The sequence below is a fragment of the Flavobacterium notoginsengisoli genome (assembly GCF_042686225.1).
In the GTDB taxonomy this organism is placed as follows: Bacteria; Bacteroidota; Bacteroidia; order Flavobacteriales; family Flavobacteriaceae; genus Flavobacterium; species Flavobacterium notoginsengisoli.
On record NZ_JBHUOT010000009.1, the window covers coordinates 1 to 57,671 of the forward strand.

At 33.2% G+C, this 57,671-nt stretch carries 57 protein-coding genes and 1 pseudogene (1 of these 58 running past the window's edge); 49 read left to right on the top strand and 9 right to left on the bottom strand.

Going from position 1 to position 57,671, the window contains the following annotated elements:
• The first annotated feature begins 294 nt into the window (after nucleotides 1-294).
• The 15 genes from metG to ACFS3A_RS18915 all read left to right on the top strand — a co-directional run bounded on the left by metG (nucleotide 295) and on the right by ACFS3A_RS18915 (nucleotide 17,847).
• Nucleotides 295-2,430: a methionine--tRNA ligase gene (gene metG, locus ACFS3A_RS18845; protein ID WP_379827114.1), complete on the top strand. Its 2,136-nt coding sequence runs from the start codon at nucleotides 295-297 to the stop codon at nucleotides 2,428-2,430.
• A 128-nt stretch (nucleotides 2,431-2,558) separates the two neighbouring features.
• Nucleotides 2,559-3,947: a hypothetical protein gene (locus ACFS3A_RS18850; protein WP_379827115.1), complete on the top strand. Its 1,389-nt coding sequence runs from the start codon at nucleotides 2,559-2,561 to the stop codon at nucleotides 3,945-3,947.
• A 48-nt stretch (nucleotides 3,948-3,995) separates the two neighbouring features.
• Nucleotides 3,996-5,432, top strand: coding sequence for a hypothetical protein (locus ACFS3A_RS18855; protein WP_379827116.1), 1,437 nt, complete (start codon nucleotides 3,996-3,998; stop codon nucleotides 5,430-5,432).
• A 165-nt stretch (nucleotides 5,433-5,597) separates the two neighbouring features.
• Nucleotides 5,598-6,164 carry an NfeD family protein gene (locus ACFS3A_RS18860; protein ID WP_289663764.1) on the top strand — a complete coding sequence of 189 codons (567 nt, stop codon included), beginning with the start codon at nucleotides 5,598-5,600 and terminating at the stop codon, nucleotides 6,162-6,164.
• A gap of 11 nt (nucleotides 6,165-6,175) precedes the next feature.
• Nucleotides 6,176-7,696, top strand: a complete 1,521-nt coding sequence (locus ACFS3A_RS18865; protein WP_379827117.1) for a flotillin family protein — start codon at nucleotides 6,176-6,178, stop codon at nucleotides 7,694-7,696.
• Nucleotides 7,697-7,839: 143 nt separating this feature from the next.
• Entirely contained in the window at nucleotides 7,840-9,318 is a 1,479-nt protein-coding gene (locus ACFS3A_RS18870; protein ID WP_379827118.1) for a hypothetical protein, read from the top strand.
• Nucleotides 9,319-9,400: 82 nt separating this feature from the next.
• Complete coding sequence (locus ACFS3A_RS18875) at nucleotides 9,401-10,288, top strand: DMT family transporter (RefSeq protein WP_379827119.1); 888 nt, start codon at nucleotides 9,401-9,403, stop codon at nucleotides 10,286-10,288.
• Nucleotides 10,289-10,537: 249 nt separating this feature from the next.
• On the top strand, nucleotides 10,538-11,245 hold the full coding sequence (locus ACFS3A_RS18880; RefSeq protein ID WP_109191051.1) for an HAD family hydrolase: 708 nt from the start codon (nucleotides 10,538-10,540) through the stop codon (nucleotides 11,243-11,245).
• The gene (locus tag ACFS3A_RS18885; RefSeq protein ID WP_379827120.1) at nucleotides 11,245-11,874 is read left to right on the top strand and encodes a CatA-like O-acetyltransferase; all 630 of its coding nucleotides are present in this window, start codon (nucleotides 11,245-11,247) and stop codon (nucleotides 11,872-11,874) included. The genes ACFS3A_RS18880 and ACFS3A_RS18885 overlap by 1 nt, the downstream gene beginning before the upstream one ends.
• A gap of 33 nt (nucleotides 11,875-11,907) precedes the next feature.
• Nucleotides 11,908-13,305, top strand: a complete 1,398-nt coding sequence (locus tag ACFS3A_RS18890) for a hypothetical protein (protein WP_379827121.1) — start codon at nucleotides 11,908-11,910, stop codon at nucleotides 13,303-13,305.
• 177 nt (nucleotides 13,306-13,482) lie between these two features.
• A complete protein-coding gene (locus ACFS3A_RS18895; protein WP_379827122.1) occupies nucleotides 13,483-14,613 on the top strand; it encodes an OmpA family protein in 1,131 nt (376 codons plus the stop codon).
• 214 nt (nucleotides 14,614-14,827) lie between these two features.
• Entirely contained in the window at nucleotides 14,828-16,186 is a 1,359-nt protein-coding gene (locus tag ACFS3A_RS18900) for a hypothetical protein (protein WP_379827123.1), read from the top strand.
• Nucleotides 16,187-16,281: 95 nt separating this feature from the next.
• Nucleotides 16,282-16,800, top strand: a complete 519-nt coding sequence (locus tag ACFS3A_RS18905; RefSeq protein ID WP_379827124.1) for a ferritin — start codon at nucleotides 16,282-16,284, stop codon at nucleotides 16,798-16,800.
• 82 nt (nucleotides 16,801-16,882) lie between these two features.
• Nucleotides 16,883-17,068, top strand: a complete 186-nt coding sequence (locus ACFS3A_RS18910) for a hypothetical protein (RefSeq protein WP_091489749.1) — start codon at nucleotides 16,883-16,885, stop codon at nucleotides 17,066-17,068.
• An 86-nt stretch (nucleotides 17,069-17,154) separates the two neighbouring features.
• A complete protein-coding gene (locus tag ACFS3A_RS18915; RefSeq protein ID WP_379827125.1) occupies nucleotides 17,155-17,847 on the top strand; it encodes a DUF2461 domain-containing protein in 693 nt (230 codons plus the stop codon).
• A 78-nt stretch (nucleotides 17,848-17,925) separates the two neighbouring features.
• Here the strand turns inward: ACFS3A_RS18915 and ACFS3A_RS18920 are convergent, their stop codons facing one another.
• Nucleotides 17,926-18,252 carry a single-stranded DNA-binding protein gene (locus ACFS3A_RS18920; protein WP_091489754.1) on the bottom strand — a complete coding sequence of 109 codons (327 nt, stop codon included), beginning with the start codon at nucleotides 18,250-18,252 and terminating at the stop codon, nucleotides 17,926-17,928.
• Nucleotides 18,253-18,429: 177 nt separating this feature from the next.
• Between ACFS3A_RS18920 and ACFS3A_RS18925 the strand changes: the two genes are divergently transcribed.
• The 12 genes and pseudogenes from ACFS3A_RS18925 to ACFS3A_RS18975 all read left to right on the top strand — a co-directional run bounded on the left by ACFS3A_RS18925 (nucleotide 18,430) and on the right by ACFS3A_RS18975 (nucleotide 31,864).
• Nucleotides 18,430-19,959 carry a GNAT family N-acetyltransferase gene (locus ACFS3A_RS18925; protein ID WP_379827126.1) on the top strand — a complete coding sequence of 510 codons (1,530 nt, stop codon included), beginning with the start codon at nucleotides 18,430-18,432 and terminating at the stop codon, nucleotides 19,957-19,959.
• Between the two features lie 34 nt (nucleotides 19,960-19,993).
• Nucleotides 19,994-21,013, top strand: coding sequence for a hypothetical protein (locus tag ACFS3A_RS18930; protein ID WP_379827127.1), 1,020 nt, complete (start codon nucleotides 19,994-19,996; stop codon nucleotides 21,011-21,013).
• A gap of 67 nt (nucleotides 21,014-21,080) precedes the next feature.
• Complete coding sequence (locus tag ACFS3A_RS18935) at nucleotides 21,081-21,428, top strand: hypothetical protein (protein ID WP_379827128.1); 348 nt, start codon at nucleotides 21,081-21,083, stop codon at nucleotides 21,426-21,428.
• Nucleotides 21,429-21,444: 16 nt separating this feature from the next.
• Nucleotides 21,445-23,835 carry a M28 family peptidase gene (locus ACFS3A_RS18940; RefSeq protein ID WP_379827129.1) on the top strand — a complete coding sequence of 797 codons (2,391 nt, stop codon included), beginning with the start codon at nucleotides 21,445-21,447 and terminating at the stop codon, nucleotides 23,833-23,835.
• Between the two features lie 182 nt (nucleotides 23,836-24,017).
• Nucleotides 24,018-24,833, top strand: coding sequence for an SDR family NAD(P)-dependent oxidoreductase (locus ACFS3A_RS18945; RefSeq protein WP_379827131.1), 816 nt, complete (start codon nucleotides 24,018-24,020; stop codon nucleotides 24,831-24,833).
• A gap of 138 nt (nucleotides 24,834-24,971) precedes the next feature.
• Nucleotides 24,972-25,448 carry a methylated-DNA--[protein]-cysteine S-methyltransferase gene (locus tag ACFS3A_RS18950; protein ID WP_379827132.1) on the top strand — a complete coding sequence of 159 codons (477 nt, stop codon included), beginning with the start codon at nucleotides 24,972-24,974 and terminating at the stop codon, nucleotides 25,446-25,448.
• A gap of 194 nt (nucleotides 25,449-25,642) precedes the next feature.
• Complete coding sequence (locus ACFS3A_RS18955) at nucleotides 25,643-26,356, top strand: 3'-5' exonuclease (RefSeq protein WP_379827133.1); 714 nt, start codon at nucleotides 25,643-25,645, stop codon at nucleotides 26,354-26,356.
• 102 nt (nucleotides 26,357-26,458) lie between these two features.
• Nucleotides 26,459-27,529, top strand: a complete 1,071-nt coding sequence (locus tag ACFS3A_RS18960) for a winged helix DNA-binding domain-containing protein (RefSeq protein WP_379827134.1) — start codon at nucleotides 26,459-26,461, stop codon at nucleotides 27,527-27,529.
• A 336-nt stretch (nucleotides 27,530-27,865) separates the two neighbouring features.
• A complete protein-coding gene (locus ACFS3A_RS18965) occupies nucleotides 27,866-29,305 on the top strand; it encodes a nucleoside recognition domain-containing protein (protein WP_379827135.1) in 1,440 nt (479 codons plus the stop codon).
• Nucleotides 29,306-29,319: 14 nt separating this feature from the next.
• Nucleotides 29,320-29,436, top strand: a pseudogene (locus tag ACFS3A_RS26760) (IS200/IS605 family transposase); the annotation flags it as partial.
• A 4-nt stretch (nucleotides 29,437-29,440) separates the two neighbouring features.
• Nucleotides 29,441-30,187 (top strand): hypothetical protein, encoded by a 747-nt coding sequence (locus tag ACFS3A_RS18970; protein ID WP_379827136.1) that lies wholly within the window; start codon nucleotides 29,441-29,443, stop codon nucleotides 30,185-30,187.
• 72 nt (nucleotides 30,188-30,259) lie between these two features.
• Nucleotides 30,260-31,864: a fumarate hydratase gene (locus ACFS3A_RS18975; protein ID WP_379827137.1), complete on the top strand. Its 1,605-nt coding sequence runs from the start codon at nucleotides 30,260-30,262 to the stop codon at nucleotides 31,862-31,864.
• A gap of 109 nt (nucleotides 31,865-31,973) precedes the next feature.
• On the opposite strand, the gene ACFS3A_RS18980 is transcribed toward ACFS3A_RS18975, so the two are convergent.
• Together ACFS3A_RS18980 and dinB are read right to left on the bottom strand one after the other, a co-directional pair.
• The gene (locus ACFS3A_RS18980; protein WP_379827138.1) at nucleotides 31,974-32,474 is read right to left on the bottom strand and encodes a PAS domain-containing protein; all 501 of its coding nucleotides are present in this window, start codon (nucleotides 32,472-32,474) and stop codon (nucleotides 31,974-31,976) included.
• Nucleotides 32,475-32,574: 100 nt separating this feature from the next.
• The gene (gene dinB / locus ACFS3A_RS18985; protein WP_379827140.1) at nucleotides 32,575-33,657 is read right to left on the bottom strand and encodes a DNA polymerase IV; all 1,083 of its coding nucleotides are present in this window, start codon (nucleotides 33,655-33,657) and stop codon (nucleotides 32,575-32,577) included.
• 140 nt (nucleotides 33,658-33,797) lie between these two features.
• Here dinB and ACFS3A_RS18990 point away from each other — a divergent pair, with 140 nt between their 5' ends.
• Nucleotides 33,798-34,532 carry a metallophosphoesterase family protein gene (locus tag ACFS3A_RS18990; protein WP_379827141.1) on the top strand — a complete coding sequence of 245 codons (735 nt, stop codon included), beginning with the start codon at nucleotides 33,798-33,800 and terminating at the stop codon, nucleotides 34,530-34,532.
• 49 nt (nucleotides 34,533-34,581) lie between these two features.
• Nucleotides 34,582-35,109 carry a DUF6646 family protein gene (locus tag ACFS3A_RS18995; RefSeq protein WP_379827142.1) on the top strand — a complete coding sequence of 176 codons (528 nt, stop codon included), beginning with the start codon at nucleotides 34,582-34,584 and terminating at the stop codon, nucleotides 35,107-35,109.
• Between the two features lie 127 nt (nucleotides 35,110-35,236).
• On the opposite strand, the gene ACFS3A_RS19000 is transcribed toward ACFS3A_RS18995, so the two are convergent.
• The 5 genes from ACFS3A_RS19000 to ACFS3A_RS19020 all read right to left on the bottom strand — a co-directional run bounded on the left by ACFS3A_RS19000 (nucleotide 35,237) and on the right by ACFS3A_RS19020 (nucleotide 41,021).
• On the bottom strand, nucleotides 35,237-35,890 hold the full coding sequence (locus tag ACFS3A_RS19000; protein ID WP_179003022.1) for a CoA transferase subunit B: 654 nt from the start codon (nucleotides 35,888-35,890) through the stop codon (nucleotides 35,237-35,239).
• 91 nt (nucleotides 35,891-35,981) lie between these two features.
• Nucleotides 35,982-36,683 (bottom strand): CoA transferase subunit A, encoded by a 702-nt coding sequence (locus tag ACFS3A_RS19005; RefSeq protein ID WP_379827143.1) that lies wholly within the window; start codon nucleotides 36,681-36,683, stop codon nucleotides 35,982-35,984.
• A 166-nt stretch (nucleotides 36,684-36,849) separates the two neighbouring features.
• Nucleotides 36,850-39,156, bottom strand: a complete 2,307-nt coding sequence (locus tag ACFS3A_RS19010; protein WP_379827144.1) for a penicillin-binding protein 1A — start codon at nucleotides 39,154-39,156, stop codon at nucleotides 36,850-36,852.
• A 10-nt stretch (nucleotides 39,157-39,166) separates the two neighbouring features.
• On the bottom strand, nucleotides 39,167-39,646 hold the full coding sequence (locus ACFS3A_RS19015) for a gliding motility lipoprotein GldH (protein WP_379827145.1): 480 nt from the start codon (nucleotides 39,644-39,646) through the stop codon (nucleotides 39,167-39,169).
• Nucleotides 39,630-41,021, bottom strand: coding sequence for a PSP1 domain-containing protein (locus ACFS3A_RS19020; RefSeq protein WP_379827146.1), 1,392 nt, complete (start codon nucleotides 41,019-41,021; stop codon nucleotides 39,630-39,632). The genes ACFS3A_RS19015 and ACFS3A_RS19020 overlap by 17 nt, the downstream gene beginning before the upstream one ends.
• A gap of 297 nt (nucleotides 41,022-41,318) precedes the next feature.
• Here ACFS3A_RS19020 and ACFS3A_RS19025 point away from each other — a divergent pair, with 297 nt between their 5' ends.
• The 15 genes from ACFS3A_RS19025 (at nucleotide 41,319) to ACFS3A_RS19095 (ending at nucleotide 53,375) form a co-directional block, all read left to right on the top strand.
• Entirely contained in the window at nucleotides 41,319-41,630 is a 312-nt protein-coding gene (locus ACFS3A_RS19025) for a hypothetical protein (protein WP_379827147.1), read from the top strand.
• A gap of 54 nt (nucleotides 41,631-41,684) precedes the next feature.
• The gene (locus ACFS3A_RS19030) at nucleotides 41,685-42,239 is read left to right on the top strand and encodes an SUKH-4 family immunity protein (RefSeq protein ID WP_379827148.1); all 555 of its coding nucleotides are present in this window, start codon (nucleotides 41,685-41,687) and stop codon (nucleotides 42,237-42,239) included.
• Nucleotides 42,240-42,587: 348 nt separating this feature from the next.
• A complete protein-coding gene (locus ACFS3A_RS19035) occupies nucleotides 42,588-43,322 on the top strand; it encodes a WGR domain-containing protein (protein ID WP_379827149.1) in 735 nt (244 codons plus the stop codon).
• Between the two features lie 72 nt (nucleotides 43,323-43,394).
• A complete protein-coding gene (locus ACFS3A_RS19040; protein WP_379827150.1) occupies nucleotides 43,395-43,898 on the top strand; it encodes a DUF2004 domain-containing protein in 504 nt (167 codons plus the stop codon).
• Between the two features lie 154 nt (nucleotides 43,899-44,052).
• A complete protein-coding gene (locus tag ACFS3A_RS19045) occupies nucleotides 44,053-44,601 on the top strand; it encodes a YcxB family protein (protein WP_379827151.1) in 549 nt (182 codons plus the stop codon).
• Between the two features lie 212 nt (nucleotides 44,602-44,813).
• Nucleotides 44,814-45,992, top strand: coding sequence for an ankyrin repeat domain-containing protein (locus ACFS3A_RS19050; RefSeq protein WP_379827152.1), 1,179 nt, complete (start codon nucleotides 44,814-44,816; stop codon nucleotides 45,990-45,992).
• 201 nt (nucleotides 45,993-46,193) lie between these two features.
• Nucleotides 46,194-47,543, top strand: a complete 1,350-nt coding sequence (locus ACFS3A_RS19055) for an ankyrin repeat domain-containing protein (RefSeq protein WP_379827153.1) — start codon at nucleotides 46,194-46,196, stop codon at nucleotides 47,541-47,543.
• Nucleotides 47,544-47,596: 53 nt separating this feature from the next.
• Nucleotides 47,597-48,121: a hypothetical protein gene (locus ACFS3A_RS19060; RefSeq protein ID WP_379827154.1), complete on the top strand. Its 525-nt coding sequence runs from the start codon at nucleotides 47,597-47,599 to the stop codon at nucleotides 48,119-48,121.
• A 17-nt stretch (nucleotides 48,122-48,138) separates the two neighbouring features.
• Nucleotides 48,139-48,579 carry a hypothetical protein gene (locus ACFS3A_RS19065; RefSeq protein WP_179003031.1) on the top strand — a complete coding sequence of 147 codons (441 nt, stop codon included), beginning with the start codon at nucleotides 48,139-48,141 and terminating at the stop codon, nucleotides 48,577-48,579.
• A 111-nt stretch (nucleotides 48,580-48,690) separates the two neighbouring features.
• The gene (locus tag ACFS3A_RS19070) at nucleotides 48,691-49,233 is read left to right on the top strand and encodes a hypothetical protein (protein ID WP_379827155.1); all 543 of its coding nucleotides are present in this window, start codon (nucleotides 48,691-48,693) and stop codon (nucleotides 49,231-49,233) included.
• A 230-nt stretch (nucleotides 49,234-49,463) separates the two neighbouring features.
• On the top strand, nucleotides 49,464-49,808 hold the full coding sequence (locus tag ACFS3A_RS19075; protein ID WP_379827156.1) for a hypothetical protein: 345 nt from the start codon (nucleotides 49,464-49,466) through the stop codon (nucleotides 49,806-49,808).
• 545 nt (nucleotides 49,809-50,353) lie between these two features.
• Nucleotides 50,354-50,650 (top strand): immunity 17 family protein, encoded by a 297-nt coding sequence (locus ACFS3A_RS19080; protein ID WP_379827157.1) that lies wholly within the window; start codon nucleotides 50,354-50,356, stop codon nucleotides 50,648-50,650.
• 301 nt (nucleotides 50,651-50,951) lie between these two features.
• Nucleotides 50,952-51,851 (top strand): hypothetical protein, encoded by a 900-nt coding sequence (locus ACFS3A_RS19085; RefSeq protein ID WP_379827158.1) that lies wholly within the window; start codon nucleotides 50,952-50,954, stop codon nucleotides 51,849-51,851.
• A 6-nt stretch (nucleotides 51,852-51,857) separates the two neighbouring features.
• A complete protein-coding gene (locus ACFS3A_RS19090) occupies nucleotides 51,858-52,283 on the top strand; it encodes a hypothetical protein (protein ID WP_379827159.1) in 426 nt (141 codons plus the stop codon).
• A gap of 684 nt (nucleotides 52,284-52,967) precedes the next feature.
• Entirely contained in the window at nucleotides 52,968-53,375 is a 408-nt protein-coding gene (locus tag ACFS3A_RS19095; protein WP_379827160.1) for an SMI1/KNR4 family protein, read from the top strand.
• 126 nt (nucleotides 53,376-53,501) lie between these two features.
• Here the strand turns inward: ACFS3A_RS19095 and ACFS3A_RS19100 are convergent, their stop codons facing one another.
• Nucleotides 53,502-53,918, bottom strand: a complete 417-nt coding sequence (locus ACFS3A_RS19100) for an XRE family transcriptional regulator (protein ID WP_379827161.1) — start codon at nucleotides 53,916-53,918, stop codon at nucleotides 53,502-53,504.
• A gap of 383 nt (nucleotides 53,919-54,301) precedes the next feature.
• Between ACFS3A_RS19100 and ACFS3A_RS19105 the strand changes: the two genes are divergently transcribed.
• The 5 genes in view from ACFS3A_RS19105 to ACFS3A_RS19125 are tightly spaced (at most 40 nt apart) and all read left to right on the top strand, a layout consistent with a single transcriptional unit that may run on beyond the window.
• Nucleotides 54,302-54,583, top strand: a complete 282-nt coding sequence (locus ACFS3A_RS19105) for a hypothetical protein (protein WP_379827162.1) — start codon at nucleotides 54,302-54,304, stop codon at nucleotides 54,581-54,583.
• A gap of 18 nt (nucleotides 54,584-54,601) precedes the next feature.
• Nucleotides 54,602-55,153: a hypothetical protein gene (locus ACFS3A_RS19110; RefSeq protein WP_379827163.1), complete on the top strand. Its 552-nt coding sequence runs from the start codon at nucleotides 54,602-54,604 to the stop codon at nucleotides 55,151-55,153.
• Between the two features lie 8 nt (nucleotides 55,154-55,161).
• A complete protein-coding gene (locus tag ACFS3A_RS19115) occupies nucleotides 55,162-55,914 on the top strand; it encodes a hypothetical protein (RefSeq protein WP_379827164.1) in 753 nt (250 codons plus the stop codon).
• Between the two features lie 19 nt (nucleotides 55,915-55,933).
• Nucleotides 55,934-56,428 carry a hypothetical protein gene (locus ACFS3A_RS19120; RefSeq protein WP_379827165.1) on the top strand — a complete coding sequence of 165 codons (495 nt, stop codon included), beginning with the start codon at nucleotides 55,934-55,936 and terminating at the stop codon, nucleotides 56,426-56,428.
• 40 nt (nucleotides 56,429-56,468) lie between these two features.
• On the top strand, nucleotides 56,469-57,671 hold the 5' portion of the coding sequence (locus tag ACFS3A_RS19125; protein ID WP_379827166.1) for a hypothetical protein. The gene runs 18 nt beyond the window's last position; the window shows 1,203 of its 1,221 coding nt (coding positions 1-1,203); the start codon lies at nucleotides 56,469-56,471; its stop codon lies beyond the right edge, outside the window.

Here is a 57,671-nt window from a genome sequence, read left to right on the forward strand (position 1 = left end):
AAAAAACAAAATGAGCGTTTTAAATGCTGTGAGAAATAAAATAATCCATCGGGTTTTTGCGGTAATAAAAAAACAAACCTCTTATCAAAAAGATTTGGTTTTATCATAGAAATCGAAATGACAAACTGCATGGTTAATCTTTAACTTAAAAACAAAAACTTTGCGCCTCTGCGACTTTGCGAGAACCAAATTCAATAAAATCTTAGCGAATCTCTGCGAAATTCTTTGTGAATCTTCGTGTAATATTAAAATCTCAATTCTATTGCTTATTTTTGCACTCAATAAAATTGAATTATGATACAAGATCCAAAGAGATATACAATCACGGCGGCATTACCTTACACCAACGGGCCTATTCATATTGGGCATTTGGCTGGTGTTTACGTGCCTGCAGATATATATTCCAGATACTTAAGATTGCAGGGGAAAGATGTTGCATTTATTTGCGGAAGTGATGAACACGGCGTTGCAATTTCGATGAAAGCCAAAAAAGAAGGAATCACACCGCAGGAAGTTATTGACAAATATGATGGAATCATCCGTAAATCGTTTGCTGATTTCGGAATTTCATTTAACAATTACTCTAGAACTTCGGCGAAAATTCATCATGATACAGCATCTGAATTCTTTAGGACTTTGTATGATAAAGGTGATTTTATTGAAGAAGTTACCGAACAATTGTACGATGCAAAAGCCAATCAGTTTTTAGCAGACCGTTTTGTGGTTGGAACTTGCCCAAAATGTGGTAATGACGGCGCTTACGGTGATCAATGTGAAAACTGCGGCTCTACTTTGAACGCAACTGATTTGATCAACCCGAAATCAACAATTACTGGCGAAACTCCGGTTTTAAAATCAACGAAACACTGGTTTTTACCTTTGGATCGTTACGATGCTTTTTTGCGTGAATGGATTTTGGAAGGTCATAAAAACGATTGGAAAACGAACGTTTACGGACAAGTAAAATCGTGGATCGATGCAGGTTTAGAACCTCGTGCCGTAACGCGTGACCTAGACTGGGGAATTGATGTTCCTGTTGAAGGAGCTGAAGGCAAAAAACTATACGTTTGGTTTGATGCGCCAATTGGATATATTTCTTCTACTAAGGAATGGGCAGCACGCGAAGGAAAAGACTGGGAACCGTACTGGAAAGATCAGGATACGAAACTGGTTCACTTTATCGGAAAAGACAATATTGTTTTCCACTGTATTATTTTCCCGGCGATGCTAAAAGCCGAAGGAAGTTACATTTTACCAGATAACGTTCCGGCAAATGAGTTTTTGAATTTGGAAGGAAACAAACTTTCGACTTCTAAAAACTGGGCGGTTTGGTTACACGAATATTTAGAAGAGTTTCCAGATAAACAGGATGTTTTGCGTTATGCATTGACATCAAACGCTCCTGAAACAAAAGACAACGATTTTACGTGGAAAGATTTCCAAGCTAGAAACAACAACGAATTGGTTGCTGTTTTTGGAAACTTCATCAATCGTGTGGTGGTTTTAACCAACAAATATTACGATGGAGTTATTCCAGTGCCAAACGAATTTACAGAAGTTGACGAACAAACTTTAGCCGAATTAAAAGCCTATCCAGCTGTGATTTCAAGTTCTGTTGAGCGTTACAGATTCCGTGAAGCTTTGGGCGAATTAATGAATGTGGCTCGTTTAGGAAATAAATACCTGGCAGACGAAGAGCCTTGGAAAGTAATGAAAGACAATCCGGAGCGTGTAAAAACTCAAATGTATGTAGCGTTACAAATCGCTGCTGCGTTGAGCGTTTTGGCTGAGCCGTTTTTACCTTTCAATGCTGCGAAACTTTCTAAAATATTGAATTTAGGAGATCTTAAAGAACATTTTGCAGGTTTCAGCAAATTCCTGAAAGAGAAAAATCGTGATGCAAAAGACATTTTTCTTGATAAAACTTTAGGTTGGAATGATATTTCTGAAAACTCAGATTTACTTCCTGCTGGACATAAAATTGGTGAAGCAGAATTGCTATTCGCTAAAATTGAAGACGAAGAAATACAAAAACAAATAGATAAATTGGAAGCAACAAAAACAGCTAATCTTGCCGAAAACAAACAAGCAGAACCTCAGAAAGATTTAATTCAGTTTGAAGATTTTGCGAAAATGGATATTCGTATCGGAACTATTTTGGAAGCTGAAAAAATGCCAAAAGCAAACAAACTTTTAGTGCTTAAAGTAGATACCGGAATTGATGTTCGTACGATTGTTTCTGGGATTGCTGAAAGTTTTTCTCCGGAAGAAATCATTGGAAAACGCGTTTCTGTATTAGCAAATCTTGCTCCAAGAGCTTTACGTGGTGTCGAAAGTCAAGGAATGATTTTGATGACAACAAATGCAGAAGGGAAACTGGTTTTTGTAAATCCAGATGCTGATGCGCCAAATGGTGCTACGGTGAATTAAAAATGATTTAAAATATCCAAAATAAGATGCCTGAAATTATAAATTGATTTCAGGCATTTTTCTTTTAAAATAGCTAAAAGTGTTTAGTTTTGTAAAAGAAAAAACTTTCAAAAAAACGAATTCCCTTCATGTTTAAAAAATACATTTTTCTTAGCTTAATTTTTTGCGGTATAAATTCATTTTCACAGGAAATAGTCAATTCGATTCCTGTACAAACCCATCAGGATAGTCAATTTTATCAGGCTGTAAATGACTCTTCCAAACAAACAACTCTTTTTGTCGTTAATGAAAAAGAAAATCTGGCTAAAGCAATTCAATTGGATGAAAAAATGCAGGTTCTCAATTCAGTTTCCGGTGCAAAATCAGACAAAAGCTATTCGTCTGTAATTGGAAATATGGCTTCAGATAAAGCCGCTGCATTAGTTTGGTCTTCCAATAAAAAGAAAATACTAGTACAATCTTTTGATTTAAAAGACAATAAAACTAATGAGAAAACCTATAATCTTGAATTTAAAGAAGAGGTCTATCTTCAGGATTATTGCGTAGGAAATAAATTCATCATATTATCAATTGTCAAAAAAAGCAATCTTTTCAAATTATACGTTTTTGACGAACTTGGTAATTTAGAAATAAAAGATATTGATTTAAGTGGTGTAAAGTTCTACCACAGAACTAATTTGTACGATACATTTCTGGAAGATTTTGCTTCAGCTGAAAGAGGGCTTTCATTGGCTAAAATCACACCCGAAACTATCACTCCGCCATCTATTGCTTCTAGAAAAAGAAAAAGCTATGTAATAGATAATCAGATTGTCATTTCATTTGATTCTAATCAAAATTACACACAAGTCATTCAAATTGATTTGGAAACTTACAAAATGACTTCAAAAAACTTCTTACAACGACCTTTAAAAGACTTTGGGACAACGGATGTAAAATGTAATTCTTTTGTAATTAAAGATCAATTGTATCAGGTAAAAATGTCTTCTAAAAAAATGTATCTGACCATTAAAGATTTAAACAACAATCTGATTAAAGAGTATATACTGGAAAAAGACAGCCCTATTGATTTTATGAATTCTCCCAAAAACCGAACGGTAAACACATCAGCTAAAGATTTTTTTAGAAATTTCAATTTTGGAGACGAATCGCCAGTAGCCATTTCATGCTACGAAATAAATGAAAACAACTTAACAAGCATTAGTGCTCTTTCTGCAGGTCTTTCTACAGGTCAGGCTGTAATGATGAATTTTGGAGCGGTTGGAGGTTTAATTGGAGCATTGGCATTTAGTCCTTCAAATGATAAAACAGCTAATGCAATAAATAGTTTATTTGATCATCAGGGAAATCATATTGAAGGCGATTTAGAACGTATGGCTGTAGATAAAATCGAGATTTTTTTAACTGAAAATAAAAGCATTGATTCTAAACTTTTGTTTAAAAATGATGACGCTTTTTATCTCGGCTATTTTAATAGTGGTGCCAAAGAATTTGTTATCAGAAAATTTGTGAATTAATCGTTTTTCATTCTTTAAAATTATACACCCCAAAAACAATCTAACATTATGCACAAAAAAATATTTTGTACTTGTTTATTTCTAATCAGCCTTTGTTCTTTTTCACAGGAAATTGTAAGTTCTGTCTCATTAGAGTTAAAAAAGAATCATACCATTTTTCAAGTTGTAAATAACGAAAAGAAAGACGTTACGCTATTCGTAAATGACAAGATTGGAGTAAAAGCAATTCAACTTAATGAAACAATGAAAATTGTTGATAGTGTTTCTGCTGAAAGGCCAAATACTAAAATTTACGATATGATGATTGGCTATAATATCAGCAACAACAATACCCGTTTATTTTGGGCATCTAATGATTATCAGGAAATTTTTACCCAGTTATATGATATCTCCAATCATAAAATAGAAACTAAGCAATACAACTTGTCTTTAAAAGAAGAACAAGTTCTGGAAAAATTCAGCGGAAATGACAATTTTTACATTTTATCAGTTCTTAAAAAAGGAAACAAACTTAAACTGCATGTTTTTGATAAAGATGGAACTTATGCCGAAAAGATATTAGACCTCAATGGCTTTAACTTCTTAAAGTCAGATAATGTAAAATCAGATTTATATGGCATTTTAAAAGAAAGTTTGATGCCTCTGGAAAGTTCCTTTTCAATAAAGAGTATTGACACTAAAAATCCTGTCTCACTAGTTTATAGTGCCAAAAAGAAAAAATGCTATTTTAATGAAAAACAAATTGTAATAACACTTGACACAAATATAGATCACACACAAGTTTTTACAATTGATTTAGAAAAATTTAGTATCACAGAAAAAATCATAAAACAACATTTAATAACTGGTGAACGTTCTTATCAAAGTTCTAACTCTTTTTATTTCGAAAATAAACTCTATCAGTTAAGAACTTCAATGGATCAATTTTATTTTTCAATAAAAGATCTGAATGGCAAATTGTTAAAAGAATACGATGCAAACTCCCGTAAAGAGATTGATTTTAAAAACTCAAAAATGACTGTTCGTGGAAGTGATTTTGGTGGTAAAAGAACTTTAGAAACTACTTCACAGTTTATTTATAAAATAAATGATGCCTACTTAGGTATTTCTTGCTATAATCTTGGCCAAAACACTTTAATTACCTTTGGAGGAGTTTCTCCGGAACAGCAGTCTAGTGGCCAGTTTGTAATGAATCAGTTTGGATTTGTTGGAGCCCTAATTGGAGCTCTGGCATTTAGTCCTTCTATGAATAGCTTCAACACTTATCAAAATAGAAAATTGACTAAATTCGAAAGTTTATTTGACAACAATGGAAATCATATAGATGGCGAAATTCCATTGCTCGCATTTGATAAAATTGGTACTTTTTTTGAAGAAAATAAAAATGTTTCGGCACAAACATTATACAAAATAGACTCTGCTTATTATTTAGGCTATTACGACACTAAAGCCAAAGAATATACAATTAGAAAATTTGTTGATTAAATTTTAATTTCAGAAAAAATTTAGGCGCAAATCAATTAAAAAAATAATTGATTTGCGCTTTTTCTTTTCTACATATTATTAAATCATTGATTTTCCTTTAAAATTAGTTTTCTTACAAAAAAAATGAGATATTAGCGCCAAAAGTTATTCGAAAAACTGAAAATTATGGAGCTATTAGACAGTTTACCTACGTTGCTTAAATCTTTTTGGTACATCGCGATTCCAACAAGTTTAATTTTTCTTATTCAAACCGTTATTACCTTTTCGGGTCTTGATGTGGCAGACGGTTTCGATACCGATTTTGATGCTCACTTACATGATGGCGGCGATTTTCAGCTTTTTTCTTTAAGAAACTTAATCAACTTTTTGTTAGGTTTTAGCTGGACTGGGATTTCTTTTTATTCGACTCTTGGCGAAAAGCCGGTTTTTCTTATTGTTACTTCGTTTGTTGTTGGGGTTTTGTTTGTGCTTTTGTTTTTCTTCGTGATCAAACAAGTACAAAAACTAGCCGAAGACAATTCTTTTAAAATTACCAATACACTGAATAAAACTGCCGAAGTTTATCTGACTATTCCCGAAAAGAAAAGCGGAAAAGGCAAAATCATGATCAGTGTAAACGGTGCCTTTCATGAACTGGAAGCCATGACTGAAAATGACAGAATTCCGTCGGGAAGTTCCGTAAAAGTTGTTAAAATAGAAAACAACAACCTCTTAATCGTAGAAACCATATAACATAAATTATAATGATCAACCCAATTATTTTGATTGCAGTTGCGGCAATCGTTCTATTCGTAACCATTTCAGCATTAATCTCAAGGTACAAGCGCTGTCCTTCGGATAAAATTTTAGTAATCTACGGACGCACCGGCGGAACTTCAGCACGTTGTGTACACGGTGGAGGTGCTTTTATCTGGCCCGTAATTCAGGATTACTCTTTTCTGGATTTAAAACCGCTTTCTATCGAAGCCAATCTGACAAATGCATTAAGCCGTCAGAACATTAGAGTCGATGTTCCTTGTCGATTTACCATTGCCATTTCTACAGAATCTGATAGTATGAATACGGCTGCTGAAAGATTATTAGGTTTATCATCAGAACAAGTTCAAGAGCTTGCAAAAGATATTTTGTTTGGTCAATTGCGTTTGGTTATTGCAACTATGACTATTGAAGAAATCAACTCAGACCGTGATAAATTCCTGGACAACATTTCTAAAAACGTGGACAGCGAATTGAAGAAAATCGGTTTAAAATTAATCAACGTAAACGTTACGGATATTCGTGACGAATCTGGTTATATTGAAGCTTTAGGAAAAGAAGCTGCTGCAAAAGCGATTAACGAAGCTAAAATTAGTGTTGCTGAGCAGGAAAAAATTGGAGAAACCGGTAAAGCTCTTGCTGACAGAGAAAAAGACACTCAAATCGCAGAAACACACAGAGATCGTGACGTAAAAATTGCCATTACTCAAAAAGACCGTGAAATTAGTATTGCAACAGCCGCTAAAGACGAAACTATTGGTAAAGCTGAAGCTGAAAGAGATACAAGGGTAAAAACGTCTGAAGCAAACGCAATCGCGATTCAGGGAGAGAACGAAGCGAAAATTGCCATCGCTAATTCTGAAGCGATTCGTAGAGAAAAAGAAGCAGAATCGTTGCGTATCGCAATTGCCGCCGAAAAAGTACAACAGGCAAAAGCATTGGAAGAATCGTACCTTGCAGAGCAAAAAGCCGAGTTGGCTCGTTCTGAAAGAGAACGTTCTACTCAAATTGCAAACATTGTAGTTCCTGCAGAAATTGCTAAACAAAGAGCCATTATCGAAGCACAAGCTGCTGCAGAAACGATCAGAGAAAATGCAAAAGGAGAAGCTGATGCAATTTTCGCTAAAATGGAAGCAGAAGCAAAAGGTCTTTTTGAAATCTTAACCAAACAAGCAGAAGGTTACAAAGATGTTGTAGCCGCTGCAGGCGGAGATCCAAGTAAAGCATTCCAGCTTTTATTATTGGAGAAACTTCCTGAATTGGTTAAAACTCAGGTTGAAGCTGTTAAAAATATCAAGATTGACAAAATCACGGTTTGGGATTCTGGAAATGGTCAGGGCGAAAATGGTTCAACTGCCAATTTTGTTTCCGGAATGATGAAAACAGTGCCACCATTAAATGATTTATTCAATATGGCCGGATTAAATCTTCCAACTTATTTAAAAGGTGAAGATACACCGGCTCCAGAAGCTCCTCCGACTCTTGAAGTTGAAGAGACGAAAGAATAAAAATTCTTTTTTTTTAAAATAAAAAAGCGCGAACCGATTATAATTTTTAATTGATTCGCGCTTTTTGCTTCATCATACCAAAAAGGTATTTAGATTTGCATAAAGTTAAAATCTTTTTAAACCCTATAATTTAACCAAAACCGATGTTAAAGAAAGCATTATTTATCTGTTTCATTTTAAGTAGTTTTATATCCTCTTCGCAGGAAATTGTAAAAGAGTTTAACCTTAAACTGGCAAGAAAGAGAAACTTTTTTCAGGTTACAAATGAGAACAGCAAAGAAGTAATTCTGTTTTTGAATGATAAAGAAAAAGTATCTTCTATCCGATTTGATAATAAATTTGAAATCAAAGATTCGATTTCTACGCTGAGACCGGAAAAAAAATATACTGAGATTATCGGCTATAGTCAAAAAGATCAAAACTATTTTCTTTTTTGGGGATCAAAAGATCGAAATGATATAAATGTTCAGTCTTTCAATTTTTTAACCAAAGAAACACAAGCAAAACCAATTACCTTAGAATTAAAAAAAGAAAAGGTAATTAAAGAAATTACCATTAACAATACCTTTTATTTAATTTCAATTGTCAAAAACTCCAGTATTTTAAAGTTTTATACTTCGGATGAAAATGGCAATCTGAATGAAAAAATGGTTGACTTAACAAAGTTTCAATTCAGGAATAAAGACGGTCAGAATGTAAACCTGTACAATGTTTTGTTTGAAGTATTTGAAGAACATTTTATTCAGACGATTCATAATGATAGTCCTCCATCACTGTCATTTAGCTCAAAAAAGCTTAAAGCTTATGCCTATAAAAATGACGAGATTATTTTTACTTTTGATAATAATACAGATCAGACGACCATTTTAAAAATTAACCTAAATAATTTTACTCCTACTTTAAAATCGATTGACCAACCGAAAATAACTCAGAGCTCATCTGATTTTAGTATTCCTAAATCAAACTCTTTTTTAATTGATGATAAAATTCTTCAAATCAAAACAAATCCAAGTTTTCTGTTTTTAACCATAAGTGATCAAAACGGGAATAAAATCAATGAGTTCAAGACTTTGCGAGAGGAAGAAATAAGTTATAAGAACTCAGATGTTTTTCAGGAAGCGGGCAGCATAAGCAACAAAAAGGTCTTAGAAAAACCGAAACAGTTTATTAGAAAAATCAATAATTCTAATCCGGGAATTTCTTGTTATAATTTAAACGGTTTATATTATGTTGTTATAGGAAGTTCACAAGATATAGCTCGTGGCGGCGGAATGGCTATGGGACCAGGATTTGGTCCGGGCTTTAGTGGATCTCCTATATCATTTGGTTTTACTTCAACCTATACAATTGGTAATTTGATTTCTTATAAAGGCAAAAATGTGGTTTATACTAACTGTTTATTTGATTCTAGTTTTAATCATATAAATGCTGAGGTTAAAACATCTGCTTTTGAAAAAGCAAGATTATTTTTAGAAGAAAATGAAGAAATTAGCGAGAAGATATCTCTTATAGGAAAGGATATCTATGAAGATTTAATTGTTTTTAAATTCAATTCTTCTTTATACTTAGGAAATTATAATAACGACAATAAAAAATATCAGATTTTTAGTTTTAGCGAATAGCCAAAAAAATTTCTTTATACAATAAATATACTTTTAGTGAAGTATCTTTGAAGAAAAAATATCTAAGAATAAAATACATCTAATGAAACTCACTAAACCAAGATTAGCTTTAATCTGCGGTATCCTTTGCATTTCAATTTTTCCAATATTGGTCAAATTACGTTTAACACCAGGATTGATTTCGGCATTTTACCGAATGTTTTTTGCTGTTTTACTTTTATTGCCGTATGTCATTTTCAGCGGGAACTTTAAACTTCCGAGTTTAAAATTTACACTTTTAGCAGTACTTTGTGGGGTTTTATTTTCATCAGATGTTGCCGTTTGGAATATTGCCATTCAGGAATCGAGTGCGACTCAGGCTTCTTTGTTAACTAATTTATCTCCTGTTTGGGTTGGAGTTGGTTCTTTCCTTTTTCTGAAATCAAAACCTGCCACAAATTTCTGGATTGGCACTGTCGTTTCTCTTTTTGGAATGGTCGCTTTAGTTGGTTTTGAGTTTTTTATTGATTTGAATTTCGATCAGGCTTTTTTGTTTGCGGTTTTATCAGGAATTCTATATTCCATTTATCTTTTGGTCAGTAAAAATGTACTTTCAGAAGTTGACGTTCTTTCGTTTATGACCATTAGTTTAACTGCTTCCAGTATCTATTTGGGAATTTTATGTTATTCGCTGGACGAACCTTTTACTGGATTTTCAAATGCAGGCTGGTTTGTTTTGGTTTTACAAGCAGTAATATGTCAATTGTGCGCTTGGCTTTCGATTAGTTACGCAACGCAGCACATGCGTGCAACAAGAGTTTCATTGAGTTTATTGAGTCAGGCTGTAATTACTTCTATTTTAGCTTGGTTGTTTTTGGAAGAAAAAATAACTTTACAGATGGTTTTCGGCGGCATCGTTTTACTTTTCGGAATCCGAATTACTTTTTATGATAAAACGATTTCTTTAAAAAGGCTTTTTTCTAAAAATTAAGGAAAAGGTTTCACGCAGATTCAGCAGATTTGAGCAGATTGATTTTTGAAATTTTTTGTCATACAGATTTAAAAAAATCATTCTAATCTTAATAATCTGTGGCAAAAAAAATTTCACACAGATTAGGCAGATTTTAGCAGATAAAAATCTTTTTAAGCCTAAAATAATGTGTAGCAAAAAAATAAGTGCAATTCGTGGCGAAAAAAACTTGAAACCTGAAACAAAAAAAACACTTGAAACAAAAAACTTATGTTACATAAAACTAAAATACCAAACCTAAAAGTAATCGCATTTGATGCCGATGATACTTTATTTGTAAACGAACCTTATTTTCAGGAAACCGAACATAAATTTTGTGCTTTGATGGAAGATTATCTTTCGCATCAGGGCATTTCACAGGAATTATTTAAAATTGAAATAGCCAATCTGCCTTTGTACGGTTACGGAATCAAAGGATATATTCTTTCGATGATCGAAGCAGCAATGAATATTTCGAATAATACTATTCCTGTTGAAGTCATTGAAAAAATCATTCAATACGGAAAAGAATTGCTGGAAAAACCAATTGAACTTTTGGACGGAATTGAAGAAACATTACAAGCGCTTCATGGAAAATACAAATTGGTCGTAGCAACAAAAGGCGATTTAAAAGATCAGCACAGCAAATTGCATCGCTCTGGTTTGGGACATTATTTTCATCATATCGAAGTCATGTCTGACAAACAAGAAATCGATTATCAAAAACTATTAGGCCGTTTAGACATTCAGGCACATGAATTTTTGATGATTGGAAATTCATTAAAATCAGATGTATTGCCGGTTTTAGGAATTGGTGGCTATGCCGTTCATATTCCGTTTCATACGACCTGGGAGCACGAAAAAATTAATCATACTATAGAACACGAGCATTTTAGTTCATTTGAAACTATTGCAGAAGTGGTTCCGAATTTATTATAATGAAAACACTTTTAGACTTAGAAAACTGGAATAGAAAAGAGCATTTTGCTCATTTTAAACAAATGGAAGAGCCTTTCTTTGGTGCAACGGTAGAAATCGACTGCACCAAAGCGTATCAGACTGCCAAAAGTTTAAACGCTTCTTTTTTCATCTTCTACCTACATAAAACCTTAGTTGCCGTAAATACAATTGAGAATTTTAAATACCGAATTTCCGAAAACCAGATTTACATCAATGAGCGCATTGATGCTTCGGCAACAATTGGTCGTGAAGATGGTACTTTCGGGTTTTCTTTAATTGAATATAATCCAGATTTTGAAATCTTCAAACAAAATGCTTTACTAGAAATTGAACGTATTCAAAATACAACCGGGCTTTTTACAAGAGAATTTAATGATGATAATTTGATTCATTTTTCGGCAATTCCGTGGTTGAATTTTACATCGCTTACACATGCGAGAAGTTTTACTTATCCGGACAGCTGTCCTAAAGTTTCTTTTGGAAAAATGATGGTTTCAGAAACTGGAAAAAGAACGATTTCAATGGCGGTATATGTGCATCATGGTTTGATGGACGGAATGCATCTTGGACAATTTGTAGATCTTTTTCAAGACCTTATGAATCAATAAAGTAAATGGAATAATTTTTGTTCAAAGAAACTTATGAAACAAATCTTCCTCTTTCTAATTTTGATGTATAGTACTGTTTCGTTAAGTCAAACAGTATTAACTTCTTATCCCATAGATTTAAAAACACTGAAAGAGGATTGCCAGACTTTAAATGCCGAAAACGTTGTTACACATGATGTTTTTGCTTTTATTGCCTCTCGCGACAGTTTGACCATTCTCAAATACAATAGTGCTTTATTCCTAAACGATAAATTTACAACGACCAGACAATACACAGAAAACAGATCTTTGCTGGGCTGTAGTTTCAGCGAAGACGGTAATCCGACTTTGTATTGGTTTTCTCCACAGGAACAAAGCATTATCGTTATCAAGTATTACTTTGAAAATAAAACAACAAGAGCTTTAAAATTTTCTTTACCAGTTGAAGAACAATACATCATAACGCAATATCAAAAAGACAACAATTTTTATTTACTTATGAAATATAAAACAAAACAGGCTTTAACCGTTTATGTTTTTAAAAATGGAGTTGCCGACGAAAAGTTTTTGGACTTCTCCTCTTTCGCTTTTCGGGATCGAAAAACCCAACAGAAAACATTCAATCAAATTTTAAATGAAAATCCGATTGAAAAAATGGAGTCTGGAGATTATAATCCACTTTACAAAGCAACTTCAAAAAGCAAACTCTACATATTACCTAATCGTTTAATTCTGTCTCTAGACCAGGGTTTAAGAAAAACACAGCTTTTTGATATCAATCTGGAAAATTCAGAGATAAAAGAAAAAACCTTTTTACAGCCTTTAGGGCAGAAAAACGCTAAAACGTCCAACTCATTCTATCACGAAAATAAGCTTTATCAACTTAATGTAAATTCTAATGAGCTTTTATTTGACATCAAAGATTATAACTCTGGCGAATTGATAAAATCATTCACAGTTTTGAAGAAAGATACTATTCGTTTTAACAATTCTCCTCTTTTAATGCAGATTGAGGATCGCAAACCTAAGACCATAAAAAACACGAGTAATTTTATAAAAGAACTGGCTTCTACTAATGCTGGTCTTTCTGTCTTTAAAAATAAAAAGAACCTTTTTATCACACTGGGCGGTACCGGCAACAGCTCACGAACCGTGTCGATGAATGGTTTTAATATGTTTGATGATTTCTACGGAGATTTTCCTTCCAACAATTATTACAATATTGAGAGTAATTATTCTGTATTTTTTGAAAGTATCTGGACAAAGAAACTAGAACTGACAACTGAAACTCACGAACCGTTTGCTTCAGACAAGATTTTTTACTTTATAGATACTCATCCGGAAATCTTTATTCCAAACATTCTAAAGCTAAATAATTATTCGATTTTAGGGTATTACGATACAATTGCCAAAGAATATGTTTTACGCAAATTCACAGACGGTTTTAACTAAACACCTCATAACAAAATAGTTACAACTCTAAAGCGCTAAACACACGTTTTACAAGGGCTTTAAATCAAAATTAGCAACCCAATAAATTACCTTATTCTAACACCTTTCTGACTTATAGAAGAAGTTTTTACTTACATTTTATTGTTGTTTTGGCACAAATTTAAAACATCAATAATAATGAAAAAAGTTGTAATGACTTTCGCTTTTGCCCTTGCACTTACAGGAGCTCACGCACAAACAGAAAACAACAGCAGTTTTAATAAATGGTCTATAGAATTTGCTGGTGGATTAACTAAACCTCAACGACCATTATCTTCAGGTTATGCAACAGATACTCCAAGCCCTTGGGTTGGTGATTTTGGAGTTCGTTACATGCTTAACAATAAATTTGGTTTGAAGGCCGACTTTGGTTATAATAGTTTTATCAACAGAAAAAATTCTTTAGATTTTGATTCAAAATACTACAGAGTAGATTTGCAAGCTGTTGCCAACTTAGGGCGCATCATGAACTTTGAAACCTGGACTAATACTTTTGGTTTACTTGGACATGTTGGTGTTGGTTATGCTCAATTAAGAAGTGATAATTTTAAAGGAACAGATCAAATGGGTAATTTTATTGCTGGTGTAACTGGACAAATAAGATTATCAAACAGAGTAGCTTTAACTGGAGATTTCTCTACTATTTTAAACGCATCCCAAGATCATACCTTTGATGGAGCATCAGTTACAGGAAACAGAGGTTTTTCTGGAATTCTTTACAATGGTACTATCGGATTAAATGTTTATTTAGGTAAAAACATTAAACATGCAGACTGGATGGTAACATCTTCTGATAATGCAAACGTTAGTGCCCTAGAAAACAAAATTGCGGAACTTGAATCTCAAATCAAAAAAATCCCGGCAACAAAAGAAGTTGTTGTAGAAAAACAAGTTAGTACTCCACAGTTAAATGAAAATGATTTGATCAAAAAAATGATCAATGACAAATATTACAGCGTATATTTTGATTTTAATAAAACAACTCCAATCGAAAACTCAACTGCAGCAATTGATGTCGTTTTAACTTATTTAAGAAAAAACCCATCTGCATCACTTGATTTAATTGGATACGCTGATCAGGTTGGAAAAGCAGAATACAATGAAAAACTATCAAATACAAGAGCTAACAATGTGAAAACTATTTTTGAAAAAGCAGGAATTGCTTCGTCTCGTTTAAACGTTGTTGCTAATGGTGCAGATACGTCTATCCAAAAAGATTCTGATGAAGCCAGAAGATTAGCCAGAAGAGTTACTTTTATTGTGAAATAATTTCTTTTCAGATGTAACATTAAAGTCCTTAAGATCTTTTTCTTAAGGACTTTTTTATTACTAATTTTAAGGTAGTCTAATCTTGTAAAAATTTGGAATAAATTTTGATGAATTTTCCATTATGAAAAAACTGCTTCTACTCTTCGTTTTATTTTCTAAAACCGTGCTGTTTAGTCAAACAGTCTTAAATTCTTTGCCATTAAATCTCAACTTTATGGGGAAAACCCAGATTTTAAATGCTGAAGATGAAAAAACCAAGGATATTTATGTTTTTACCTGGGACAATAAAAACGTAAATATTTTAAAATACAATCCGTCTTTATTTCTTGCGAATCAATTTACAGATTCCATAAAACATGAAACAAGCAGGGATTTGATTGGTTACAGCATCAGTGACGATAAAAAGCCATCGTTATACTGGAGTTCCCGTGATTATAAGAACATTTTAATTACAACCTATAATCCGGATAACAAAACCTCAGAATCCTTAAAATTTGATTTTCCGAAAAACCACGATTATATTATAAACTGTTTCCAACAACTTAACAAGTTTTATATTCTGGCAAAAGAAAAAGACTTTGAACATCTGCTTCTTTATAAATTTGAAGATGGAAAATGCGAAATTAAAATGTTTGATTTTTCTTCATTTATTTTTAAGAATGAAAGGAATGTTCAAATCTCTTTCAACGCACTTATCAAATATTTCCCAATAAACAAAGTAGACCCAAATATTTATGCTCCAATTGAATTGGCGTCAAGTACCAGTAAAATGTATGTAGTTCCGGATCATATTATTTTAACATTTGATAATACTCTTACCAAAACACAAGCTTTTGATCTTACTATCAAAACCGGTGATATAAAAGAAAAAACTTTTGATTTCCCTGCTTCGGAAAATCCTTCCCGAACAACAAATTCATTTTATAGTGATAATAAACTATTCCAAATAAAGGCAAATAAAGAATTCCTTTTATTTGAAATCAAAGATTTTGAATCTGGAAAGGGTATTAAGAATTATTCATTTTCAAAAAATGATACGATTCCCTTTATGAACTCGCCTTTTGTTATGCAAATAGACAACAACACACCTCGTCAATTAAAAACCACCGAAAAATTCCTGAAAAACATCAACGGACTTCCTGCTGGTGTTTCTGTGTTCCGAAATAATAAAAACAGTTTTATTACTTTTAGTGGTTTTGGAGAATATTCAGACTTTTATTTTTCATTCAGTGCTGCGGATGATTTTGGAGAGCGTGTTCCTTATTCGTTAAGTAAAGCCGTTTATTTTGATGCTATGTTAAATGAAAACTTGAATTTTACAAGAGACTTCCAAACTAGACCTTTGGCTATTGACAATTTATTTTATTTTTTAAATAACAATAAAGACATAAGATTATACGATTCGCTGAGATTACAGAATTACTATGTTTTAAGTTACTACGACAGTACTTCCCAGCAATTTATCATGCGAAGATTTACCGATGGTCCTATGATGGAAGACAATGGAAACCCGATTATGAATAAATCTCAATTCTCGAAACCTTTCTCTTTTGGCAGTATAAAACCTAATTAAATTTATTGAAAGCTACTCCAAATGTGTAATGTTTTGACGGTTTTCAAAAAATGGTTTGGATTATTTTTTCTAATTTTACAAAAAAGACACATATTATGCTATCAAAAAATATTGAATCGGCTTTAAACAAGCAAATCCGCATAGAAGCAGAATCTTCACAAACGTATCTTTCTATGGCTTGTTGGGCAGAAGTACAAGGATTAGAGGGAATTGCTCAATTTATGTACACACAGTCAGATGAAGAGCGTGCTCACATGCTTAAATTGGTAAAGTATGTAAACGAGCGCGGAGGTCACGCTCAGGTAACAGATTTAAAAGCACCTAAAATAACGTATTCTACTTTTAAAGAAATGTTTGAAGAGCTTTACAATCATGAAATTTTTGTTTCGCAATCTATCAACGAATTAGTACACATCACTTTTGAAGAAAAAGATTATGCTACACATAATTTCTTACAATGGTATGTTTCTGAACAAATCGAAGAAGAAGCGACAGCTAAATCTATTTTGGATAAAATCAATTTAATTGGTGAAGACAAAGGCGGACTTTACTTGTTTGACCGTGATATTCAGCAATTAACAGTTACAAGTTCGATTGCTATCAATCCAAAATAAAAAAAGTTAAAGTTTATTTAGAATATTTAAAAATTACTTTTTTCGTTTATATTTGTCTATGTTTTTATAATACAGAGGAAAATTGGGCAAGAAAGAAAAAGACAAAGAGAAGAAAAAGGATAAAAAGAAAAAGAAAAATTCTGAGATCCTTGATAAAATTAAGAAGATTGAAAATTGCAAATCTTCTTGCTGTGAGAAATATAAAAAGAGCGAAAAGAAACGCTGTTCTCGCTGTCCTATGTTTGATTTATTCAAAAAAACGGCTTAACGATATATACAAAAACCCATTAGATTTCTCTAATGGGTTTTTTAGTTTTAAATTGCAGTCAATTTTTCTGATTTTTAAATTCACTTATGGAAAACCACGTTACTATACCAAAATCGAGTCTTGATTTTTTGGTTCAACTTAAAGAAAACAATAACAAACCCTGGTTTGACGATCATAAATCCGAATATTTAATCGAATTAGAACATATTCAAAATTTTGCTGATGCTTTATTAAAAGAACTTTCTAAAACCGATGTTTTGGAAAATGCTTCAGGCAAAAAAAGCGTTTACCGAATCTATCGCGATATTCGTTTCTCTAAAGACAAAACTCCTTTTAAACATTATTGGGGCGGAAGCTATACACGCGCAACGGCTGCGAGACGTGGCGGTTATTATTTTCATTTGGAAAAAGGAAACAGTTTTTTCGCCGGTGGCTTTTGGGGGCCAAATGCATCCGATTTAAAACGAATCAGAACTGAATTTGGATTTAATTCTGAAGCTTTCCGGGAAATCCTGAATTCTAAATCTTTTAAAGATACTTTTGGAACTTTGCAAGGCGAACAACTGAAAACAGCTCCAAAAGGTTTTGATGCAGATCATGAAGCTATCGATTTACTGCGTTACAAACAATTTTTAATCATCAAACGTTTTACGGATGATGAAGTATTGAGCCCAATATTTTTAGAACAGGCTTTGGACACTTTCAAAAAAATGAGACCTTTCTTTGATTATATGAGCGAAGTTCTGACAACAGATAGCAATGGAGCTTCGATTTTATAATCATGTTATAAAAGTTAAACCCGACAGGTTTTAAAAACCTGTCGGGTTTGCTTTTCGTGGCGTATAATCAAAAGTTATTTACAGCAATAAAATCTCGTTTACAACAACTTCAGTAATATATTTCTTCTCTCCGTTTTTGTCGTCGTAACTTCTGTGAGTTAGTTTACCTTCAATTGCGACTTCTTTTCCTTTTACGACAAACTTTTCGATAATTTCGGCTACTTTTCCCCAGGCAGTTACACGATGCCATTCGGTTTGTTCTACCTTATCTCCTTTTTCGTTTCTGTAAACATCGTTGGTTGCGATTGTTAAATGCGCTAGCTTTTTACCGCTTTCTAATGTTTTAACTTCTGGATCATTCCCTACATTCCCAATTAATTGTACTCTGTTTTTCATTGCATTCATGGCGTATATTATTTAAAGGTTATTATAACTTGAAATTGTTCGTCAACTTCAACGATGCAAAGATGACACAACCCAGCAACGACAGTCGGTTATTAACTATTTACTATCGACTGTAACTATTTGTAACCGTTTGTAATTGGAAATGATTTTTTGTATATTTGAGAGAAATCTTACTATATGCAGGCAAAAATCAAAAAAGTCGAGTTACGAAATTTAGAAATTGAAGACTATAAACAATTAAAAAAATCAATGATTGAATCGTATCCTGAAATGGCCGATTCGTATTGGGGATCTGAAGATATAGAAAGATTGCTTTCTATTTTTCCGGAAGGACAACTGGTAATTTTAGTTGATGGAAAGGTCGTTGGTTCTGCATTATCTCTAATTGTTGATGAGAAATTAGTAGAAAAAAGACATAATTACCAACAAATTAGTGGCGATTACAAATTCTCTACCCATAATCCAAATGCTGAAATTTTATACGGAATAGATGTTTTTATTCACCCAAATTATAGAGGTTTACGTTTAGGTCGTCGATTATACGATGCCAGAAAGGAGCTTTGCGAACAGCTGAACTTAAAAGCAATTGTTTTTGCAGGCAGAATTCCGAGTTACAGGGAACATGCCAAAAAGATGTCTCCAAAAACCTATATCGAAAAAGTACGAACCAAAGAGTTGTATGATCCTGTTCTTTCCTTTCAGTTAAGCAATGATTTTCATGTTTTGAGAGTCATCAAAAATTATTTGGAAGGCGATGAAGAATCGAAAGAGTTTGCGGTTTTACTGGAATGGAATAATATTTATTACGATGACAGCCCAAAACTAATTAATCTAAAGAAAAACATCATTCGTTTGGGATTAATTCAATGGCAGATGCGTCCGTTAAACAATGTTGAGGCATTATTTGAACAAGCCGAATTCTTTATCGATGCCGTTTCTGGATATGGCTCTGATTTTGCTCTTTTTCCCGAATTATTCATTGCGCCTTTAATGGCCGATTACAATCATTTATCTGAAGCAGAAGCAATTCGGGAATTGGCACGCCATTCTGACCCAATCAGAAAGCGATTTCAAGAATTTGCGATTTCATACAACATCAATATCATTACCGGAAGTATGCCTTACTTGGAAGGTGGAAATCTCTACAATGTCGGTTTCTTGTGCAAAAGAGATGGGACTTCAGAAATGTACACCAAAATTCATATTACGCCAAACGAAGTGATTCATTGGGGAATGAAAGGCGGATCTGAGTTTAAAACCTTTGATACCGATTGTGGGAAAATTGGAATTTTAATCTGCTACGATGTAGAATTCCCGGAACTTCCAAGACTTTTAGCAGATGAAGGAATGGATATTTTATTCGTGCCTTTTTTAACAGACACACAAAATGGATATACTCGTGTAAAACATTGCTCACAAGCACGTGCAATCGAAAATGAATGTTATGTAGCCATAGCAGGTTGCGTTGGAAATCTTCCGAAAGTGAACAATATGGACATTCAATATGCACAGTCTTCTGTATTTACACCTTCTGATTTTGCTTTTCCAAGCAACGGAATTAAAGCTGAAGCTACTCCAAACACCGAAATGACTTTAATTGTAGATGTTGATCTGAATTTATTAAAAGAACTTCATGAACATGGAAGTGTCAAAACATTAAAAGACAGAAGAAAAGATCTTTATGAACTTAAGAAATTGAATACCTGATAAAAATGTTTTACAAAGGCCAATAAAAGTGCTTATGAAAAAAATAATGTTTCTTTTTATAATCTCAATATTATACAGCTGTGGAAAAGATCCATATCCGAATGCTATTTCAGATTTCAGACCTGAATTACAAACTCATCTTAAAAAATTAGCATCGGAAAAAAAACTTCCATCAGGAGATACCATTGCAAGAAACTATATAACTAAAAATTGCACAAAAAATGAACTTTTAGAATTACTTAAATGCAATCAGCCAGTCTTAAGAGTGATTGCCTACAGAACTTTGGTAAATAAAAAGGACAAAGATTATTTTAAAATTCTTTTAGGCCATTTAAGCGACACGGCTAAAGTAACTTGGTGGTATTATGAAGATGCTGCTGATGATTTTACAGTCTCTGATTTATTAATTAGAAAGGCAGAAGATGGCAATATGCTAACTAAAGCCCAAAAAAGTATTTTAGTCGATAGTGTTTTATTAAAACACTCTTACTTAGATGTTGCCAATTGGATGATTTATGATGTTGAACCTAATGAAAAATATTATGCACTAATAAAACAAAAATCAAAATTGAAAACCAATAGATGTGGTGAACAGCTTGGTGCATGTTATGCTTTATCAAAATTTAAGAAAAAAGAAGATTTAGCCTATTTAAAGAGTGTTTTTAATAAGTTCGAAAGTCCTTGCGAGGATTTAATTTTTAAGGCAATTGAAGAAAATCCAGATAAGATTTATTTTCCAGTACTTGAAAAGTATTTTGATACAGTCGTTAAAAAGAAAAAACAATATTCATATGATGATTTAAAAGATTATTGTCGCGCAGTTGCAAAATATAAAAATGAAGAGAGTTTAATGCTTCTGGAAAAATTATTAATTAAAAAAAATTATCCAGATCCATGGTACTTTAAACATAATGAAGAGTACGTTTTTAAAGCCATTCATAAATATAAAGCGCCCATTTATGACGATTTGTATAAAAGATTAAAACCTAAAATGAGTGAATTTACCATCGAATATCTTGATAAGACAGATTATGATGATAGAAAAACGTGGTAAAATAGTCCTATTTTACTTTTAAAATAAATAAATCAAGTCAAATAATTTTAAAAATTAAGACAGATCTATGAAAACATGCCTCGAATGTTCCGTTAAGATTGTTGGCCGAGAAGACAAGAAATTCTGCTCTGATAGTTGCCGAAATGCGTACAATAACAAAATAAATAAAGATAGTACAAATTTCATGCGAAATATAAACAACAAGTTACGCAAAAATTACCGTATTTTGGCAGAGTTAAATGTAGATGGGAAATCAAGAGCATCGCGAGACAAAATGTTAAACAAAGGCTTTGATTTTGAGTTCTTTACCAATATTTTACAAACCAAAACAGGAAATACATACTATTTCTTGTATGACCAAGGCTATCGTTCCTTGGACAATGATTATTTTATGCTTGTTAAAAAAGAAATATAGTTAGCGTTTATTAACCATGAGAAAAAACCAAACCTCAATTCTAGCCATTGTCTGTGTCTTAGCTCTGCTGGGCATTATATACGCCACCATGATGCCGCAAGGAATCAATAAAGATGATGAAGCACTCGCGGAATTCTCAACCGAAAGAGCTTTAAACCAAGTCGAAATTATTGCGCAGAAACCACATTATGTCGGATCGACAAATCATGAACTGGTTGCCAATTATTTAAAACTCGAATTAAACAGAATTGGTTTAGAAACTAGTGTTCAGGAAGGTTATACTTTAAACGACAGAGGCCTTTTAGTAAAATCTAAAAATATTTTAGCTAGAATAAAAGGAACTAACAATACCAAAGCACTTTTACTTCTTTCTCATTACGATAGTGCTCCACATTCTTTCTCAAAAGGAGCAAGCGACGACGCTTCGGGTGTCGCAACAATTTTAGAAGGTGTTCGTGCCTTTTTATATTCTAAACATCCTCAGAAAAACGACATTATCATCTTATTTTCAGACGCCGAAGAATTAGGTTTAAACGGAGCTGCTCTTTTTGTAAATCAGCATCCATGGGCAAAAGATGTGGGTGTGGTTTTAAACTTTGAAGCCCGTGGAAGTTCTGGCCCAAGTTATATGTTGATGGAAACTACGAAAGGAAATGAAGCGATGGTTCAAGCATTTTCTAACGCCAAAACTTCGCATCCGGTTTCCAATTCATTGATGTACAGTATTTACAAAATGCTTCCAAACGATACTGATTTAACTGTTTTTAGAGAACAAGGAAATATTCAGGGTTACAATTTTGCTTTTATTGACGGGCATTTCAATTATCATACACAACAGGATGATGTCCAACATTTGAGCAAAACTACTTTAGCGCATCAAGGTACTTACATCATGCCATTGATTAAATATTTGAGCAACATTGATTTAACTAAAACAGAATCTACTGAAGATAATGTATATTTCAGTGCTCCGTTTTCATTCATAAGTTATCCTTTTTCCTGGGTAATGCCAATGACATTAATCGCTTTTGGATTATTAGCACTCTTCATTTTTATTGGAAAAGTAAAAAGAATCATCACTTTTAGAGAAATTTTCAGAGGATTTGTACCTCTTTTAGGTTCGATAATCATAGCTGGATTAGTAACGTTTTTAGGATGGAAACTTCTTCTGGAAATTTATCCGCAATATTCTGATCTTTTAAATGGATTTACCTATAACGGACACGCTTACATCGGCGCTTTTGTCACTTTAAGTATTGCGATTTGTTTTGCTTTCTATCATCATTTTTCTGAAGCTAAAATTACCATGAATCATTTCGTGGCTCCTCTTTTACTTTGGATTATCATTAATGGATTTTTAGCAAACAGCTTAACAGGCGCAGGATTTTTAATCATTCCAGTCTATTTTGGAATTCTGTTATTCGGAATATTTGTTTTCACACAGCATTACAGTTTGGGAGTAAATTTAATTTTCAGCATTCCGGCTTTAGCTATCATTGCTCCGTTTATTGTAATGTTTCCAGTTGGTCTAGGACTTAAAATCTTATTCGGAAGTGCTATTTTAACCGTTTTATTATTTGGATTATTATTGCCAATATTTGGAGATTTTGCCAAAAAAGGCATTTGGACTGTGGTTTTCTTCCTTACTTCTATTGGATTTTTCATCTATGCAGGATATCATTCTGATTATGAACCAGGAAAAGCCAAATCAAACAGTTTATTATATGTTTATAATGCCGATAACAATTCTGCCGTATGGACAACTTATGACAAAAACCTTGATGACTGGACAAAATCTTATGTAGGCGAAAAGAATCAAAAAGCAGTGGGTTTAAATTCACTTCCATTGGCAAGTAAATACAATTCAACATTTACTTATAGCGCTATCGCACCAGTTGTTGATGTTCCTAAACCAACAATTCAATTTTTAAGAGACAGCGTAATTGGAAATAACCGATATCTGAAAATCAGAATCACACCAAACAGAAAAGTAAACCGTTACGATATCTACGCCAATCCAAAAATGACGTTTTATAACTTTAAAGCAAATGGTGTAGCCACTTCTGGAGAAAAAGGAAATCGTTTACAACGCGAAGACAGTAAAATTCTTTGTTATTATGTTGTAGGCAATGAACCTTTGGAAATGGAATTCTACATCAACAAATCGTCTATTTTTGATATGGATTTAATCGAAAGTTCATTTGACTTGACGACCAATCCATTACTGAATGTCAAACCAAGAGAAAACTGGATGATGCCAACTCCTTTTGTTTTAAATGATGCCGTTCTCATTCAACAGAAATTAAAACGCTATGCCGCGCCTGTAAAACCAATTGAAACGACTCCGGTTGTAGACAGTTTGGCGGTTTCAAAAGACAGTATAAAACCAGTTCCGGTAACAAAATAAAATAGTAAAAGGCAGATTTTTTTAAGTCTGCCTTTTTTATTTCAGGCTCCCGATAACTATCGGGATCAAAAGATTTGAGCAGATAATCGCAGATCTTTATTTGAAAAATCTTTTTTAATCCTTTTAATCTGTGGCTAAAAATCTTTGCAACTCTGTACCTTTGTCGCTCTGAACCTCAAAAAATGACACAAATAAGCATATTAGGCTGTGGATGGCTTGGACTTCCTTTAGCCAAAAGACTAATCGAAAATGGAAATTCAGTAAAAGGATCCACAACTTCTGAAAGTAGACTTTCTATTTTAGAAAATGTTGAAATAAATCCGTTTTTGGTAATTCTTGAAGCTGATAGCGTTTCAGAGAACATCGACAATTTTTTAGCAGAAAGCGAAATTTTAATTATTGATATTCCGCCTAAACTACGTAATGAAAATCCTGATTCTGAAAAGAAATTTTTTGTAGAGAAAATCAAAAATCTGATTCCGTTTATAGAAAAATCAACTGTTGGAAAAGTACTTTTTATAGGTTCTACTTCAGTTTATGGAGATGACAATAACTTGGTTACAGAAGAAACCATTCCAAATCCTGAAACAGAAAGTGGCAAACAAATGCTTTTAGTCGAAGCTTTACTTCAAAGCAATCCAAACTTCGAAACTACAATTCTACGTTTCGGCGGATTAATTGGAGAAGATCGTCATCCTGTCAAATTTTTAACTGGAAAAGAAAACCTTGAAAATCCTGATGCTCCAGTGAATTTAATTCATCAAAAAGATTGTATCGCTATCATTGAAGAAATTATAAAACAGTCAAAGTGGAATGAAGTTTTTAATGCCGTTGCTCCTTTTCATCCAACAAGAGAGGAATATTATACACAAAAAGCAAAAGATTTAAATCTGGTTTTACCGAAATTCAGTTCTGAAAAATCAAACATTAAAAAGACTATTTCTAGCGAAAAAATTGAGACAATTTTAAACTATCAATTTAAGCTGGAGAATTATTAAAACCATATAAGTTATGTAAGTTCATTTAAAAAAGCTTTTTCTAAAAACAAAAACTTAAATTACTTATATAACTTACATGGTTTAAAAAAACTTTGCGAACTTTGCGCTAAACTTAGCGTCTTTGCGGTTAAAAAAATTATGGAAACAGTTTACATCAACTCCCCCTTAGGAATCACCAAAATCATTGGAGATGAAAATGGTATTGCCGTAATTTCTGTTTCTGATGTTGGTACAAATGAAGTTTCTAAAGAAATTCCGGAAGTTTTAAAAGAAGCTGTTTCACAATTAAATGAATATTTCGAAGGCAAAAGAACCGATTTTGAGCTCAAACTAAATCCGCAGGGAACCGAATTTCAGCAGAAAGTCTGGAAATCCTTATTAGAAATTCCATACGGAAAAACGGTAAGTTATATGGATCAGACCAAAAAACTGGGTGATGTAAAAGCGATTCGGGCAGTTGCTTCGGCAAATGGCAAAAATCCGCTTTGGATTGTAGTTCCTTGCCACAGAGTTATTGGCACAAACGGATCACTAACAGGATATGCAGGCGGATTGTCCCGCAAGAAATGGCTTTTGGAACATGAATGCCCATCTCCACAGCAAAGTTTATTTTAGTTTTATAGCCACGAATTCACGAATTTTCTTTTTAATTAATTCGTTTAACTTATATTTCAACACTTTTTACATAAGAAAATTCATTCGGTTTGTGTTTTTTAAAAATACTAAAATCAAATTTGTGTACATTTATATCAAATAAAAAAGTCAGAGTAAATTCGTGAATTCGTGGCTATAAAAACCACATCAAAACTATGATTGAAAAAATAAATCTCAACAACATTCTCTTTCTTGATATAGAAACCGTTCCAGAAGAAGAAAACTTCAATTCGCTTGACGCGGAAATGCAGACGCTTTGGGATTTGAAAACGCAATACCAGCGAAAAGACGCATTCTCTCCCGAAGAATTTTACGAACGTGCCGGTATTTGGGCCGAATTTGGAAAAATCATCTGTATCTCTGTCGGTTTTTTTACTATTAAAGGAGATGTTCGAAACTTTAGGGTTACTTCTTTTTTCGGGGAAGAAAAGAAAATTCTAAAAGACTTTTCTAATCTGATCAACAATCATTTTAATCAGCCGCAACATTTGTTATGCGGACACAATTCAAAAGAATTTGATATTCCGTTTATAGCGAGAAGGATGATTATTAACCAAATGCGGATTCCAGATAAACTGAATCTTTTTGGAAAGAAACCTTGGGAGATTCCGCATCTCGATACTTTAGAATTATGGAAATTTGGCGATTATAAACATTTTACTTCTCTAAAACTGCTGACCAAGATTCTTGGCGTCCCATCGCCAAAAGGCGATATTGACGGAAGTCAGGTTGCCCATGTTTATTATGTCGAAAAAGATATTGATCGAATTATAACCTACTGCGAAAAAGATACTATTGCTGTAGCGCAGGTTTTTCTTCGCTTAAGAAGAGAAGATTTGTTGATTGATGACGAGATTATTCATGTCTAATTCTTTAGTTGCTATCCCGATAGCTATCGGGACAAAGTTGCAAAGAGACAAAGTTTTTTACATGAACTCATATAACTTACAAGGTTTAAAATAATTTTGAATATGATTCATTCTGAAATTTCACATCATCGTATGACCGCTCAAAAGTTGTTTAAAACGACTCAATGCTCTCCTCAAGAAGTTGTAAAACATTTTGGGGCCATGCAGGCGCAGGATTATGCGATGGCAAAATGGGCGATTGGATCACGATGTGATGCTTCTGAAAAAGAAATCGAAGAAGCTGTCAATTCTGGAAAAATCATCAGAACTCATATACTCCGCCCAACCTGGCATTTTGTTGCTGCCGATGATATTTATTGGATGCTGGAACTTTCCGCGCCACAAGTAAAACGCCTCTTTGCTACAATGGCCAAACAACATGGTTTTGATCAAAAGAAATTTGGTCAAGTCAATGCGGCTATAGAAAAACTTTTATCGGGAAATAACCACTTGACCCGAGAAGAAATCATGAAGGAACTTAACATTCAAAAAAAAGCTGGCGATTTATCCCCTGTTATTGTAATGATGAATGCAGAATTAGACGGATTGGTCTGCAATGGAAGAATGAAAGGAAAACAAATCACTTATGCATTACTTGAAGAGCGCGTCGAAAAACCAAAAACAAAATTGACCAAAGAAGAAGGTTTAGCCAAACTTGCCCAACGTTATTTCGAGAGCCACGGCCCGGCAACTTTGCTCGATTTCTCTTGGTGGTCTGGTTTTTCTCCAACAATTTGCAAGTCAGCTATTGATGCAATTGAGTTGCATTTAAACCGTATCACTATTGATAATCAGATATTTTGGTTCGGAAAAAATCATAAAGAAGAGAATCCCTTTCGCGAAAGCGTTCAATTTCTTCCGGCATTCGATGAGATTTTAATTGCATACAAAACACGTGAAGTTTCCTTTTCTGGAAATCATCAATCTAAAACTTTTACCAATAATGGCATCTTTAAACCGATCATTTTAGAAAATGGAAAAGTAATTGGAATATGGAAAAGAACCATTAAAAAAGATCACATCAAAATTGAAACGGAGTTTTTTAATGAGACCGAAAGTTCTAAAAAACAAGTTTTGTTTGAAGGAATTAAAGCTTTTGAAAATTATATGGGAACTAAAATTGTGATTGAATAACATTACATTTCGCTCCGCTGGAGCTCTTTTAACTTTGTGCTATTTTCAAATCTATAAATATTTCGCTCTTCCAGAGCTTTTTCATCTGCTTCTAATATTAAAATTTATTGAAAGTTTCTAAAATTAAAAACAGCTCTGGAAGAGCGAAATATTTATAGCAAATGCAATTTTCCCCGTATCAAAAACTCCAGCGGAGTGACATATAAAGATTTTGAAATGACTTAAAAATATAAATGCATAAACATTTATACAATTCATAACATTTCATACCGTTCATTAAACAAAATATTTATGCTTATTATTGCTAAATAATTACATTTACAAAAAATTAGAATTATGGTATTGAGCAGATTTTGGTTAGTTATTTTTATTTCTTCGATTATTTTTATTGTAGCCAGTTTATTTACTGCCAATACATATACTATTGATTCTGTTTTAAATGGAAAGAAAGACGACCCTATTTTAGTTTCTGAAAAGTACATCGAAGAACTTCCTGCTTTTATCAAAGACAGCATTACAAAAGCACCTGATCAAACCATGATTGTTAATCGTGATACGCTAAATGCCGACACGACTTATGTTTACAAAAACAAAACCGTAAAAATTTTCAGCGGACTTCAGAAATCTGATGGTTTATTGCCAACTTGTAAAAGTACTTTAGTCGATTTGATCTTACCACTTATTGCTTACCTAGCCTTTTTCTGTGGATTAATGGAACTTTTAATTATTTCTGGAGCATCTGGAAATCTGGCAAAAGCTTTAAGTCCGGTTTTTGTAAAAGTTTTTCCTAGCATTCCTAAAAATCACCCTTCGATATCGTACATGACCTTAAACTTTGCTGCCAATTTCTTGGGATTGGATTCGGCTGCGACTCCATTTGGACTTAAAGCTATGGAAAGTTTACAGGAAATAAACCCGGATAAAGACAAAGCCAGCGATGCTCAGATTATGTTCATGTGTCTTCATGCTTCCGGATTAACTTTAATCGCGACTTCGATTATTGGATATCGCGCGGCTGCAAATGCCAGCAATCCTGCCGATGTAATGCTTCCATGCATCATTACATCGTTTATTGGAACTATTGCTGCTTTCTTAATTGTGGGTATCAAACAAAAAATCAATTTCAAAAGTGCTTCACTTCTTATTGGTTTAATGGGTTTAATTGCTGCCATAGTTGGCTTACTGATGTACGTAAATCATTTGGATTTAATTGGTAAAAACTATTTCACTTCTAATCTTTCAGGATTAATATTATTAACTATTATCATTTTCACGTTGATTTTTTCTTTCAGACACGAACAAAAATTCAAAGATGCCAATACAACCGTTTTTGACACTTTTGTTGTGGGAGCAAACAATGGTGTTAAAACAGGAGTTACGATTTTCCCTTACGTTTTAGGAATGTTAGTTGCGATCTCCTTATTCAGAAACAGCGGTTTATTTGAAATTATCAGTGACGGTATCGGATTTGTGTTCTCCAGTATGGGTGTAAGCAAAGAAATTACCAATGCTTTGCCAGTTGCGATGCTTCGTCCATTTAGCTCTGCAGGCTCTCGTGGATTCTTAATTGATTCGATGAATACCTTTGGTGCCGATTCTTTAACAGCTAGATTGAGCAGTATTTTCCAGTGCAGTGCCGAAAGCACGTTTTATGTAATTGCGGTTTATTTTGGATCTGTAAACATCAAAAATACACGTTATGCTCTGGGCACAATGCTTTTGGTAGATTTGATTTGTGTGATTACGGCAATTTTTGTGGCGACTTGGTTTTTTTAATTTGAACCAATCTCATTCAAAATCAAAAAGAGCATCACAAAAAACAAAGCTTTAATGAGGAATATTTAAATTTTCTGAATAAATTTAGCATCCAATACGATGAAAAATTTATTTTTGAAAATCTAAAATAATACCATGAAAACCCCAATTTTCTTTTTCTTACTACTTTTAATCGGATGTCAAAACAAACCTACTAATTCAGAAGCCGTTACAGAATTACCCGTGCCGCAAGAAATTGCCATGATTACAAATGATGATACTGCTGATGAACGTTCTCTTCGAACGGATACTATTTATCTTTCTGAAGATAAAAATAGTTCAATTACACATGTTTTAGCCAATCTTGTCGATCTAAAGGCCGATCAGGACAGCATAATGACTTCAAAGTTCAGATTGGATTTTTATCAAAACAAGAACAAATTGATTTCTTCTAAAGTGGTCATCAAAAATTATGAAAAAGGATCAGAATGGGGAGGTTCAATTGGCTTGACCAATACTTCTCATAAAAATTCTCCTTTCATACAGCTAGGTTTTGGATATCCTGCCTGTGGTTATGTACATGAAAATTATTTGTATTATTTCAAAAATAATTCTTTACAACTTGTTCATCAATGGAATACAATGTCAGACAGCGGTTGGGGTAATTGGCTGGAAATTGTAAACCCTTCTAATGATTCTGATCCAAAATCTTTTTATTGCAAAACTGTTGCATTTGTTCCGGCAGATGAAGATGACAACATGGACATGGGAGTTCTTACACACTCAGATTCAATTGGTTTTGAATTAAAAGGAAATCAATGGAGCAAAAAATTATTATCGGCAAAAGACAAAGCATACTTTCAAAAAAAGATGACTTTTGATCAATTTAACAGTGCCGAATAAAACTGTCTAGAAGGCCTTATTCAAATTCTTTCTTAGGTAAATAATTTCTAAATTTGTAAAAAAAACAAAGCAATGATTGATTTTATATACCAGGATCCTTATCCGATCTTAAAGGATGATACGCAGTATCGCAAAATCACCTCAGATTTTGTAAAAGTGGAGCAATTTGGAGAACGTGAAGTTTTAACGGTTGATCCAAAAGGTTTAGAATTATTGGCTGAAGAAGCTTTAACTGATGTTTCGTTTATGTTGCGAACGACACATTTGCAAAAACTAAGAAAAATTCTAGACGATCCAGAAGCTACAGACAACGATCGTTTTGTTGCTTACAATTTACTTCAAAATGCTTCAGTAGCAGCCGAAGGTCAGTTACCGAGTTGTCAGGATACCGGAACAGCTATTGTAATGGCTAAAAAAGGGGAAAGCATCTTTACTGGTGTTGATGATGCTGAATGGCTAAGCAGAGGAATTTTTAATACATACCAAAAAAGAAACTTACGTTATTCGCAGATTGTTCCGATTTCGATGTTTGAAGAAAAAAATTCCGGTTCGAATCTTCCAGCGCAAATTGATATTTATGCTAAAAAAGGAACTTCTTACGACTTTTTGTTTATGGCAAAAGGCGGAGGATCTGCTAACAAAACATACTTATACCAACAAACAAAATCTTTGCTGAATGAAAAATCATTAGATGAATTCATTCGCACCAAAATCAAAGATTTAGGAACTTCTGCTTGCCCACCCTATCACTTAGCTCTAGTAATCGGTGGAACTTCTGCTGAAGCAAACTTAAGCGCTGTTAAAAAAGCTTCTGCAGGATATTATGATCATCTTCCGACTACTGGAAACATGGCTGGTCAGGCCTTTCGTGATCACGAATGGGAAGAAAGAGTTCAAAAAATCTGTCAGGAAAGTGCTATCGGAGCGCAATTTGGTGGAAAATATTTCACACATGACGTTCGTGTAATTCGTTTACCACGTCACGCGGCTTCTTGTCCTGTTGGATTAGGTGTTTCTTGTTCTGCTGATAGAAATATCAAAGGAAAAATCACCAAAGACGGAATCTTCGTTGAGCAATTAGAGGTAAATCCGAAACAATTTTTACCAGAAACAGCGCCGCATTTAGAAGCTCCTGTAGAAATTGATTTAGATCAGCCAATGGCAGATATTTTAGCAAAATTGTCTCAATATCCAGTTAAAACACGTTTGAAATTAAACGGAACTGTAATTGTTGCCCGAGATATTGCTCACGCCAAAATCAAAGAATTATTAGACGCTGGAAAACCAATGCCTGAGTATTTCAAAAATCACCCGGTTTATTATGCTGGTCCTGCTAAAACTCCGGACGGAATGGCCTCTGGAAGTTTTGGACCAACAACTGCCGGCCGTATGGACGTGTATGTAGATGAATTCCAAAAGAATGGCGGAAGCATGATTATGCTGGCAAAAGGAAACCGTACCAAACAAGTTACAGATGCCTGCAACAAATACGGCGGATTCTATTTAGGCTCTATTGGAGGTCCTGCTGCTATTTTGGCTCAAGATAACATTCTTAAAGTTGAAGTGGTTGATTTTGAAGAATTAGGAATGGAAGCGGTTCGTAAAATCACTGTGAAAGATTTCCCTGCATTCATTATTACAGATGATAAAGGAAATGATTTCTTTGCCAATCTATAATTTTTTGCCACAAAGGCACTAAGACACAAAGTTTTTATAAACAAAAACCGCTCTTTGGAGCGGTTTCTTTATTTCTATATTAAATAAAACTTAGCGTCTTAGTGGCAAATCAAGCACTTAAATCCTGTTTTTCAAAAGCTATGAAATGAGAAACTTCTCCTTTTAGGTTATAAATCGGCGAAGCATCAATTTTGCATTTGTATGTTTTTCCGTTTTTTCTATAGTTTTCGAGTGTTTTTTCAAAAGGAGCTTTCTTTTTCAGAGCTTCTCTGATTTCTTTCAATGTCTTTTTTGAAGTGGCAGGTCCCTGAAACATCTTTGGTGTTTTTCCTAAAATTTCTTCTTCTTTATAACCTGTCATCTTTTTTATTCCGCTTGACGCAAAAACTATCCTCAAATCCAAATCAGTAATCAGAACGACTTCTTCTTTGATTCTTTCACGGATATTGAGTTTTTTTTCATCCCAGATAAACTGATTTGAAATTTTATCTACTTTTTCCAGATCAACAGTTAAAGCTTTCAATTCATTAACATATTCATAATGAAAATCCCAAGATAAAATTGGAACTGTATTTCGCTGTAAAAAATCGTCAGAGTCCATATTTTTCATATTAATCTTGTTTAGATCATCAACAAATCTTTTCTCAAAGATAAATCAAAAACCTCATTAGTTTTTACAGTTTTTTGTAATTTCTGTGTTAAAAATAGTACTAAAACGTAAATTTTAATTGTACTACCACGGCCTTTTTTACTTCTGTATTCAGGTTACTCAAAGAAATTCCAAGTAGTCGCACCGAATCTTTCATTTTTTCCTGATATAACAATTCTTCTACATTCTCCACAATCAGGCTTTTATCCGAAATAAAATACGGCAGGGTTTTGCTTCTTGTTTGCTGTGAAAAATCGCTGTATTTAATTTTCAATGTTATAGTCTTTCCCGAAATGTTATGCCTTTTCAACCGTTTTTCCAATGAAACAGCGATTCTTTCTAATTGTTCCATCATAAAAATTTCTGAAGAAAGATTGACATCAAAAGTATGTTCAGCTGCCACTGATTTCGTAATTCGGGATGATTTTACTTCACTATTATGAATCCCGCGAACTACACTGTAATAGAAAGCTCCCGATTTTCCGAAGTGTTTTTCCAAAAATTCTAATGATTTGCTTTTCAAATCGGTTCCTGTAAAAATACCAAGCTGATACATTTTCTCAGTTGTCACCTTCCCAACTCCGTAAAACTTACGAATGGGTAATTCTTCCAAAAAAGCCTCAACTTCATCCGGATTTACTGTTTTCTGTCCGTTGGGTTTGTTGTAATCACTGGCAATTTTAGCCACAAATTTATTAATTGAAATCCCTGCAGAAGCCGTTAATCCCACTTCATTAAAAATTCTTGTTCTAATTTCCTGAGCAAGCAGACTCGCGCTCGGATTTCCTTTTTTGTTCTGAGTTACATCCAAATAGGCTTCGTCAAGCGAAAGAGGTTCAACCAAATCAGTATATTCATGAAAAATTTTATGGATCTTTGACGAAATCTCTTTGTAACGGTCAAATCTTGGTCGTACAAAAATAATCTCCGGGCAATACTTCTTAGCCAAAACTCCACTGATCGCACTTCGAACACCAAACTTTCGAGCTTCATAACTTGCCGCTGAAACTACTCCTCTATTCTCCGAACCACCAACAGCAACGGGTTTCCCTCGCAATTCCGGATTATCCATCTGCTCTACAGACGCGTAAAAAGCATCCATATCGATGTGAATAATTTTGCGATATGTTCGTGTTTCAGACATGTTGCAAATTTACAGAGGAAAAACAATAAAAAAACGCTGTAAATAGTTATAAATCATATCAATTTTTAAAGAATGTAAATTCAATGAGTGCAAACCAATTATTCTTTTTATTTTTGTTCTTCTACTCGAAAAATTAAATAATGCGAACATTTGTTATAGGTGACATTCACGGCGGATTACTTGCGCTTGAACAAGTGATTGAAAGAGCCAAAGTTACCACTGAAGATACTCTAATTTTTTTGGGCGATTATGTTGACGGCTGGAGTCAGTCTGTTGAAGTAATCGACTACTTGATAGCTTTAAAAAGCAAACAAAACTGTATCTGCATCAGAGGAAATCACGATCAACTTGCGCTTGACTGGTTAGAAAACAGACATGATGATTTTGACGAAGAAATGTGGTACAAACATGGCGGAAAAGCTACTGTTGAAGGTTACGCTAAAATTTCGGCAGACAAAAAACGAACACATATTGAATTTCTGGAAAACCTTCAGGATTATTACCTTGATGCTCAAAACCGTTTGTTCGTTCACGCTGGTTTTACCAATTTAAACGGGGTAAAATGGGAATATTTTTCTAAGCTTTTTTACTGGGACAGAACACTTTGGGAAACTGCTCTTTCTCTTGACCCAAAATTAAAAGAAGATGATGTAAACTATCCGAAGAGATTTACCGTTTATAATGAAGTTTACATCGGTCATACTCCGGTTACAAGAATCGGAAAAACGATTCCTGTCAATAAAGCGTGCGTTTGGAATGTTGATACAGGTGCTGCTTTTAGAGGTCCGTTGACTATTTTAGACATAGATACCAAAGAATACTGGCAAAGCGAGCCATTAAACGAATTGTATTTTAACGAAAAGGGTAGGAATTAATTTATTTAAAATTTATTTTTGCTCTCAAATAATTAATATTTAAAATTTTATGAAAAAGGTTATTACACTCTTGTTCTTAGTTTCATTCGGATTTATTAATGCACAAAAAGCCTTCACTGGTAAAGGTGACACTAGAGTAAACGTTGGTGCTAATCTGCAAGATGGTGGTTCCGGAATTCAGGGATCTATTGATTTTGGTTTAGGAGAAAATTTCTCTTTTGGTTTTGTAGCTAACTATTTATTAGGTGTTGATAATTTTAATGGTTTCTACCATGGAAGTACTGTTTCTTATAGTAATGCAGATCCAGATTTCGGAGATCGTTTTGATGCTAAAGCAAGAATCAATGCTAACTTATCCAGCGTAATTGGCGTAGAACAATTAGACATTTATCCTGGATTAAGTTTAGGTTTACATAATTTTGGTGGTCATGTTGGTGGTCGTTACTTCTTTACTGACGGATTTGGTGTTTTCACAGAAATCGGATTTCCAATTGCAAAATATGGCTCAAACAATGATCCATTTTATCATTTGAATAATCAGGCTACTTTTAGTTTAGGGGCTTCATTTAATTTATAATTTTTTTTGCCACAAAGGCACTAAGTCACAAAGCTTTTTTTAAAAGATAAAACCGCCTTATTGGGCGGTTTTCTTTTTTTGCTTGAAAAATTTACTTTGAGTCTTTGTGACTTTGTGGCAATTTTTCCTAAATCGACATCTCGGGAATTTCTCCTTCAATGATCAAATCGGCTTCGGTTGAGGCGATGATGTGCTCAACTGAGATGCCTGGCGCTCGTTCTAAGAGCTTAAAACCTTTTTCTGTTACTTCGAGAACTGCAAGCTCGGTTACAACCTTTTTAACGCATCCTACACCTGTTAATGGCAAAGTGCATCTTTTTAAGATTTTGGACTCCCCTGCTTTGTTTACATGCATCATGGCAACGATGATATTTTCAGCAGAAGCTACAAGATCCATTGCACCGCCCATTCCTTTCACCATTTTACCCGGAATTTTCCAGTTGGCAATATCTCCGTTTTCAGAAACTTCCATTGCCCCAAGAATTGTCAAGTCTACTTTCTGGCTTCGGATCATTCCAAAACTAAAAGCCGAATCAAAGAAACTGGCTCCCGGAAGTGTTGTAATGGTTTGCTTTCCTGCATTTATAATATCGGCATCTTCTTCTCCTTCAAACGGAAAAGGTCCCATTCCCAAAACGCCGTTTTCACTTTGAAATTCTACCGCAATATCTTCTCGGACATAATTAGCCACCAAGGTCGGAATTCCAATACCCAGATTTACAAAATATCGGTCTTTTACTTCTTTTGCAATTCGTTTTGCTATATCTTCTTTTGTTAACATACTTTTTAATGTGTCAATTAGTCAATTTGATAATTAGATAATTTTTCACGTTGCGTTTTGAAATTATCTAATTGTCTCATTTTCTCATTATCTAATTTCTAACTCTCACTGTGCGTTGTTCAATTCGCTTCTCGAATTTTTCTCCCTGAAAGATTCTTTGAACCATGATTCCGGGAATATGAATTTGATTTGGATCTAAAGAGCCCACTGGAACTAACTCTTCCACTTCAGCAATAGTAATTTTTCCTGCTCCGGCCATACAGGCATTAAAGTTTCTGGCTGTTCCTTTGAAAATTAAATTTCCCGCTTCATCGCCTTTCCAGGCTTTTACTATGGCAAAATCGGCTTTAAAAGCTTCTTCCATGATATGCATTTTTCCGTTGAATTCGCGCGCTTCTTTTCCTTCAGCCACTTCTGTTCCATAACCTGCCGGCGTAAAGAAAGCTGGAATTCCTGCCTGCGCCGCACGACAGCGCTCTGCTAAAGTTCCTTGTGGAGTCAATTCAACTTCTAATTCTCCTGAAAGCATCTGACGTTCGAATTCAGCATTTTCTCCCACATAAGAAGAAATCATTTTTCTGATCTGCTTTTTCTGCAGCAACAATCCCAAACCAAAATCATCAACTCCTGCATTGTTGGAAATACAAGTCAAATCTGAAATGGATGTGTTTACCAAAGCCGCAATGGTATTCTCAGGGATACCACATAATCCGAAACCTCCGAACATAATGGTCATACCACTTTCAATTCCGTTAATAGCATCCTGAACATTATTTACTTTTTTTGTTATCATAACAAACTGTCTTTATTACTGTATATTTTTGATAAAAATAAGATTTTTAGATTAAATTATAACGATTTCGTAAAAATAAAAGCTAAATAAAAATCCCTTTACTATTCTTTATAAAAAGAGCAGTAAAGGGATGATATAGAATTAGATATGTTTTATTGCAACATTATTACAATTCAAATTCATCTGTATTTTGTTCTGTCGCTGTAGTGTCTTTTACAATTGCAGGTCTTGAATAACAATCTACCTTTATAGAAAGGTTTGCCGGGCGCTCAAATTCAGATTTTGAAATTTGAAGATCTTTATCGGCGTAGCATTTTTTCATATAATAACCCCAAACAGGTAAAGCAGCAGTTGCCCCTTGTCCGTAAGTCAAACTTTTAAAACGTGCTGAACGATCTTCGCATCCAACCCAAACTCCGGTTACCAAATTTGGCACCATTCCCATAAACCAACCATCAGATTGATTTTGTGTTGTACCGGTTTTACCCGCAATAGGGTTCGTAAACATATATGGATAACCTGTCCAGCGATTATCCCCACTTCCGCCACCTTGCGTACGCAAACGTACACCAGAACCACTTTCGGTAACTCCCTGAAGTAATTTGATTACGGCAAAAGCTATATCTTTATTTAAAACGTCATGAGACTCCGGAATTGGTTCATAAATAACCTCTCCACTTTTGTTCTCAATTCTGCTTAAAAACTGTGGTTTTACATAAACTCCCTGGTTTGCAAATGTGCTGTATGCCGCAACCATGTCTTCCACTGTGATATCTACTGCACCTAATGCAATAGAAGGCTGAACCGGAATTTCTGTTTTAACTCCTAATTTTTTAGTCAATTCTACGACTGCTTCCGGACTTGTTCTGTCAATTAATTTAGCAGAAACGGTATTGATTGAAGCCGCCAAAGCTTGTTTTAAAGTTACCATTCCACGGTATCTGTAATCAGAGTTTCTTGGCTCCCAATCTTCTGTTACGTGGTGGCGCCCTTTGTGAATCATAAACGGACCGTCCAAAATAGAATCACACGGAGACATATTCAATTCTTCGATCGCAGTTGCGTAAACGAAAGGCTTAAAAGTAGAACCTACCTGTCTTGCACCTTGCCCAACGTGATCGTATTGGAAATATTTGTAATTGATTCCACCAACCCAAGCTTTAATTGCTCCTGTCTGTGGTTCCATCGACATTAAACCGGATTGTAGAAAGTGTTTGTAATAACGAATAGAATCCAGCGGCGTCATAGTAGTATCTCTTTCTCCTTTCCAGGTAAAGACACGCATTTTTGTTTTCACTTTGAATGAAGCAATAATATCCTCTTCACTTTTGTCCATTTCTTTCATTTGCGCCCAACGAACAGAATTTTTCATTGCCTGCATCATGATTCGTTCTGTTTCTGCCTGTGTGATGTTTACGAAAGGAGCATTTTTATTGGTTTTCTGTTCACTAAAAAACTGTTCCTGAAGATTTTTCATGTGGGCTGCAACAGCTTCCTCTGCATAAGATTGCATTCTGGAATCTATTGTAGTGTAGATTTTAAGTCCGTCTTTATAAATATCATAATCAGATCCGTCAGGTTTTTTGTTTTCTGCCACCCATTTCTTCATGTAATCGCGAAGATATTCTCTAAAATAGGTTGCTATACCTTCACGGTGGCTTTCTAACTTAAATTTCAAAGTAATTGGAAGCGCCTGAAGTCTTTCTTTTTCTGATTCCGAAATCATTTTGGCTTTTGCCATTTGAGATAAAACCACATTACGACGGTTTTTTACTCCCTGCGGATTGCGAACTGGATTGTATAATCCTGAATTCTTGAACATTCCAACCAAAATGGCCGATTCATCAACAGTCAAATCTTTTGGTTCTTTAGAAAAATAAGTCTGAGCTGCCGAACTTACTCCAACAGAATAATTTCCAAAATCGTAAACGTTGCAGTACATCGCCAGGATTTCATTCTTTGTATATTGTCTTTCAAGACGAATGGCGATAATCCATTCTTTAATTTTTTGTACAATTCTGAAAGGTAAAAATTTAGATCCTTCTCCGTGAAACAACTGTTTGGCAAGCTGTTGCGTTAATGTACTTGCTCCACCATTTGTTCCTAAACTAAAAACAGCTCTTAAAGTACCGCGTCCGTCAATTCCTGAATGTTCGTAAAAACGTGCATCTTCCGTCGCTACAAGTGCTTCTACTAAATTCTTAGGTAAATCAGAATATTTAAGTTGAGATCTGTTGGTTTTGAAATATTTACCCAGCACTACTCCATCAGAAGAAATAATTTCTGTGGCAAGGTTTGAATCTGGATTTTCTAAATCTTCAAAAGAAGGCATAGATCCAAATAAACCCCAGGAGGCAAATAAAAAGAAAGCTAAAACCCCTAACATAGAGTAAGCAAAAACTCTCCAGAATTTCTTTTTGTAATAATTAATATCCTTAACGCTTTTGGATTGATTGTTTTTTTTAGTAGCCATACCTATTTTTCTAATCTTTTTGTTCTATTCTAAAACCAACGTCTGTAATTCCTTCTAAAGCTTCAACACCAGGAATTTTTCCTGATTGTCTAACTGCTTGTTTAATATGGACTTGATATTTTCCTTTAAACTTGACATCTTCTTTGTAATACAGTTTACTTTCTTTAATATCTGTAAAACCGTTTCCTAGCAAAGTTCCATCCGGAGCAGCCATTTGGTATTCTAAAGTATCCACTTTTGTAAATCCGCTTGGCGTTTCGATAGCAACAATTAAAAATAAATTATTAAACGGATAATTGTTGTTGTCTCGTATGTTAACAAACAAATTGTATTTTTTTGTAGAATCTAAAACCGGCAGATTAAAGCTTACAACACTGTCTTTATGCCAGGCACTTCCGACAGATTTATATTCATCAAATACCCTCTTTTTATCACAAGAAAAAAGAAGAATAGCTGCCAAAAGAAGAATTCCGCTATTTTTTATTCTCATTTTTAGTATTCGTTATTGGTTTTCTAGGCTCAGCAGATTTGTTTTCATTTGAATTCTGCTTGTTCGAATTATTTTGTTTGTTCGGATTTTGCTTGTTCTTATGATTTTGCTTGTTCGGATTATTAGGCTTATTCTGCTTATTCGGATTCCCATTCGGATTGTTATTTCCTGCAGGTTTAGGATTATTATTCGTGTTTTTTTCCTGCTGTGGTTTTACCGGAGTTGCAACGCCCGCCGTTTCCGCATTTTGTTTGCGTTTGCGGTTTGGTTTTTTCTTTCTTTTTGGCTGGTCAAAACGAGTTAAACTCTCTTGTCCCATTGCATTATTGAAATCTTTTTCAGGTTCTGCAACGACTTCTAAAGCAAAATCTTCTAAAGACGAAACTTTGTTCTTCTGCTTATTTTCTGCAATAATTTCTTTTACCTGATCAATTTTTAAAACGTGCCAGTTGGCGAAGTTGTTTGTGTAGGCAAACCACATCAAACCTTTAAAAATATCTTGTTTTTGGCATACTGCATCTCCTTTTTCAGTTACTAATTTAGTATCGTAATCTGGAAAATCTTTCAGCGCGTCCATGTAAGTATCTAACTCGTAGTTTAGACAGCATTTTAATTTTCCACATTGACCAGCTAATTTCTGCGGATTTAATGATAACTGCTGATAACGTGCTGCAGAAGTATTCACACTTCTGAAATCTGTTAACCAGGTTGAACAGCAAAGTTCACGTCCGCAAGAACCAACACCGCCTAAACGAGCTGCTTCCTGACGGAAACCAACTTGTTTCATCTCTACTCTGGTACTGAATTCTTTGGCAAAATCTTTAATCAGCATTCTAAAATCGACACGATCATTTGCGGTGTAGTAAAATGTTGCTTTAGATCCGTCTCCCTGAAATTCGATATCCGAAATTTTCATTTCTAATTTATGCTGAATCGCCAATTCACGTGCACGAACCTTCATTGGCTCTTCACGGTCGCGGGCTACAGACCAGATATCAATATCTTTTTGAGATGCTTTTCTGTAAATTTTTGGAACTTCATTACTATCCGGATTAACTCCTTTTTTCTTCATTTGAATTTTAACCAATTCTCCTGTCAAAGTAACAATTCCAATATCATGTCCTGGCGATGCAACAGTTGCTACAATATCGCCAATACTTAAAGTTAATTTCTCTGAATTTCTAAAAAATTCCTTACGTCCGTTTTTAAAACGAACCTCAACACAATCAAAAATCGCCTCTCCATTAGACGGACTCATGTTCGAAAGCCAGTCAAAAACCGTCAATTTATTGCAGCTATCGGTACCGCAAGTCCCATTATTTTTACAACCTTTTGGTGCGCCACCATCTGAGGTTGAACAACTTGTACATGCCATAATTATATATGTAGTGCTGCCAGAATGCAGCTTAAGTTCATAAACGTTTGATCGGTAAAGATAGTATTTTTTTTATTTGGCTATTTATAGATTAATTCTAAAGGGTTGTTAAATAAAAAAATGCTTTGATTAAAAAAAATAACATTTTAAAAATTCTATGCTTTTACTATTCTTTTCTGCTTTAAAAAACAAATCAAACAAAAGACTTATTCTTTCTTTTTTGTGTCTTATTATGTTCATTTAGAACAACTTTTAATACTATTTTGCACTTTTTGCAATAAATTAAATCCGTTAAAAATGGAAGATTTGTATTTTTCAATTGATAAAGATGCCAAAAACTTTTCTCTAAAATTGCAAAGCAAATCTTGGGAATTAAATATTCATGGATGGAATTTTGAAATTGACTTACTTCAAGATTTATTCAAAACAAATTGGGCAGATAGAAAAACAATTAAAGTTGGAAAATCAGCAAATGCAAGTGCGTATTGGACTATTGAAAGAGAAAATGTTATAATAATGATAGGCAATGATGATGAGACTTGGGATTTTGCAATCATTATTTCGTATCAAATATTAAATGAAATAATTGAAAAATTCTACAGCATTTAGGAAAATAGATAAGATAAAATATGATTAATGACTTAGAAAAGTTTAGAGAAAAATATGGACTCAATCGTTAATGAAATTAAAACTAAATTTGTAATACTTACAACGACTGTAATACAACAACATCCACTTATTGCAAATCTTTTTAGCAAAATCAAATTGTTATCTCCTTATAACAACAATGCACTTCAGTTTTACTTAAATGAGCTTTACTCCATTCAAATAGAAAACAATTTTTTTGTGGTTTTTGGGCATGATCTTGGTGGGTACTATGCAATGGACAGAGAAGATGGGACAATTAGAAAATTGCCCGGTTATACAGAATCATCAGAAACTACATTTTGTAATTCCGACATCAATAAATTCATATGCTTCAATAATCTTTTTATAAACTGGGTCACAAAAAGAATTTCTAAAGAAATTAGTGATAATTCTTTAGAAAATTGTGTCAAAGCATTACAAAGCAACTTTAGTGATATTGATAAACCTGCACTAGACAATGAAGAAAACTTTTGGTCTGTGCAAGTATATGAACTTTCTGAAGATTTTTTCCCACTTGGAGATGCAAGAATAAAATTGCTAAAAAAAATCCTGACACGTGAAAATCCATAATATATAAACGATTAATTTTAGAATTCGAAGAAAATGCTGTTTTTAAATGCATAACCATTTCACAGCTAACACTACAATAATTTAGCATATATTTTCTGTTGTAAAATTTTAGTAAAAGAGAATTGTGAGAACTATTATGAATATACGCCCAAGTAAATATTCCAGAAAGAGCTCCAAAAAAACCTATTCTGTCAGTTTTAAAACATAAAAAGACAATTTTAATTTTAATTCTGAGATATATTTATCACTTTTTGTGTTTTATCTTACAATTATATTTTTTGAAAATCCAGATTAATTCTCGACTCAATCAAAATTCATTAAAATAATAATCAACAAACTGAAAAACTTATGGAAGCTTATCGATACCATGACGAGAAAAGTGATAAATTCTGGCGAATTGAACATGATGAATCTGCATTTGCAGTGAATTATGGCAAAACCGGAACAACTGGAAAATATCAGATTAAAGAATTTGACAGCACAGAAGAATGTCAAAAAGAGGTTAAGAAACTGATTGATTCTAAAAAGAAAAAAGGCTACAAACCTTATCCGGAATTTGATTCTAATAATCATTACTATTTTGATGATGAAGAAATTGGACTTCATCAATTAACCTCTCATCCAAAATTTCGTGCCCATTTTACGAGTGAATTTTATTATGACTGTGGCGACGAAGAAGCTCCTTTTGGAAGCGATGAAGGCTCTGATACTTTGGCTCAAATAGCTGAAGATTTGCGTAAAAACAAAACCTTCAACTTTACTTCTTTTCCTAAAAAACTGATTGAAGAGTACTGGGATATGACGTATCTGCCCGCCGAAGATATTTCTCATGAAAGCATAGAACAGTTAGTAAAAACAGATGAAATGAATCTCACACAAAGTGATATGGTAACCTATGCGACAGCTTTTGCACAAATCAAAATTACAGGAGAAGTTGATGCAGAATTAAAAGTATTAGCCTTAAATGCCATGAAACGAATAGAGATTGTCGCTGAATTGTTAAAATGGAATACAACTGGTAAGCCATCAGAAATTAGTATAAAAATGATTAATGATTTAGAGCAATTTATCATAAAAAAATAAACCCCGCTGGTTCAAGCATCTTGCTTTTATTCATAAACATAAACACCAAAAAAGAATAAAAAAAGAAAACAAATGAGCAATTATTTATTACCACATTTTGGACTGATAGATCCAGAGAATCTGAATGAATATTACAGTACCATCATTAAATTGAAAGGAAAAGAAATTAGTATTGACATTAATTTTGATAAAACGGCCATTGACAAAAGTCTAATGGATGTTATTAAAAGCTTTCTCGAAAACATCGAAAATTATGATCAACAAAACAAGCAATTTATTAATGACGATTACACAGCCAAAGACGGAGACACCGTAAGAGGATTTGTAACAGAACATGTTGAGGGATACGGAGACGATTTTTTAGTAGAACTAAATATAGACCTGAACGGTGATAAAGAAAAACAGTTTATGGATAAGCTACATCTGGTAAGAGTGGGATTATATCCTGACGGAAAATACAATGCCTCTTATTTTGCTGTCTTTGATTATACTGTTTCTAAAGAGTTGACAGATCAGATAATTGCAGTAAAAACTAATGAAAAAGGCAGTTTGGACCATTTAGCCTGGGAAAGCTGAAGTCTTTTTCCTTCTGCTAATGCGTGTCATCTTGCTTGTAACGATAAACACAAAAAGTCCAATAAAGAATAAAAAACAAAACCAAGGAGATTTGTCCAAAATCTGAGAAAGCGGAAAAAACAGGAATTCAAAAAACTAATTCAAAAACATAAAAATGGAAAATATCAGGCTAACGTTTCATAACAAAGTAGCATTAGACCTTCTTTTATACCATGCTTCTAAATCGGAATCATTAAATAAATCAAGAACAAAAAGCCGTTTAGTTTTTATAAGTATTATTGCTCTGTTAAGTGCGTTGTTTATACAGCTCAGTCCTCTTATTTCAGTTTGTTTTATAATACTGGGATCAATCGTTTTTATCTTTTTCCCTAAATATCTGGCCTATTATTACAAAAAGCATTTTTCTAAACTAATTAAAACCGAAACATTTAAAAACCGTCTTGGTCAAACGTTCGAAATCTGTTTTACTGATGCATTTATCGAGATCAAAAACCCTAAAGTCGAAACCAAATACAATATCAGCAATTTTGAATATGTGGCTGAAACTGCCGAATACTTTTTTATAAAGCTAAAAGTGGGAGATTTTTTGATATATCCAAAAGCGCAGATTACCAATGTTGAAACACTAAAAGAGTACTTTAAAAAAGTCTGCATTGACTATAATATTGACTATAAAAACGAACTTAACTGGAAATGGAAATAAGGCAGTTTTGCTATTCTATCTATCAGAATTTGTTTTAAAATTTTCCAAAAAACCCTATTCTGTTAGTTTTACGACTTAAACAGTCATTTTTAATTTTTATCCTGAAATATATTTACGAATTTTATGTTTTATCTTACAGCATCATTTGTGAAGTCAATAATTACAAGCAAATTGCTATCAAAAATTTATCATCATTTTTAAATATATTTCAAATGCAGACAAACCAGATTGAAAATTTCCTTTTTCAGGGAAAATTTGACGAGGCCAGAGAATGCCTAAATAACGGAGAAAATTTTAATGGACAATATCTTCAAAATAATTTTTCTCAAATCACAGCCAAAATTATTGAAGCCAAAGAAATTGATTTCATTGAAAGATTGATTAAAGCCGGTTTTATTGAAACTGACATCTACGAACTGGACAGTTTTGACAAATCGATATTCAATCCTCTTTCCAGAAATATCAAAAATGATGATGAATCTCTTTCTTTCTTCAAAGAAATCATGTCAAAAGTCGATAATGTGAATGACGAAATCAGCGATCAAACTTTGTTGGGATACTGCATCGAGAAAGAAGCCGTTCCGGAAGTCATTAAAATCTTAATAGAAGATTTTGGCTGTAATGCCAATTACAAAAGCAATTCACAAGAAAATCTGATTCATAAAATCGTGAATAATTATTCTTTGAATGCTGAAAAAGGCACAGCATATATTAAAACCCTTCTTGAAAACGGAGTCGATATCAATGAGAAAAATGTAGTTGGTACAACGCCTTTGATGTATGCCATTAAAAGACATAAAAAAGAATACATTCCGATGTTATTAGAAAATGGAGCTGATCCAAATGAAAAAGACAATCAGGAAAACAGTTCGTTTTATTATGCTGTAGGCGAGCAATTTTCGATTCCGATGTACGAGCTTTTAGCCGAATCATCATCTGCTGATTTCAACAGCATCAATAAAGACGGAAGAACTTTACTGACTGAATTTATTCGAATGATGTCTGATTCTGAGTACGATTTAAACTCATTACAAAGATTATTATCAGATGGTGCCGACTTAAATCACTGCGCTACCTATTACGGAAATCCAAAATCGGGTATCGATTATATTGCTGAAAAGAAATCGGGTATCCTAAAATCGGCATTAGACAGCGGATCAATTGATGTTAACGAACAGGATAATCAGGGAAATACCATTTTACACAAAGTCTGTGCTTTCAATGTAAACTATGACGCAGAAGCTGCCAAAGAAATTTACAGAAAAGTAAAACTGCTTCTTGAAAATGGCGCCGATAAAGATATTACAAACGATAACGATGAAACGGCTCTTACACTTGCTTCGGGAGATAATTTGAAAATAAAAACTGTTGAGCTTTTAATGAAAGCCTAAACTTATACACTGTTTTAAATAAAAAACAATTTAAACACATAGAAACATAGATTTTTGTTTGTGAATAAAGGAAGTTAGAAAGAAACTAGTTTCTCACACATAGAAAGCTATGTGAATTTATGCAAGTGAAACGCCTTTTTTTAAGTTACCAAAGAACTATGTTTCTATGTGTTTAAAAATAATTATATAAACGAAGATTCTATGTCAATGTCATTTATAATTGCCTGCGAAAACGGCAACCGAAAAATAGCTGAATTGTTACTTCAAAACAAAGAAGTAGATGTAAAATATACCGACGAAAAAGGAAGAACCGCTCTTCATTATGCCTCACACAGAGGTTATCTCGATATTGTAAAAATATTAGCTGAAGACGGTGCCGATATCGATTATGAAGATCATGCGGGAGAAACACCTTTGTTTTTCGCTTGTCTTCAAAAACAAAAACAAACTGCTTTGTATCTTTTGGATAACGGAGCCAAAATTGAAATCAACGATAAAAACGGTAACAGCCTGTTACACTTGACGGTACAAACTGCCCAAATCGAAATTGCAACAAAGTTGCTTGAAGCAGGAATTGACGTTAATCTTCTGAACAACAACGGAGAAACACCATTATTACTCGCTTCGGCAAGATTAAACCGAGAAATTATTCAACTGCTTTTAGACAAAGGAGCTGACATTAATACGACTGACAAACAAGGCAACACACCATTGCTTTATGCTTGTTATACCAAATCGATCCCGATGGTCACTTTACTTTTGGACAACGGTGCCGATGTGAATCATGTCAATCATGCTGGCGAAAACGCTCTTTTGATTGCCTGTTATGAAACCAACCGAATGCTGGCCAAATTATTGGTCGAAAGAGGTGCCGATGTATTTACGTCAAACAACAACGGTTATTCTCCAATTTGGTACGCCTGCGCGAATAATCAAAAGGAAATTGTGGCCTTGTTTTTAGAAAATGGTATTGATGTAAATTACAGCAAACCTGTTGCTGGCGATACTTCGTCAATGAATGATTATTTGGATTGGGTGGTAAGCGCCTCTAATATTTCGAATGAATCCAGTTTTACATTGAACAGCAGTTATACGTATGGCGGAGAAAGCCTGCTTCATGTGGCTACCAAAAAAGGAAACCTCAGCATGGTTAAATTACTTATTGAAGCCGGAGCCAATATCAATATTCAGGACGAATCTGGAAATACACCTTTGCATTACAGTGCCGCTAACGGAAAGAAAGATGTGGTTAAATATTTGCTGGATAATAAAGCCGATGCTTCTATTGTAAACGTAAAAGAGCAAAAAGCAATTGATTATTCGAATGTAAAAGGTTTTAATGAAATTACAGAACTGATCTTGAAATATGCTCCTTCTGGAACAACTATCACGCCAATTCAAACTTCTAAAACTGAAGAACCAAAAGCGGATGCTGGAAATGCTATGGAAGCAAAAAAGAAGGCTTTACTGGATTTGAAAGAACTTTTGGATGCGGGAATTTTGACTTCAGAGGAATTTGATGCGGAAAAAAGTAAAATTCTGAAAGGATAATCCTTTTATATTTTCTGACAAGTTCAATGCAATAAAAACCTAATAATCATTCTATGACTCAAATTATTTCTAAAGAAAACCGTAAAAATGCGCTTTTGAACTTTGGGTTTCCAAAAGAATTTATAGAAAACATAGGAAATATTCCAGAACTAGCCTATCGTGTGCAAGATGTAGAAGGAGCTTATTTTTATTTACCAACTATATTGAACTATACCATTCTAAATGGAAAAATAATTATTCCAATTTACGGTTCAGGAGAAAGTTTTTGGGTTCTTATTGATGATAATGAGTCCCAAAAAATTATAAAATTTGAACTGGAATGTGATCAGATTTATATCGATTATGGAAATAATTGGGAATTAATGCTTATGGACATCATGATTGAATATTTTGATGATCATATTGATGATGAAATTAGCATTGAAAAATTCCAGTCGGTAGCCAATAAAATAGGATTTAGTAAAGCCGAAGCGTTATTCAAATTAAGAAATCTTTCGATAGACGAATACAACGAGAAATATGAAGATATGGAGCTATGGCGAAATGAAATAGCACAAGAGTTGAAAATACTGAATTAAGAATAAAATAATAAAATATGACAACCCAAATTAAAACAATCATTACCAATCTTGAACAATACATTCAAAAAGCATACGAAACGGGAGATAAATATGAATTTATAGATCCTGCTTACGAAATACGTGACGAATTGGAAGCGATGGAAGATAATTTCAACGCAATAGAACCCATTTTTGAGCTTATTGAACGTAGTCCCGATATAGATTATGGCGGGCCTGGCCCGTTAGGCAGTTTTATGGAAAATCATTATAAAAACGGATACGAAGAACTGCTTTTACAATCTATTGAACGTAAACCAACAGAATATACTTTGGGCTTATTACATCGTCTGATAAACGATGACAATAATGCCGAACATCAAAAATATCTGGACGTAATGAAAAGTATTTCTTTAAATACAGCATATCCGCAAAACATTATCGATAATGCAAAAGACAGTTTGACCTATTTTGAATAGACCAAAGATTAGATTTGAAAGAAGTTCTCAATTCCGGCATTTTAGCTTCGGAAGAATTTGATGATGAAAAAGTAAAATCTTAAAAGTGTAAATTATAAACGAACTCAAAAAATGAAAAAAATCTTAAATACCACAACTCTATTTTTAGTATTAATCGCGACAGCACTCGTTTCTAGCTCTTGCAACAACCTTTCGCCAGAAAAAACCTTTGAAATTGCAGCGTTAAATGCCAACCTGTTGTCCCGTTTTGGCAGTAAAGAAATTAATGAAAAACTACAATCGGAAGCACAAGTTTATGATGAAGCCCAGAAAAAGATGATTGCTTCTTCTTATTACGATGCTTTCAAGTATGATATAAGCAATCTGGAAACGAGATTTCAAACTATTAAAGATATAGCCGAAGACGATGACAATAAAGAATTTCTTCAGGCATCAAAAGATTTGTTTACTTATGCAATCGCGAAACAAAAAGAAGGTTATCTGCCCATTGCGAAGATGAAAGACGAAAAAGCCTCTCCTGAGCAAATTGAAAAAGCAATTGCCGATTTTGACGCTTCAACCCAAAACGACATAGATGCCAAGTTTACAAAATTGATGAATGAGGCAAAGGCATACGCCGAAAAACATAATATTAATGCCAAAATAGGTATTTAAGGTTTTTGGAAAAAGCAGAAACTCTGCTTGCAAAAGAATAAACTAAAAAGGGATGATATTTGGACTTGTATTGGTCTGATGTTATTCCTTTTTTTTAGATCTAATAAGTAAACTTGCCTACTTCAATTATTAAAACTTATTTTAATACAATTAGGTTCTTTTTGGACTCTTTTTCTGCTAACCTTTTTATAGGTTTATGAAATTCTGCTCTCAGGTAAAAATATAGAGGTATGGAAGAAATAAAAGGAAATCAAACAGAAAAAACAGCGAAAAACAAAAAGAACATTTCTTTTTTAAAATGTTTTGGTATAGCTGTACTAGTTGGAGTTTTAAATTTATTAATTACTAAAATTTATGTAGGACCGGTAAAACCTTTTTCGCAAAATGATTACAATAAAGTTTTCGCTTTGGTTTTTGCATTTATAGCGGCGTTTGCCTCTTTTGTTATGCTATTAATTTTAGATATGTTCTTAAAGAAAGAAATTAAAGATTATAAACTGGTCATATATTTTGTTTTAACCTTACTGATAAGCAGTTGTATTTCCTGCTATCTCATGGATATGGTCAACTTGTAGAACTAACTTGGTAAAGTTGTTTTCAAAAACAGAAATAACAATAGATCGTTAAGCCCGTTGTAAAAATCATTGTAATAACTAAAACGGCAAGACATTTTAATTCATTTCAACCATGTTAAAATTTCTCACTAGGCATAAATATTTTTTCCTGTTGCTTTTTATGCTCTTTGTAAGCCTTTGTTCCTACGAAAAAAATTTAGACGGATTACCAACTTTTAACGTCATTCTTATATTAATTGAGCTGGTATTAATTTCATTTTATGTTGTAGTTAACAGCATTCGTTTTTTTGTCCCTTTAAAACCTGTTTTAGTATTTTTTTGTTCACTGATAATCATTGCTTTCAGTGTTTATTTTGGAACCTATATTTCAGATTTGGTTATAGAAAGCAATAATCAAAATTGGCTGTTTGATATTATTATTGATGGCTTTTTGAGGTTTGGTTATTCATTTACGATTATCATATCTATCATACTATTTACTTCCTTATTTATCGTGCTTATGAGAATATTTCGAAGTACAAATAAGAAATTATGAATTTTCAATTATGAGAGAAACCTTTTTAGCATTTACAGACAAATTAAAACTCTTTTTTTCAGAATTTTTTGATGGGCATCCGCTTAGGATGTACTTGGGCGTAATGAGCGTATTATTGCTCTATCAATATGGATTAATCCGCGACTGGAATTGGACTGTGCCATCGCCAACACTAAAACAAGGTTTTTGGATGAATTTCATTTTTGAAAACTACAACCGAAAAACCTATAGAATTGTTTTAAGCATCATAAACATTCTTACAATGCTTTTCATTTCATTTTTGTTTTATTCTAAATATGTAATGTAAAACTCATTAAACACTAACAGAATGAAAAGATTAAAAAAAAAACCGATAGCGGATTTGCACCCGAACGATAGCGAACTGACGAAGTAATCCGTGCCCGTAAAGTATATCGACAAAGAAAGAGAAAAAACTATGAGAATTAAATAAAATTAACCAATTGGAACGGGCACGGATTGTAAATCTGCGCTATTGGGGCTATTTAAAGTAACTATAAACTCTTATTTGTAAATAAAAATCTACAAATAAATCAAATGAATCAAGAATATAAATTAGATTTGATAATTAATCACGATGAGCCCTAATTATGACTCTTTATAAAAAAAATGCCTATTTTGTAATCATTACCTTATTCATAACAATATGTTTTATTATGTATGGTTATTTTTTTAGGAATAGTATAGAACAACCCAATTTACCCAAAAAGTATTTAGCCTATAAAAGTCTGGAAGACACCATAAAATCAGCTCATTACGAAATTGTTAGTTTACAGAGCTACCCTGTCAGTCTTAATGCTTTTCATTTTTCTCCATTGTCTGAATCTGTAGTTTTTGAATCAAATAAAAAAGGTTTTTCCGGTGAGTACGACGAATACCGATTGTATTACAAATTCAACAATAAAGCAAAACTAACAGACAGCTTGATTACAAAACGATATGATTCTTATAAAATCTTTAAATCATATTTACTCTCAAGAGAAGATTATATTACCTGGATCATTGATAACGATACGATACGAAATACATATATCGAGTTGAATGCAGACCTAAAATGGACTCCCGAACATATAAAAAGCGAATATGACAAACTCTGTAAAAAAGCCAGCTCCCTTTATTGTTTTAAAGGTTCTGTAAGTGTTCATGACAGTGGAAATCCTGCATTAAATATTGACAAAAATCTTTTTTTAATAGACAAAAAATGGCACGCTCTTTACGGAAATGATCTGTATTTAGAACCAGCAACTGAAAAACAAATAAAAACAGAAGTAATAAATTCACCTGTCTATACTCACAAACTAAGCAAACATGGTGAAAATTTATGGATGATAAATGCTTATTATAATCTTATAATAAAAAACGACACTTTAAAAATAAAAGAGGAAGTTTGGAGCGATCGATCAGATTTGGTGTATTACCGCCATCCCGAATATCCTGATTTTTGCATTTTAGCAAGTTCCGGCTGTTTTTTTATCAAACCAAAAAAATAACATTTTATGAAAATACAGCGCCCTATGCTAAAAATCTTTTTTTGCTCTATTCTGGTTACCATACTTTTTTTTATAATCTTCAATGCGCAGGAAAACGATTCTTTTAATCATACTATAGGTGTTCTTATAGGCATTCCAATTACTTTTATCTGTACGTTTATTTATTGCTGTTTGCTTCTGTTTCTGGAACATGTCAGGATAATAGCGCCAAATCTCTTTTGTCGTTTTGCAGTGCCTTTCTCTTCCTGTTGTTTACTATCTGTAGTATATTGTACTTATAATAATGTGCCTATTGTTGATTCTTATCAGCAGTATTCATTTATAGAATACTGGCTGGAACTTAGCATTCCTTTTTTAGTTTTACTAACAATACATATGCTTATTGCAGTACTGTTTTCTACAGGGAACAAAGAGTCACAGCCAAACAAATAACCTTTAGTAAATTCCAATAACGCAGATTTACACCCGAGCGATAGCGAACTGACGAAGTAATCTGTGTCCGTAAAACGTAGACAAATTGCGCGAGAAAAAACAAAAGATATTTTTAATAAATTTTGAAAGTAAAATGCATGAAATTATTTTGGAGAGTAAATTTATTCATAAGTATAATAACATTCATATTATTTGTAGTTCCTATAGTGTTGGATTCAAATAACATAAATATTCATTTTATAAGTGACTTGTCTAATCTGACCTATTTATTAGATCCGTATTTTGAAATGATTCAAATGCCTATATCTTTTTTAATAGCAATCTATAATAACAAAAGAACATTTTGGATATACTTTTTAATAATGTTTATTCTTTTTGTCATAAAAATGGGATTATTTATTTATGTATTAGGATCTGGTTTGTAATTAAAAACATGGAGGTAATTTATAAATCCTATCTCGATAGCAGATTAAAATCCGTGCCGTAAAGTATATAGACAAAGAGAAAAACTGTGAGAACAAATAAGGATTTACTAATTGGATCGGGCAAGGATTACTTCGTCAGTTCGCTATCGCTCGGGTGCAAATCCGCGCTATCGGAACGTACCACACGAAAGGATTCGTCCGGGAGCTGTGGAATTCAGGGACAGGTTCACCCGCAAGAGAATTATTTAAATAAAGTTTTATGAGATATACAAAAGAAATAGATTATTTGAAAAGAAACAATCTCTTAGAGAAAAATAGAGATATTGTTTCTGAAAAAGAAGTTTTAGAAATAAAGAAATTCAGGAATAATATTCCTGAGGAATTCATTGATTTTCTTAAAGAAATTGGAGGAGGACAGTTTAAGAATTCTCAGTATGAAATTAAAAAATTTGTATTTGATTTTTATGAAATTGGCTTGGAAAATGATTATGCCGTTGATGAAAATATTGTTTTGTTTGGAAATAGTTTTGGAGGAGACTTTATTGGTTTTGATTTATCCAAAACTAATCCAACGGTTATTGAAATTGATCATGTTTCAGGTGAAATTTTTGATACAAATAAATCATTTCAAGAGTTTTTTAGGGAAGATCTGGGCATGGATTTTTGATGTTTTTTTCTAGCACCCCGCCGGCCCGAGAATCTTGCTCGTACCCATAAACACAAAGAGAATCGACAAAGAATAAAAAAGAGACTTTAAAAGCCTCTTTCCAGAATCTATATATGTTTATAAAAATTACTTATTGATTAATTTTTCAAGTCTTATCATCATCTCCTCTTTCTCCTTCAACATACGCTCGTACAAGGCAATTTTTTCTTCGTGTAGTTTTTTTATTTCTTCAACAGTGTTAATGTTAAAAGTTGAATTAGGATTTCCAACACAAGCATTGCTAAAAGCATGGTCACCAAATGTATTTGATATAAAACTCACGGCTTTTTCTTCATCAAAATTCTGAAAAGCTTCCACAGGAATTTTTAATATAGTCGAAATTTGTTTCAGCAGGCTTTCTTCAATTACCTCTTTTTGTTCCAGTATCGAAATTTTCTTTTGGCTCCATTCTTCACCCAAATCATAAGCCAAAGCTTCCTGCTTGATGTTAAGCATTTCTCTAAAACGTTTTACGTTTCTTCCTTGGTGTATTTTCTGTTCCATAATGAATGTTCGTTTTCTAAAGACTCAAAGATAAAGTGATTTGGATTAAAAATCCTGATTTTCAAAGATAAAAAAATATACTGTCAAACCTCTTTCTTGTAAGATATTATACCTTATTTGTTTGTGTTTTTAGTTTTCTCGCTGGTGCAATCATACAGTTCGTATCTATAAAAGCAAAGAGAATCGACAAAGAATAAAAAACAAAACCATTAAGATAAGTAAGATATTGACTACTTTAGCATGTTTATAATAATAGTCAAATGTGTTTAGATTAATACTAAAAAGGTAAATAGACGGAATTTATAAAAACAGATATTGTAAATTATATTTATCAGAAATACAGAAAAAGTAAGCTAAAAACAACAGATTTAAAAATCTCATTAATGAAGAAATTTATAGTAATCATTCTGCTAACCATAATAATTTTTACAATACTCACCTTCTCCACTGCCAGTCTGGAAATGAAAGTCGACGGAAACGATATGTATGGTTTTCCTGCTTCGTTCTATGTTCTTTATGGCGGAATGGTTGCACCCACTCCAACATCAGAAATGACGAATTTTGTTTTTCTAAATTTAGTCCTTGATATTGCCGTTGCTTTTATATTGGCAGTTATCGTTTTGATGTTTTATCAGAAAGTGACAAAAAAGTTCGTTAAAAAATAATATTAAAACCACTAAATGATGTTTGATATTGTATCCATAATCTCGAAACATACAGCGCTTTTAGAAAATAATCTAAAAGAACTATATCCGCTTCAGAACAAAAGAATCGCCTTTGCCTTTGCTCAATTCTATTTCCTGCTACCTGATGTAACAGAATGTATGGAAAATCGTTTGGGTATAAAAACAACTAAAGACCAGTTTATTAAAGACTTAGAAAATAATACCACTTGGTATATTAAAGAAGCTTTGGAAAAATATGATGCCGAAACAGATGAATATGCTGATGATTTTGTCGAGTTGGAACCTATGGAAGTCAACATCCTGAGCGGACTTGAAAATTGCATTTATAGTCTGGAAAAACCGCAAAATGTTATTTCTAATTTTCTATTAATAATTGATATCTTAGATTACTATGAAAATTTCTCAGACAAACCCGAATATTGGAATAGACTGCTTGAAGAAGAAATTCAGTTTCAGAAAGAAATAGCAGAAAGACTTTCAAATGGAGAAAATCTAAATGAAAACGTTTATTTTGAACTATATAAAAATGTGTCATTTGACGAAATCTAAAAAAGATCATGATTAAAAACCTATTTTTTACAGCTATAGTTTTAATGATTATTTGCTTTTCAAGCTGTAATAAAACCAAAGAGAAAACCGGAGCTGTTCAGGTTTCAGAAATGCCAACCGTCGAAGAAGTCTTTGAAGGAGATACAGCTCAAGCAGAAATAAAGAAAAAACCCGAAGATTTTATTCCGAAAGGCTATATTCCTTTTGACACCATCACAGGCGATTTTAATAAAGACGGATTAGAAGATTATATTTTAATTATCAAAGGAACAGATAAAAGCAAAGTAGTTCAAGATGAATACCGAGGTCAATTAGACCGAAACCGAAGAGGAATTATAGCTTTATTAAACAAAAATAACGGTTACGAACTGGCGGTTAAAAACTACGATTGTTTTTCGTCTGAAAATGAAGAAGGAGGCGTTTATTATGCTCCCGAACTTGACCTCGAAATAAAAAACGGAAAATTATACATTGCTTACCGTCACGGTAGATACGGTTATTGGGAATATACTTTTAGATATCAAAACAATGATTTTGAACTGATAGGTTATGATGCCAGCAGTAATCACGGCCCAGTTACGCTTACCGAAACCAGCATCAATTTCCTGACCCGAAAAAAGATTGTCAATCAAAACATCAACGAAAACACTTATGACGGCGATGAAATTTTCGAAAAAACCGAAACTAAACTTCCTCAAAATAAACTTCTTAGATTATCTGATATCAGTGATTTCGATGAATTAGATGTATCAGGAGATTAATACCAACCAAAGCTTCAAAATGAAAAACAAATTACCTCTTTTAGTCTTAATTATTACTCTCTTTTCCTGTAATAAAAACGAAAAAGCAAAAGTTACAGAACCTGTTATTAATAAAGAAATTACTGTAAAGGACAGTTCAAAATCAGAACAAACAGAAAAAACTTCCGATTCGATAACTTGCGTTGATGTGGTTTTAGAAATCCTAACCACCGCACCTTCTTATGTTGAAGGAACAAAAGGTTTGTATGAAGCCGTTGTAAAAAACGGCGGGACTTCTATTGGAATTACTGTAGAAGGAAGTCCGAATCCTAAAATCGACAAGTCATGGAGCTATTCTGAAACGTATGATTTAAATCTTCATGAAACTTATCCGGATCGAATGCCTACAATTGCGCGTTATGTATTTGATCCTTCTAAAAGAGAACTTTTTGAATATAACACCGCTAATGATAGTTTAATTGCAATTGATTTCAACAAGGATTTGCTTTTAAAATTTGACAAAATCTGCAAATAAGGCATTAAAATTGAATATTTTACCTCAAAATTAGAATTAAATGACTAGAAACTTAACCAGACTAGGACAGCCTGTTTTTATTATTTCTTTGATTATTCTTATTCTTAACGATTGGTTCTTTAAAAACATTTTTCATAATTTCATTACAGGGAAACTGTCTGATTTTGCGGGTTTATTTGCTTTTCCTTTCTTTTGGAGCGTTATTTTTCCAAAAAGAATTAAAGAAATTCACTTGGGTACTTTCCTGTTTTTTGTCTTTTGGAAAAGTCCCTTTTCAGAAACATTTGTACATTTTATTGGAGCATCAAGAATAGTCGATTTCTCAGATAATATGGCGCTCATAAGTGTTTTCATTTCATTTCAAATAGTAAAAAAAGAGTCTTATGTTTTAAAACTACATCCCCTTTTTTTACAGTTGATTTTACTGCTTTCTTGTTTTTCATTTGTTGCAACTACACAAAAAAGGGAACCTTGCACAAGTATTGAGTGCGAATTTTTGGTTTTGAAATTAAGCAACGAAACCAACAAAAAAATAATTGTCCAAATTGATTTTAAATATTCTGAAAAAGAGATAGCATTTTATAAAAAACAACAGATTTTAGATGGTATAAACAATGTTCGGAAAATTTTAGAAGAAAGGCATGAAAGAAAAATATCTCCTGGTTTCCAACCTTCCGATTCTATTGAAATTGTAAAAAACACAAATGAAAATTGGAGCAACCGAAAAAAAATAGGCCTGATAGATCCATTTGTTCTTAATGTACATGAATCAAAATTGGTTGCAATACCATTATGGCAATTTGACAGTTTGGTTGGTTTTCCTGAAAATTTTAAAATATCGATACTCGACACTAACCAGAAAATCATTAAAACCTATAAAAAAAAGACATTCTTTGAAAAAGTAAACCAAAACTCATCTGTAAAATTAGATGAGTTTTCCCGAGAAAATAGTTTGAATTTAATATTTGGAGAAGTTAAAAGACCTTTTATCCTATCTGATTGTTATGGAAAATGGGAATCTAAAACAAATGGAACTTTCAACAAAATAGAATTCAATTCGAGGTATTTCAGCAATGACAAAACCGGCGATGTATATAATTGCGAATTCAAAAACGACACCGTTTTGGTATATACCCCGGAAAAAGTACACATCGGAATAATGAAAAAACCTAAAGATGATGTACTTGTAATTTCCTGGGATACAAAAACGGTTTTAACCTACCAAAGATCATCTCAACCAACT

What these genes read in the sequence shown, in the direction of transcription:
- ACFS3A_RS19025 (WP_379827147.1), top strand. Translation starts at nt 41,319, where the DNA reads ATGGAAGATTTGTATTTTTCAATTGATAAAGATGCCAAAAACTTTTCT.
- ACFS3A_RS19080 (WP_379827157.1), top strand. Translation starts at nt 50,354, where the DNA reads ATGAGAGAAACCTTTTTAGCATTTACAGACAAATTAAAACTCTTTTTT.
- ACFS3A_RS19065 (WP_179003031.1), top strand. Translation starts at nt 48,139, where the DNA reads ATGACAACCCAAATTAAAACAATCATTACCAATCTTGAACAATACATT.
- metG (WP_379827114.1), top strand. Translation starts at nt 295, where the DNA reads ATGATACAAGATCCAAAGAGATATACAATCACGGCGGCATTACCTTAC.
- ACFS3A_RS18930 (WP_379827127.1), top strand. Translation starts at nt 19,994, where the DNA reads ATGAAAAAAATAATGTTTCTTTTTATAATCTCAATATTATACAGCTGT.
- ACFS3A_RS18980 (WP_379827138.1), bottom strand. Translation starts at nt 32,474, where the DNA reads ATGAAAAATATGGACTCTGACGATTTTTTACAGCGAAATACAGTTCCA.
- ACFS3A_RS18870 (WP_379827118.1), top strand. Translation starts at nt 7,840, where the DNA reads ATGTTAAAGAAAGCATTATTTATCTGTTTCATTTTAAGTAGTTTTATA.
- ACFS3A_RS19085 (WP_379827158.1), top strand. Translation starts at nt 50,952, where the DNA reads ATGACTCTTTATAAAAAAAATGCCTATTTTGTAATCATTACCTTATTC.
- ACFS3A_RS18915 (WP_379827125.1), top strand. Translation starts at nt 17,155, where the DNA reads ATGGAAAACCACGTTACTATACCAAAATCGAGTCTTGATTTTTTGGTT.
- ACFS3A_RS19040 (WP_379827150.1), top strand. Translation starts at nt 43,395, where the DNA reads ATGAGCAATTATTTATTACCACATTTTGGACTGATAGATCCAGAGAAT.
- ACFS3A_RS18945 (WP_379827131.1), top strand. Translation starts at nt 24,018, where the DNA reads ATGACACAAATAAGCATATTAGGCTGTGGATGGCTTGGACTTCCTTTA.
- ACFS3A_RS18935 (WP_379827128.1), top strand. Translation starts at nt 21,081, where the DNA reads ATGAAAACATGCCTCGAATGTTCCGTTAAGATTGTTGGCCGAGAAGAC.
- ACFS3A_RS18950 (WP_379827132.1), top strand. Translation starts at nt 24,972, where the DNA reads ATGGAAACAGTTTACATCAACTCCCCCTTAGGAATCACCAAAATCATT.
- ACFS3A_RS19015 (WP_379827145.1), bottom strand. Translation starts at nt 39,646, where the DNA reads ATGAGAATAAAAAATAGCGGAATTCTTCTTTTGGCAGCTATTCTTCTT.
- ACFS3A_RS19030 (WP_379827148.1), top strand. Translation starts at nt 41,685, where the DNA reads ATGGACTCAATCGTTAATGAAATTAAAACTAAATTTGTAATACTTACA.
- ACFS3A_RS19120 (WP_379827165.1), top strand. Translation starts at nt 55,934, where the DNA reads ATGAAAAACAAATTACCTCTTTTAGTCTTAATTATTACTCTCTTTTCC.
- ACFS3A_RS18960 (WP_379827134.1), top strand. Translation starts at nt 26,459, where the DNA reads ATGATTCATTCTGAAATTTCACATCATCGTATGACCGCTCAAAAGTTG.
- ACFS3A_RS18890 (WP_379827121.1), top strand. Translation starts at nt 11,908, where the DNA reads ATGAAACAAATCTTCCTCTTTCTAATTTTGATGTATAGTACTGTTTCG.
- ACFS3A_RS19095 (WP_379827160.1), top strand. Translation starts at nt 52,968, where the DNA reads ATGAGATATACAAAAGAAATAGATTATTTGAAAAGAAACAATCTCTTA.
- ACFS3A_RS18925 (WP_379827126.1), top strand. Translation starts at nt 18,430, where the DNA reads ATGCAGGCAAAAATCAAAAAAGTCGAGTTACGAAATTTAGAAATTGAA.
- ACFS3A_RS18850 (WP_379827115.1), top strand. Translation starts at nt 2,559, where the DNA reads ATGTTTAAAAAATACATTTTTCTTAGCTTAATTTTTTGCGGTATAAAT.
- ACFS3A_RS18865 (WP_379827117.1), top strand. Translation starts at nt 6,176, where the DNA reads ATGATCAACCCAATTATTTTGATTGCAGTTGCGGCAATCGTTCTATTC.
- ACFS3A_RS18920 (WP_091489754.1), bottom strand. Translation starts at nt 18,252, where the DNA reads ATGAATGCAATGAAAAACAGAGTACAATTAATTGGGAATGTAGGGAAT.
- ACFS3A_RS18885 (WP_379827120.1), top strand. Translation starts at nt 11,245, where the DNA reads ATGAAAACACTTTTAGACTTAGAAAACTGGAATAGAAAAGAGCATTTT.
- ACFS3A_RS19100 (WP_379827161.1), bottom strand. Translation starts at nt 53,918, where the DNA reads ATGGAACAGAAAATACACCAAGGAAGAAACGTAAAACGTTTTAGAGAA.
- ACFS3A_RS18955 (WP_379827133.1), top strand. Translation starts at nt 25,643, where the DNA reads ATGATTGAAAAAATAAATCTCAACAACATTCTCTTTCTTGATATAGAA.
- ACFS3A_RS19045 (WP_379827151.1), top strand. Translation starts at nt 44,053, where the DNA reads ATGGAAAATATCAGGCTAACGTTTCATAACAAAGTAGCATTAGACCTT.
- ACFS3A_RS18905 (WP_379827124.1), top strand. Translation starts at nt 16,282, where the DNA reads ATGCTATCAAAAAATATTGAATCGGCTTTAAACAAGCAAATCCGCATA.
- ACFS3A_RS18970 (WP_379827136.1), top strand. Translation starts at nt 29,441, where the DNA reads ATGAAAACCCCAATTTTCTTTTTCTTACTACTTTTAATCGGATGTCAA.
- ACFS3A_RS19050 (WP_379827152.1), top strand. Translation starts at nt 44,814, where the DNA reads ATGCAGACAAACCAGATTGAAAATTTCCTTTTTCAGGGAAAATTTGAC.
- ACFS3A_RS19105 (WP_379827162.1), top strand. Translation starts at nt 54,302, where the DNA reads ATGAAGAAATTTATAGTAATCATTCTGCTAACCATAATAATTTTTACA.
- ACFS3A_RS19035 (WP_379827149.1), top strand. Translation starts at nt 42,588, where the DNA reads ATGGAAGCTTATCGATACCATGACGAGAAAAGTGATAAATTCTGGCGA.
- ACFS3A_RS19010 (WP_379827144.1), bottom strand. Translation starts at nt 39,156, where the DNA reads ATGGCTACTAAAAAAAACAATCAATCCAAAAGCGTTAAGGATATTAAT.
- ACFS3A_RS18880 (WP_109191051.1), top strand. Translation starts at nt 10,538, where the DNA reads ATGTTACATAAAACTAAAATACCAAACCTAAAAGTAATCGCATTTGAT.
- ACFS3A_RS18995 (WP_379827142.1), top strand. Translation starts at nt 34,582, where the DNA reads ATGAAAAAGGTTATTACACTCTTGTTCTTAGTTTCATTCGGATTTATT.
- ACFS3A_RS19060 (WP_379827154.1), top strand. Translation starts at nt 47,597, where the DNA reads ATGACTCAAATTATTTCTAAAGAAAACCGTAAAAATGCGCTTTTGAAC.
- ACFS3A_RS19005 (WP_379827143.1), bottom strand. Translation starts at nt 36,683, where the DNA reads ATGATAACAAAAAAAGTAAATAATGTTCAGGATGCTATTAACGGAATT.
- ACFS3A_RS19075 (WP_379827156.1), top strand. Translation starts at nt 49,464, where the DNA reads ATGGAAGAAATAAAAGGAAATCAAACAGAAAAAACAGCGAAAAACAAA.
- ACFS3A_RS18860 (WP_289663764.1), top strand. Translation starts at nt 5,598, where the DNA reads ATGGAGCTATTAGACAGTTTACCTACGTTGCTTAAATCTTTTTGGTAC.
- ACFS3A_RS18965 (WP_379827135.1), top strand. Translation starts at nt 27,866, where the DNA reads ATGGTATTGAGCAGATTTTGGTTAGTTATTTTTATTTCTTCGATTATT.
- ACFS3A_RS18895 (WP_379827122.1), top strand. Translation starts at nt 13,483, where the DNA reads ATGAAAAAAGTTGTAATGACTTTCGCTTTTGCCCTTGCACTTACAGGA.
- ACFS3A_RS19090 (WP_379827159.1), top strand. Translation starts at nt 51,858, where the DNA reads ATGAAAATACAGCGCCCTATGCTAAAAATCTTTTTTTGCTCTATTCTG.
- ACFS3A_RS19110 (WP_379827163.1), top strand. Translation starts at nt 54,602, where the DNA reads ATGTTTGATATTGTATCCATAATCTCGAAACATACAGCGCTTTTAGAA.
- ACFS3A_RS19000 (WP_179003022.1), bottom strand. Translation starts at nt 35,890, where the DNA reads ATGTTAACAAAAGAAGATATAGCAAAACGAATTGCAAAAGAAGTAAAA.
- ACFS3A_RS19115 (WP_379827164.1), top strand. Translation starts at nt 55,162, where the DNA reads ATGATTAAAAACCTATTTTTTACAGCTATAGTTTTAATGATTATTTGC.
- ACFS3A_RS18900 (WP_379827123.1), top strand. Translation starts at nt 14,828, where the DNA reads ATGGGGAAAACCCAGATTTTAAATGCTGAAGATGAAAAAACCAAGGAT.
- ACFS3A_RS18875 (WP_379827119.1), top strand. Translation starts at nt 9,401, where the DNA reads ATGAAACTCACTAAACCAAGATTAGCTTTAATCTGCGGTATCCTTTGC.
- ACFS3A_RS18975 (WP_379827137.1), top strand. Translation starts at nt 30,260, where the DNA reads ATGATTGATTTTATATACCAGGATCCTTATCCGATCTTAAAGGATGAT.
- ACFS3A_RS18855 (WP_379827116.1), top strand. Translation starts at nt 3,996, where the DNA reads ATGCACAAAAAAATATTTTGTACTTGTTTATTTCTAATCAGCCTTTGT.
- ACFS3A_RS18990 (WP_379827141.1), top strand. Translation starts at nt 33,798, where the DNA reads ATGCGAACATTTGTTATAGGTGACATTCACGGCGGATTACTTGCGCTT.
- ACFS3A_RS19055 (WP_379827153.1), top strand. Translation starts at nt 46,194, where the DNA reads ATGTCAATGTCATTTATAATTGCCTGCGAAAACGGCAACCGAAAAATA.
- ACFS3A_RS18940 (WP_379827129.1), top strand. Translation starts at nt 21,445, where the DNA reads ATGAGAAAAAACCAAACCTCAATTCTAGCCATTGTCTGTGTCTTAGCT.
- ACFS3A_RS19070 (WP_379827155.1), top strand. Translation starts at nt 48,691, where the DNA reads ATGAAAAAAATCTTAAATACCACAACTCTATTTTTAGTATTAATCGCG.
- ACFS3A_RS19020 (WP_379827146.1), bottom strand. Translation starts at nt 41,021, where the DNA reads ATGGCATGTACAAGTTGTTCAACCTCAGATGGTGGCGCACCAAAAGGT.
- dinB (WP_379827140.1), bottom strand. Translation starts at nt 33,657, where the DNA reads ATGTCTGAAACACGAACATATCGCAAAATTATTCACATCGATATGGAT.